The 57,671-nt window shown below is 58.6% G+C and carries 54 protein-coding genes and 1 pseudogene (1 of these 55 running past the window's edge); 21 read left to right on the top strand and 34 right to left on the bottom strand.

The window, feature by feature from the left end:
* From PG888_RS04620 to PG888_RS04580, 9 genes are all read right to left on the bottom strand, one after another.
* Positions 1-938: the 5' portion of a fumarylacetoacetate hydrolase family protein gene (locus PG888_RS04620; protein ID WP_182939430.1), read on the bottom strand. Its footprint begins 58 nt before the window's first position; the window shows 938 of its 996 coding nt (coding positions 1-938); its start codon is at positions 936-938; the stop codon falls past the left edge of the window.
* Between the two features lie 10 nt (positions 939-948).
* A complete protein-coding gene (locus tag PG888_RS04615) occupies positions 949-2,100 on the bottom strand; it encodes a homogentisate 1,2-dioxygenase (protein WP_182939429.1) in 1,152 nt (383 codons plus the stop codon).
* Positions 2,093-3,217, bottom strand: coding sequence for a 4-hydroxyphenylpyruvate dioxygenase (gene hppD, locus PG888_RS04610; protein ID WP_182939428.1), 1,125 nt, complete (start codon positions 3,215-3,217; stop codon positions 2,093-2,095). Before hppD ends, PG888_RS04615 begins: the two co-directional genes overlap by 8 nt.
* 224 nt (positions 3,218-3,441) lie before the next feature.
* A complete protein-coding gene (locus PG888_RS04605) occupies positions 3,442-4,137 on the bottom strand; it encodes an HAD family hydrolase (protein ID WP_182939427.1) in 696 nt (231 codons plus the stop codon).
* Positions 4,138-4,163: 26 nt separating this feature from the next.
* Entirely contained in the window at positions 4,164-4,823 is a 660-nt protein-coding gene (locus PG888_RS04600) for a TIGR01621 family pseudouridine synthase (protein WP_182939426.1), read from the bottom strand.
* A gap of 176 nt (positions 4,824-4,999) precedes the next feature.
* Positions 5,000-5,692, bottom strand: a complete 693-nt coding sequence (locus PG888_RS04595) for an ABC transporter permease (RefSeq protein ID WP_058053806.1) — start codon at positions 5,690-5,692, stop codon at positions 5,000-5,002.
* Between the two features lie 3 nt (positions 5,693-5,695).
* Entirely contained in the window at positions 5,696-6,436 is a 741-nt protein-coding gene (locus tag PG888_RS04590) for an ABC transporter permease (RefSeq protein WP_058053807.1), read from the bottom strand.
* A gap of 186 nt (positions 6,437-6,622) precedes the next feature.
* Positions 6,623-7,396: an ABC transporter substrate-binding protein gene (locus PG888_RS04585; RefSeq protein WP_182939425.1), complete on the bottom strand. Its 774-nt coding sequence runs from the start codon at positions 7,394-7,396 to the stop codon at positions 6,623-6,625.
* Positions 7,397-7,445: 49 nt separating this feature from the next.
* Positions 7,446-8,216 (bottom strand): ABC transporter ATP-binding protein, encoded by a 771-nt coding sequence (locus tag PG888_RS04580; RefSeq protein ID WP_033138423.1) that lies wholly within the window; start codon positions 8,214-8,216, stop codon positions 7,446-7,448.
* A 533-nt stretch (positions 8,217-8,749) separates the two neighbouring features.
* Here PG888_RS04580 and PG888_RS04575 point away from each other — a divergent pair.
* Complete coding sequence (locus PG888_RS04575) at positions 8,750-9,652, top strand: lysine exporter LysO family protein (RefSeq protein ID WP_182939424.1); 903 nt, start codon at positions 8,750-8,752, stop codon at positions 9,650-9,652.
* Positions 9,653-9,743: 91 nt separating this feature from the next.
* Here the strand turns inward: PG888_RS04575 and iadA are convergent, their stop codons facing one another.
* Both iadA and PG888_RS04565 read right to left on the bottom strand, forming a co-directional pair.
* A complete protein-coding gene (gene iadA, locus PG888_RS04570) occupies positions 9,744-10,874 on the bottom strand; it encodes a beta-aspartyl-peptidase (protein WP_182939423.1) in 1,131 nt (376 codons plus the stop codon).
* Between the two features lie 66 nt (positions 10,875-10,940).
* The gene (locus PG888_RS04565; RefSeq protein ID WP_019445361.1) at positions 10,941-11,723 is read right to left on the bottom strand and encodes an ABC transporter substrate-binding protein; all 783 of its coding nucleotides are present in this window, start codon (positions 11,721-11,723) and stop codon (positions 10,941-10,943) included.
* Between PG888_RS04565 and PG888_RS04560 the strand changes: the two genes are divergently transcribed.
* Together PG888_RS04560 and PG888_RS04555 are read left to right on the top strand one after the other, a co-directional pair.
* On the top strand, positions 11,722-12,027 hold the full coding sequence (locus PG888_RS04560; protein ID WP_182939422.1) for a hypothetical protein: 306 nt from the start codon (positions 11,722-11,724) through the stop codon (positions 12,025-12,027). The two genes, PG888_RS04565 and PG888_RS04560, sit on opposite strands and share 2 nt — an antisense overlap.
* 83 nt (positions 12,028-12,110) lie before the next feature.
* A complete protein-coding gene (locus PG888_RS04555) occupies positions 12,111-12,719 on the top strand; it encodes an acyl carrier protein phosphodiesterase (RefSeq protein ID WP_270692851.1) in 609 nt (202 codons plus the stop codon).
* A gap of 57 nt (positions 12,720-12,776) precedes the next feature.
* On the opposite strand, the gene PG888_RS04550 is transcribed toward PG888_RS04555, so the two are convergent.
* A complete protein-coding gene (locus PG888_RS04550; RefSeq protein ID WP_107684428.1) occupies positions 12,777-13,160 on the bottom strand; it encodes a DUF2069 domain-containing protein in 384 nt (127 codons plus the stop codon).
* On the bottom strand, positions 13,157-13,507 hold the full coding sequence (gene arsC, locus PG888_RS04545; protein ID WP_182939421.1) for an arsenate reductase (glutaredoxin): 351 nt from the start codon (positions 13,505-13,507) through the stop codon (positions 13,157-13,159). The genes PG888_RS04550 and arsC overlap by 4 nt, the downstream gene beginning before the upstream one ends.
* Before the next feature lie 60 nt (positions 13,508-13,567).
* Between arsC and PG888_RS04540 the strand changes: the two genes are divergently transcribed.
* Positions 13,568-14,050, top strand: coding sequence for a TlpA family protein disulfide reductase (locus tag PG888_RS04540; RefSeq protein WP_182939420.1), 483 nt, complete (start codon positions 13,568-13,570; stop codon positions 14,048-14,050).
* A 100-nt stretch (positions 14,051-14,150) separates the two neighbouring features.
* On the opposite strand, the gene PG888_RS04535 is transcribed toward PG888_RS04540, so the two are convergent.
* Positions 14,151-15,605: a beta-barrel assembly-enhancing protease gene (locus PG888_RS04535; protein ID WP_420000833.1), complete on the bottom strand. Its 1,455-nt coding sequence runs from the start codon at positions 15,603-15,605 to the stop codon at positions 14,151-14,153.
* Between the two features lie 121 nt (positions 15,606-15,726).
* Between PG888_RS04535 and PG888_RS04530 the strand changes: the two genes are divergently transcribed.
* Genes PG888_RS04530 through PG888_RS04520 form a run of 3 tightly spaced genes read left to right on the top strand, consistent with a single transcriptional unit; the run spans position 15,727 to position 17,911 of the window.
* The gene (locus PG888_RS04530; protein ID WP_042059295.1) at positions 15,727-15,960 is read left to right on the top strand and encodes a sulfurtransferase TusA family protein; all 234 of its coding nucleotides are present in this window, start codon (positions 15,727-15,729) and stop codon (positions 15,958-15,960) included.
* 25 nt (positions 15,961-15,985) lie between these two features.
* Positions 15,986-17,056, top strand: coding sequence for an AI-2E family transporter (locus PG888_RS04525; RefSeq protein WP_042059293.1), 1,071 nt, complete (start codon positions 15,986-15,988; stop codon positions 17,054-17,056).
* 48 nt (positions 17,057-17,104) lie between these two features.
* Positions 17,105-17,911 carry a MipA/OmpV family protein gene (locus PG888_RS04520; RefSeq protein WP_182939419.1) on the top strand — a complete coding sequence of 269 codons (807 nt, stop codon included), beginning with the start codon at positions 17,105-17,107 and terminating at the stop codon, positions 17,909-17,911.
* Between the two features lie 87 nt (positions 17,912-17,998).
* On the opposite strand, the gene PG888_RS04515 is transcribed toward PG888_RS04520, so the two are convergent.
* Positions 17,999-18,799, bottom strand: a complete 801-nt coding sequence (locus PG888_RS04515) for an alpha/beta fold hydrolase (protein ID WP_182939418.1) — start codon at positions 18,797-18,799, stop codon at positions 17,999-18,001.
* Positions 18,800-18,927: 128 nt separating this feature from the next.
* Between PG888_RS04515 and ppk2 the strand changes: the two genes are divergently transcribed.
* Positions 18,928-19,743: a polyphosphate kinase 2 gene (gene ppk2 / locus PG888_RS04510; RefSeq protein ID WP_042059288.1), complete on the top strand. Its 816-nt coding sequence runs from the start codon at positions 18,928-18,930 to the stop codon at positions 19,741-19,743.
* A gap of 112 nt (positions 19,744-19,855) precedes the next feature.
* Here ppk2 and PG888_RS04505 read toward each other — a convergent pair whose 3' ends face one another.
* The 5 genes from PG888_RS04505 to yejK all read right to left on the bottom strand — a co-directional run bounded on the left by PG888_RS04505 (position 19,856) and on the right by yejK (position 26,342).
* Complete coding sequence (locus PG888_RS04505) at positions 19,856-20,992, bottom strand: ABC transporter ATP-binding protein (protein ID WP_182939417.1); 1,137 nt, start codon at positions 20,990-20,992, stop codon at positions 19,856-19,858.
* Between the two features lie 68 nt (positions 20,993-21,060).
* Positions 21,061-21,951 carry a maltose ABC transporter permease MalG gene (malG, locus tag PG888_RS04500; RefSeq protein ID WP_005333868.1) on the bottom strand — a complete coding sequence of 297 codons (891 nt, stop codon included), beginning with the start codon at positions 21,949-21,951 and terminating at the stop codon, positions 21,061-21,063.
* Positions 21,952-21,963: 12 nt separating this feature from the next.
* Positions 21,964-23,616 carry a maltose ABC transporter permease MalF gene (gene malF, locus PG888_RS04495; RefSeq protein WP_182939416.1) on the bottom strand — a complete coding sequence of 551 codons (1,653 nt, stop codon included), beginning with the start codon at positions 23,614-23,616 and terminating at the stop codon, positions 21,964-21,966.
* A gap of 75 nt (positions 23,617-23,691) precedes the next feature.
* A complete protein-coding gene (gene malE / locus PG888_RS04490; RefSeq protein ID WP_005333871.1) occupies positions 23,692-24,873 on the bottom strand; it encodes a maltose/maltodextrin ABC transporter substrate-binding protein MalE in 1,182 nt (393 codons plus the stop codon).
* A gap of 407 nt (positions 24,874-25,280) precedes the next feature.
* On the bottom strand, positions 25,281-26,342 hold the full coding sequence (yejK, locus tag PG888_RS04485; protein ID WP_182939415.1) for a nucleoid-associated protein YejK: 1,062 nt from the start codon (positions 26,340-26,342) through the stop codon (positions 25,281-25,283).
* Between the two features lie 73 nt (positions 26,343-26,415).
* Between yejK and PG888_RS04480 the strand changes: the two genes are divergently transcribed.
* A complete protein-coding gene (locus tag PG888_RS04480; RefSeq protein WP_005333874.1) occupies positions 26,416-26,643 on the top strand; it encodes a YejL family protein in 228 nt (75 codons plus the stop codon).
* A 48-nt stretch (positions 26,644-26,691) separates the two neighbouring features.
* Entirely contained in the window at positions 26,692-28,542 is a 1,851-nt protein-coding gene (locus PG888_RS04475) for a DUF3413 domain-containing protein (protein ID WP_182939414.1), read from the top strand.
* Positions 28,543-28,627: 85 nt separating this feature from the next.
* On the opposite strand, the gene PG888_RS04470 is transcribed toward PG888_RS04475, so the two are convergent.
* Positions 28,628-29,413 (bottom strand): MetQ/NlpA family ABC transporter substrate-binding protein, encoded by a 786-nt coding sequence (locus PG888_RS04470; protein WP_197970808.1) that lies wholly within the window; start codon positions 29,411-29,413, stop codon positions 28,628-28,630.
* Between the two features lie 605 nt (positions 29,414-30,018).
* On the opposite strand from PG888_RS04470, the gene asp reads away from it, so the two are divergent.
* A complete protein-coding gene (gene asp / locus PG888_RS04465) occupies positions 30,019-31,893 on the top strand; it encodes a serine protease Asp (RefSeq protein WP_182939412.1) in 1,875 nt (624 codons plus the stop codon).
* A gap of 18 nt (positions 31,894-31,911) precedes the next feature.
* A complete protein-coding gene (locus tag PG888_RS04460; RefSeq protein WP_182939411.1) occupies positions 31,912-32,370 on the top strand; it encodes a serine protease chaperone in 459 nt (152 codons plus the stop codon).
* Between the two features lie 69 nt (positions 32,371-32,439).
* Here PG888_RS04460 and ppsA read toward each other — a convergent pair whose 3' ends face one another.
* On the bottom strand, positions 32,440-34,812 hold the full coding sequence (ppsA, locus tag PG888_RS04455) for a phosphoenolpyruvate synthase (protein ID WP_182939410.1): 2,373 nt from the start codon (positions 34,810-34,812) through the stop codon (positions 32,440-32,442).
* 348 nt (positions 34,813-35,160) lie between these two features.
* On the opposite strand from ppsA, the gene ppsR reads away from it, so the two are divergent.
* Positions 35,161-35,973, top strand: a complete 813-nt coding sequence (gene ppsR, locus PG888_RS04450; RefSeq protein WP_182939409.1) for a posphoenolpyruvate synthetase regulatory kinase/phosphorylase PpsR — start codon at positions 35,161-35,163, stop codon at positions 35,971-35,973.
* Positions 35,974-36,221: 248 nt separating this feature from the next.
* On the opposite strand, the gene PG888_RS04445 is transcribed toward ppsR, so the two are convergent.
* A complete protein-coding gene (locus PG888_RS04445; protein WP_270692852.1) occupies positions 36,222-36,518 on the bottom strand; it encodes a hypothetical protein in 297 nt (98 codons plus the stop codon).
* A 398-nt stretch (positions 36,519-36,916) separates the two neighbouring features.
* Between PG888_RS04445 and PG888_RS04440 the strand changes: the two genes are divergently transcribed.
* Complete coding sequence (locus tag PG888_RS04440; protein ID WP_005333893.1) at positions 36,917-38,299, top strand: amino acid permease; 1,383 nt, start codon at positions 36,917-36,919, stop codon at positions 38,297-38,299.
* A gap of 424 nt (positions 38,300-38,723) precedes the next feature.
* A complete protein-coding gene (locus PG888_RS04435; protein WP_182939408.1) occupies positions 38,724-39,140 on the top strand; it encodes a hypothetical protein in 417 nt (138 codons plus the stop codon).
* On the opposite strand, the gene ubiT is transcribed toward PG888_RS04435, so the two are convergent.
* Entirely contained in the window at positions 39,093-39,626 is a 534-nt protein-coding gene (gene ubiT, locus PG888_RS04430) for a ubiquinone anaerobic biosynthesis accessory factor UbiT (RefSeq protein WP_139406249.1), read from the bottom strand. The two genes, PG888_RS04435 and ubiT, sit on opposite strands and share 48 nt — an antisense overlap.
* Before the next feature lie 189 nt (positions 39,627-39,815).
* On the opposite strand from ubiT, the gene ubiU reads away from it, so the two are divergent.
* On the top strand, positions 39,816-40,811 hold the full coding sequence (ubiU, locus tag PG888_RS04425) for a ubiquinone anaerobic biosynthesis protein UbiU (protein WP_075112705.1): 996 nt from the start codon (positions 39,816-39,818) through the stop codon (positions 40,809-40,811).
* Between the two features lie 11 nt (positions 40,812-40,822).
* Positions 40,823-41,695, top strand: coding sequence for a U32 family peptidase (locus PG888_RS04420; RefSeq protein WP_182939407.1), 873 nt, complete (start codon positions 40,823-40,825; stop codon positions 41,693-41,695).
* 65 nt (positions 41,696-41,760) lie between these two features.
* On the opposite strand, the gene nlpI is transcribed toward PG888_RS04420, so the two are convergent.
* The 7 genes from nlpI to queA all read right to left on the bottom strand — a co-directional run bounded on the left by nlpI (position 41,761) and on the right by queA (position 48,730).
* A complete protein-coding gene (gene nlpI, locus PG888_RS04415; RefSeq protein WP_287867858.1) occupies positions 41,761-42,705 on the bottom strand; it encodes a lipoprotein NlpI in 945 nt (314 codons plus the stop codon).
* Positions 42,706-42,795: 90 nt separating this feature from the next.
* Positions 42,796-43,164 (bottom strand): rhodanese-like domain-containing protein, encoded by a 369-nt coding sequence (locus tag PG888_RS04410; protein ID WP_182939406.1) that lies wholly within the window; start codon positions 43,162-43,164, stop codon positions 42,796-42,798.
* Between the two features lie 84 nt (positions 43,165-43,248).
* Complete coding sequence (gene secF / locus PG888_RS04405; protein WP_042656348.1) at positions 43,249-44,196, bottom strand: protein translocase subunit SecF; 948 nt, start codon at positions 44,194-44,196, stop codon at positions 43,249-43,251.
* Between the two features lie 10 nt (positions 44,197-44,206).
* On the bottom strand, positions 44,207-46,060 hold the full coding sequence (gene secD / locus PG888_RS04400) for a protein translocase subunit SecD (protein ID WP_042063373.1): 1,854 nt from the start codon (positions 46,058-46,060) through the stop codon (positions 44,207-44,209).
* An 18-nt stretch (positions 46,061-46,078) separates the two neighbouring features.
* Complete coding sequence (gene yajC, locus PG888_RS04395) at positions 46,079-46,414, bottom strand: preprotein translocase subunit YajC (protein WP_042063375.1); 336 nt, start codon at positions 46,412-46,414, stop codon at positions 46,079-46,081.
* A 52-nt stretch (positions 46,415-46,466) separates the two neighbouring features.
* The gene (tgt, locus tag PG888_RS04390) at positions 46,467-47,603 is read right to left on the bottom strand and encodes a tRNA guanosine(34) transglycosylase Tgt (RefSeq protein ID WP_042063376.1); all 1,137 of its coding nucleotides are present in this window, start codon (positions 47,601-47,603) and stop codon (positions 46,467-46,469) included.
* A gap of 74 nt (positions 47,604-47,677) precedes the next feature.
* Positions 47,678-48,730 (bottom strand): tRNA preQ1(34) S-adenosylmethionine ribosyltransferase-isomerase QueA, encoded by a 1,053-nt coding sequence (gene queA, locus PG888_RS04385; protein ID WP_182939405.1) that lies wholly within the window; start codon positions 48,728-48,730, stop codon positions 47,678-47,680.
* Between the two features lie 212 nt (positions 48,731-48,942).
* Between queA and PG888_RS04380 the strand changes: the two genes are divergently transcribed.
* From PG888_RS04380 to PG888_RS04365, 4 genes and pseudogenes are all read left to right on the top strand, one after another.
* On the top strand, positions 48,943-49,389 hold the full coding sequence (locus tag PG888_RS04380) for a CBS domain-containing protein (RefSeq protein ID WP_042656350.1): 447 nt from the start codon (positions 48,943-48,945) through the stop codon (positions 49,387-49,389).
* Between the two features lie 680 nt (positions 49,390-50,069).
* Complete coding sequence (ahpC, locus tag PG888_RS04375) at positions 50,070-50,636, top strand: alkyl hydroperoxide reductase subunit C (RefSeq protein WP_011705621.1); 567 nt, start codon at positions 50,070-50,072, stop codon at positions 50,634-50,636.
* A gap of 154 nt (positions 50,637-50,790) precedes the next feature.
* Positions 50,791-52,371 carry an alkyl hydroperoxide reductase subunit F gene (gene ahpF / locus PG888_RS04370; RefSeq protein WP_182939404.1) on the top strand — a complete coding sequence of 527 codons (1,581 nt, stop codon included), beginning with the start codon at positions 50,791-50,793 and terminating at the stop codon, positions 52,369-52,371.
* A 186-nt stretch (positions 52,372-52,557) separates the two neighbouring features.
* Positions 52,558-53,895: pseudogene (locus PG888_RS04365) on the top strand (IS4 family transposase).
* Between the two features lie 55 nt (positions 53,896-53,950).
* On the opposite strand, the gene PG888_RS04360 reads toward PG888_RS04365, so the two are convergent.
* From PG888_RS04360 to PG888_RS04350, 3 genes are all read right to left on the bottom strand, one after another.
* The gene (locus tag PG888_RS04360) at positions 53,951-54,667 is read right to left on the bottom strand and encodes an SIMPL domain-containing protein (protein WP_182939400.1); all 717 of its coding nucleotides are present in this window, start codon (positions 54,665-54,667) and stop codon (positions 53,951-53,953) included.
* Between the two features lie 56 nt (positions 54,668-54,723).
* Complete coding sequence (locus PG888_RS04355; RefSeq protein ID WP_182939399.1) at positions 54,724-55,284, bottom strand: hypothetical protein; 561 nt, start codon at positions 55,282-55,284, stop codon at positions 54,724-54,726.
* 86 nt (positions 55,285-55,370) lie between these two features.
* On the bottom strand, positions 55,371-57,671 hold a 2,301-nt coding region (locus tag PG888_RS04350), incomplete at its 5' end, for a type I secretion C-terminal target domain-containing protein (protein ID WP_270692855.1).

Below are 57,671 nucleotides of genomic sequence, written 5' to 3'. Positions count from 1 at the left end.
TGGCCAGAGCGATCTTCCATCGCGATCGACACTCTATCACCAAACTGCAAATAGGAGGTTGTAGCTTGATCACAATCAAGAATTTCCAGCATGCGGCGCTCGGCGATGCAGGATGAACCGGCGCTGCGATCGTAGTTGGAGACCGTGCCCGAGCCGATGATGCAGCCCGCCCCGAGCGGTCTTGTCTTGGCGGCGTGGGCAATCAGCTCGAAGAAGCTGAAGGTCATATCCACCCCGGCATCCGGGGCACCAAACAGGGCGCCGTTCAGATGGGTGCGCAGGGGCAGCAGCACCTTGCCATCGCGCCAGTCATCCCCCAGCTCGTCCGGGGTGATCGCCACCGGCGAGAAGGCGCTGGACGGTTTGGACTGGAAGAAACCAAAGCCCTTGGCCAGCTCCCCCGGGATCAGGTTGCGCAGGCTCACGTCGTTGACCAGCATCAGCAGTATGACGTGGCTGGCGGCCCCCTGCGGGCTCACCCCCATCGGCACGTCGTCGGTGATGATGGCCACTTCCGACTCGAAATCGATCCCCCACTCCTCGGAGCCCATCACGATGGGGCCACGGGGGGCTAGAAAGCTGTCGGAGCCCCCCTGATACATCAGCGGGTCGTGCCAGAAGCTCTCGGGCATCTCGGCGCCGCGCGCCTTGCGCACCAGCTCCACATGGTTGACGTAGGCGCTGCCATCGGCCCACTGGTAGGCGCGCGGCAAGGGAGAGAGGCAAGACGCTTCGTCAAACGGGAACGCCTCGGCCACACGGCCCTCGTTAAGCTGCTGATAGACTTCCTCAAGCTTGGGGACAACCTCGGTCCACTCATCGAGGGCGGCCTGCAGGGTCGGGGCAATCTCGCTCACCCGCACCGCCCGGGTCAGATCCCGGCTCACCACCACCAAAGCGCCATCGCGCTTGCCATTGTTCAATGTTGCCAATTTCATAAGCGATTCCTTATTTGCCGGCAGCCGCGTTCGGGCGCTGCCAGCTGGAGACATACCGGGTGTTCTCGATCCCTTCGCACAGGCTGCCGACGTTCAGCGCATCGCGGGTATCAAGCATCACCGCCACCTCGTCGGTGAACTTCTTGGCATAGGCCTGTCCCGCCGCAAACGCCTTGGGATGGGGGCCGTGGGTAAAACCGGCGGGATGGAAGGTGACCATGCCCCGTTCGATGTTGTCCCGGCTGAAAAAATCCCCGGCGTGGTAAAAGAGCACCTCGTCGTAATCATCATTGCTGTGATAGAAGGGCACCTTGAGGGCGCCGGGATCGCTCTCGATGGGGCGTGGCACGAAGGTGCAGATCACGAAACGGCTTGCCACAAAGGTGGAGTGGGCCGACGGCGGCAAATGATAGCGGTGGCTCATCAGCGGGCGGATATCCCGCCAGTTGAGGCGCACCACGCACAAATCCCCATGCCAACCTTGCGCATCCAGCGGGTTGAAGGGCCAGGTGATGACCGACACCTGATCGTGGCGTTTCACCTGCAGCGACCAGGGGTTTTCATCCTGCTGGGCCAAAAAGCGCTCATTGATAGCGGGTACATCGAGCGCAGTCGGATCGAAGATGGCGTGATTGCCCACCAACCCCTTGTCCGGCAGCTGATAGCTGTCGTTGGTCGCCTCGATCATCAGGATGAACATGGGCGCTGTCGGCTCGATGCGCCACATGGTGCCACGGGGGATCACCACGTAGTCACCATCGCGCAGGGTCAGGTGGCCGTAGTCGCAGAAGAACTCGCCGCCCCCCTCGTGGATAAACAAGAGCTCATCGCCGTCGGCGTTGCGCACCAGAAACGGCATCGCCTCGGATAGCCGCCAGATCCGGTAGCGGCAGTGGGGGTTGCTGAGAATGTCGGGGGCCACCCAGGGGGAGAGGGAACTCACCTCATCTTGCAGGGCATTGAGGTCAAACAGCCGTGGCCGCAGCGGCCCTTCCCAACTGCTCCAGTCGGTGGGGGCATGCTTGTGGTGCATGTGGGTGGCTGGGCCGAAAAAGCCGCTGCGTCCCAGCTCGCGCTCATAGATGGCCTGCTCCGGCAGGTCGGCATGGGCCTGACGGGAGTGGGTTCCCTCCCGATGGGGGAAACTTATCCAGTTACGCATTACTTGGATCTCCTTTGCCATGCTCAGCGTCATCCAGCACACCACGGCGGATCTGGTCCAGCTCGATCGATTCAAACAGCGCCTTGAAGTTGCCCTCGCCAAACCCTTCGTTGCCCTTGCGCTGGATGATCTCGAAGAAGACCGGACCAATGACGGTGTCGGTGAAGATCTGCAGCAGGATGCCATCCTTGGTGGGGGAGCCGTCGATGAGGATGCGCAGCTCTTTGAGGGCCGCCAGATCCTCCTGATGCCCCTCGACCCGGCTGTTCACCTGCTCATAGTAGGTATCGGGCGTCGGCATAAAGCCGGTACCGCGGCTGCGCAGGGTACGGATGGTCTGGTAGATATCGCTGGAGGCCATGGCGATGTGCTGGATCCCCTCCCCCTTGTACTGGCGCAGGTACTCCTCAATCTGGGACTTGTCATCCGCCGACTCGTTGATGGGGATGCGGATCTTGCCGCAGGGGGCAGTCATGGCACGGGAGTGCAGCCCGGTCAGCTTGCCCTCTATATCGAAGTAGCGAATTTCACGGAAGTTGCCGATCCGCTCATAGAAATTGGACCAGATATCCATATTGCCGCGATGGACGTTGTGGGTCAGGTGATCGATCTCGATAAGACCGGCATCCACCTCGGCCATCCGGGCCTGCCAGTCGGGGTAGAAGACAAAATCCACGTCGTAGATGGAGCCCTTGTCGCCGTAGCGGTCGACAAAGGAGAGAGTGCTCTCGCCGATACCGTAGATGGCGGGAATATTGAGCTCCATCGGGCCAATCTTGCCGACAAAGGGCTTGGCCCCCTTGGTAATGGCGAACTGCTGGGCCTTGCCCGCATCGCTCACCCGAAACGCCATGCCGCAAACGCTCGGCCCGTGCAGACTGGCAAACTGCTCGGCCTGGGAGTGGGGCTCGGCATTGACCACGAAGTTGATATCCCCCTGTCGGTAGAGCCAGCACTGCTTGTGTTTGTGCCTGGCGACCTCGGCAAACCCCAGCGAAACAAACAGGCTCTTGAGGGCAGCAATCCCTTTGGCATCGGGGGCCGTGTACTCGACGAACTCGAAGCCATCTGTGCCTAACGGATTGATGGTGTGAGTGGCGGAAGAGGTGGCATTCATCGGGCGCTCCTTGCTCTTGATTCGGTTAAAACGGATTGCAGCACCCAGTGGCGCAGCAAGTGTTAACAACTTGTTTCATTAGAAGCAGGGCGTAGCAGGAAGAGAAGAGGCGAGATGCAGATAGTTTTTCGCAGCTGGTAGCAAAAGATGTAAATGGATTGTGACATTCAAGCCGCAGCCCTGCGGATCAAAGTGTGACGACCCGCATGGCTGTCAGCTTTGCATTACAGTTGCCAGTTTTTGACTATCAGATGGGGCAAGCGGGCCCGGGCTTTTTGCAGTCGCGTGGGCGTCGGATTGATCAACCACGCCTCTTCCCCCAACCCCAGCAGCGGCAGATCGTGCAGGCTGTCGCTAAGCGCCAGCTCGACATCGAGGGCGCAGATTTCAGGCAACAGCTTGTGCTGGCCGTGGCAATAGAAGCGCGGCATCAGACCGCCAAAACGGTAATGCATCTGCGAGCCAATGATCCGGTGGGGCAACTGGCCGGGCAGTTGCTGATGGAGCTGGGCACGCACCAGTGCGCAGGGACTGGCGGAGATCACCCAGCAGCGCGCCTCCTCCCTTTGCAGCAGATCGCGAGCCTGACGAAACAGTCCCGGCCTGATGTGGCAATAGGCGCGCACCAGCTTGCGCCAGCCCAAGGGAGAGAGCCCCAGGGTGATGGCCCACCAGATCAGGGAGATACCGCGCCGCCGCTGGCTGGGTAGCAGCTGACTTGGCAACAAATAGACCAAACCACCCAACGCAATCACCGGCAACAGCAGCAGCGGCCAGATCCGGCGGCGCAGGATATAGCGCAACAGACCGGCGTGGCTGTCGCCGGGGGCCAGGGTGTCGTCAAAGTCGGCCAGGATCCAGCGCGGAGTGCTCCCGTCAGAGGCATTGGATGCATCACGCGCTTTTGCTGAATGGATCATGGCGTCAGGCTCTCGGCGCATAAACATCAGGGCACAAGGGTGGCGATCGCGGCTGTCAGCTCAGGAGTGACAAACTCAGCCCCCTGTGTGGGCGGGCAGACAAAATCGAACGGCTCCCCCGCCAGCGAAAAACTCAGTCGCCAGGCGTGCAGATAGCCGCGATCGGCTGGCGTACCGCCATAGCGTTCATCCCCCTGAATAGGCGCGCCGATGCTTTTGAGGGCAACCCGGATCTGGTGGGTCTTGCCGGTCTGGGGCTTGATGCGATAGAGCCGCAGACCCTCGCGCACCGACACCGAATCGAACCAGCTGATGGCAGGATTATCCAGAGTGCGCACCAGCATCCAGCTGCCACCGCGCCCCTTTTGCATATCCCCTTTCACCCAGCCCTGCTTCTTCTTCGGTTTGCGATCGGAGAGCGCCAGATACTGCTTGCTCACCTCGCGGGCCGCAAAAGCCATGCTCAGCTCGCGGTTCGCCTCCGTGGTGCGGGCCAGCAGCACCAGCCCGGAGGTCATCTTGTCGAGCCGGTGCACCGGATAGAGAGTCAGCCCTGTATCGGCCTTCACGCGATTGACCAGCCCCGGATTGACCGTCTCCCCGTCGCCCTTCTCGTCATGCATGCCGATGCCGGGCTGCTTGTCGATAACCAGAAAAGCGGGATGCTCAAACAAAATCCGGTACATAAAACCTCGGGAACTGGGGGATAAGGCACGCAGCCAACGGCTGACCGCGCTCGGGAGTGCTGCATTCTCCCTGCTCGGCTGCCATTTGGCAAACCGGGCGGGCAGACGATGAAGATGAAAAATGGCCCCACCTGCAACAGGTGGGGCCATTTTCGGCAATCTTGGCAGCTCAACCCTTACACATTGCGCGGGCGCAGGTGGGCATGCCAGCGTGCTTCCCACTTCTTGAACAGCCAGACGATGACAAAGGTGAGCAGCATATAAAGCAGCCCGGCGGTCAAAAACGCCTCGAACGGACTGTAGTAGCGGGAGTTGATGATCCGCGCCGCGCCGGTCAAATCGACGATGGTGATGATGCCCGCCACCGCCGAGCCCTGCAGCATGAAGATCACCTCGTTACTGTAGGCAGGCAATGCCCGACGAAACGAGTTGGGCAAAATGATCCGGGTCAGGGTTTGCCAGCGGGTCATGCCAAAGGCGTTGGCCGCCTCAATCTGGCCACGCGGCATGTTGTGCACCGCCCCGCGCACGATCTCGGCGGTATAGGCGGCGGTATTGAGGGTGAAGGCCAGCAGGGCGCAGAACCAGGCCTCGGAGAAGAGCGACCAAGCGGCGCTGTTTTTCAGCCACTCCCACTGGGCGGCGCCGTAGTAGATGATAAAGAGCTGCACCAGCAGCGGGGTGCCACGAAAGAAGTAGATATAGGCCCAGATCGGCCCCTTGATCAGCCAGTTGCGGCTGTTGCGCAGGATGCCCATGGGCACCGCCAGCATCAGACCGAGGAGCAGAGAGAGGGCCACCAGCCAGACGGTGGTATAGAGCCCCTCCCAATAGGTCGGCCACTCTTTGAGAATGATTGAGAAATCCATGGCTTACCTCGTCTTTATCGCATAGTGGCGCTCGGCCCACTTGAGCGCCGAGGTGGAGACTGCGGTGAAGATCAGGAAGATCAGCGCCACCGCCATGTAGAAGGTGAAGGGTTGCTGGGTTGAACCCGCCGCCAGCGAGGCTTTGCGCACCATGTCATCAAGGCCGATGATGGAGACCAGCGCGGTGGTTTTCAGCAGCACCAACCAGTTGTTGCCAAAACCCGGCAGGGCGTGGCGCATCATCTGGGGGAAGAGGATCCGCACAAACACCTGGGTTGCCCGCATGCCAAAGGCGCGAGCGGCCTCCAGCTCGCCTTTGTCCACTGCCAGAATGGCGCCGCGAAAGGTCTCGGTCATGTAGGCGCCGAAGATAAAGCCGATGGTCGCGACACCGGCTACAAAGGGGCTGATATCGATATAGTCCGGGAGCAGGGAGACCCACTCCTGATTGGGATTACCTTCAAGTAAAAAGCTGTTATAAGCCTCGTTGACCCAACTGCAGATACCGTTGATCAGCACCTGGCCGCCAAAGAAGAGCAGCATCATCAGCACCAGATCGGGGATACCGCGAATGATGGTGGTGTAGCCGGTGGCGATGGCCCGGGCCCACTTGTAGGGAGAGAGTTTGGCCAGCGCCCCTAGCATCCCCAGCAGCAACGCCAGCAGCAGGGAGGCCAGCGCCACTTCCAGGGTGACCCAGGCGCCCTCCAGCAGCGAGGCTTCGTATCCTTTCAAATCAAACATGGGCAGCTCCATTGCAATTAATAGGGCCCATTGCTCCACACAGAGAACATGGGCCCCGGGACTACTGGCGAGGTGAGCCAATCGGCCTGTTACTTGTCGTTGAGCAAAACGTCACAAGTCCCCTCACCCTGCCCTCTCCCAAAGGGAGAGGGCACTGCCTTTACTCGCCGTAAACGTCTCTTTGTTTTACTCGCCGTATACGTCGAACTCGAAGTACTTGTCGTTGATCGCCTTGTACTTGCCGTTGGCACGCAGCGCCAGAATGGCGGCATTGAATTTCTCTTTCAGATCCTTGTCAGCCTTGCGCACCGCGATACCGGCACCCTCGCCAAACCACTTGGGATCGGTCAGTTTCGGACCAACGAACTCGTAGGCATCGCCCCCTTCCTTCTTCAGCAGACCGTCGGTGATGGCGGCAGAGTCGGCCATCACATAGTCGACACGACCGGATTTCAGATCGAGATAAGCTTCATCAGCGGTGCCGTAACGTTTGATGGTGGCGTTCGGGAAGTTGTCGGTGATGTAGGTATCCATGGAGGTCGCACGTTGCACCGCCACGGTTTTACCATCCATGAAAGCCTTGTCGAGCTTGACGTCAGTGCCCTTCTTGGCAGCGAAGCGGGCCGGAATGTGCTGGTACTTCTGGGTGAAGTCCACCTTATTCTTGCGCTCTTCGGTGATGTCCATGGTGGCGATGATGGCGTCAAACTTGCGCGACAGCAGCGCCGGAATGATGCCGTCCCAGTCCTGCTTGACCAGGGTGCACTTCACCTTCATCTCTTCGCATAGGGCGTTGGCGATGTCGATATCAAAACCTTTCACCTCGCCACTGGGCTCGGTCCATGAGAAGGGGGGATAGGCACCCTCAACCCCGATCCGTACCTCTTTCCACTCCTTGGCCATCAGGCTACCGGACGCGAGGGCAGTGACTACGGCAGTCGCCAGCATCAGCTTGTTCATGTATCTCTCCTTGATAAAACAGTTGATTGGGTAACTCGACATTCCGCCATCAGTAGATGGAGGAGATGAATTGCTTGAACCGCTCGGATTTGGGATGGGCGAAAATCTCCTTGGGGTTGCCCTCCTCTTCCACCCGCCCCTGATGCAGAAACATCACCTTGTTCGATACATCCCGGGCAAACGACATCTCGTGGGTCACCACCAGCATGGTGCGCCCCTCTTCGGCCAGCTCGCGCATCAGGCCGAGCACCTCCCCCACCAGCTCGGGATCCAGCGCCGAGGTGGGTTCGTCAAACAGCATCACCTCGGGCTCCACCGCCAGCGCACGGGCGATAGCGGCTCGCTGCTGCTGACCACCGGAAAGATGGCCGGGATAGTAGTCGCGCCGCTCCCACAGCCCGACCCGGTTGAGCAGATGCTCGGCTCTGGCGATCGCCTCGGCGCGGGGCACCTTGAGCACCTGGATCGGCACTTCGATGATGTTCTGCATGATGGTCATGTGTGACCAGAGGTTGAAACTTTGAAACACCATGGCCAGTCGGCTGCGGATCCGCTCCACCTGACGCATATCTTGTGGTTGCCGCTCACCGGCCCGGTTGGTTTTCATGGCAATCAGCTCGCCATGGAGCGAGACAGTGCCGGATGAGGGAGTTTCGAGCAAATTGATACAGCGAAGAAAGGTCGACTTCCCCGAGCCGGAGGAGCCGATAAGGGAGATGACATCCCCCTTGTGGGCGGTCATGTCGATGCCCTTGAGCACTTCGTGGGTGCCAAAATATTTGTGCAGATCACGTACTTCCAGTGCGGCAACGTCGCTCATCCATTACAACCTTGTCTGTCCCTAGACGCCGCAGGGGGCGTGACTCAACCATCGTCCATTTAACAAAAAGTTAACCGATGGCAACCTTCAGCGAAAATATCACCCGGATAGTGAAAAAACAATACAGAACGAGGGTCTTCAGGGGATTCGCTCTATTTTTATTCGCTCTTTGCGTATTTTTCAGCACTTTGTTTGCATAAACAGCCGTTTCAATGGCTATTCAGATACCGCCTTTTTATACCCCAATCATATCAGTGGCAAGAGAAAAGCGTAATGCGTGCCAAACCGGCTCCGAAATCGCTTTATGCACCCCCTTGCAGAGCGAAAGATCAGCCCCCCGATCGGATCAACTTGATTTCATTGGTTCACTCGGGCTCGCACAGAACCTTAACAAACAGCCGAGTTGTGGCGAAAAAGTAACAACACCCTCAAAAAAGGGCTGTTTTCGGCCATGAAAGCGAGAGATATGTGACACAGAGCCAATAAGTAATGATAAGGTGGTATTTTTATCAGTTTTTGTGATCGAGGCCTCGATGTTGCTCAATGTGTTGCTGATCCTGTTGCCACTGGCAATCGGCTATCTGGTTCCCCTCTCCACTGCCCGACTGATCAAGCTGGTCAACCAGAGTTTGGGCAAGATGGTCTACCTCATCCTGTTTCTGATGGGGCTGGGGCTTGCCTATGTGGAGAACCTGGGCAGCAATCTGGCGGTGATCTTCAAGGTCGCCGGGGTGATGCTGGCGGCGATCACGGTCTGTAACCTGCTGGCCCTCTGGTGGCTCGACAAGCGCACGCCGCCGACCCACGAGGCAAACGATGCCAGGATGCCGAGCAAGCTGCACCTGTTGTGGGAGTCACTGCAGCTCTGCTTTGTGGTGCTCGGCGGCGTGCTGCTCGGGCTGCTGGTGGATCTGCGCGCCCTGCCCATCGACAAGTGGAGCGAGTGGGCCCTGATGCTGCTGCTGTTTCTCATCGGGGTGCAGATGCGCAACTCCGGCATGCGACTGCGGCAGATCCTGCTCAATCCCTGGGGGATGAAGATCGCCTTCACCGTCATCATCAGCAGCTGGCTTGGCAGCCTGCTGGCCGCCCAGCTATTGGGCATGCCCCTGAGCCACGGGTTGGCCCTCAGCTCCAGTTTCGGCTGGTATTCGCTCTCCGGCATTCTGGTGGCCGACAAACTGGGGCCCGTGCTGGGCTCAGCCGCCTTTATCAACGATCTTGGGCGCGAGCTTATCGCCATCCTGATCATTCCGGTGCTGATGCGTCGCCACCCCTCGGCCGCCATCGGTTATGGCGGCGCCACGGCGCTGGACTTCACCCTGCCGGTCATCCAGAAATCGGGGGGCATTCAGGTAGTGCCGGTGGCCATCGTCTCCGGCTTTATCCTGAGCCTGCTCGGCCCCATCCTGATCCTCGGGTTTCTGGCGATCTAACTGCATTTGCCCGCAGCCAGCACGAAAAAGCCCGACACGACTGTCGGGCTTGTGTTATCTGGGTATACCGCACGCTTGCTTTATCTATGACTTATTCGCGCCACTGGCCGCCACTCATCACTCGCTCGATAGCAAACGTCCGGTCGTGCACCAGCAGCAGATCCGCATCCTGCCCGACCCCGATACGCCCCTTGCTGCCGAGCCCCAGCGCCTGCGCCGGATTGCTCGTTACCACGGTCAGTGCCGTCTCCAGCGAGACACCGAGCCGGGTCGCGCGCACACACTGCTGCCACAGGCTGGCAATCTGGCCGCAGCGCATCTCGATTAGCCGCCCTTCGCCATCAAAGCGCGGCAGGCTGGCGTTGGCATCCGAGCTGAAGGTGATGCGCGCGGCAGGCACACCGGCGGCCAACAGCTCGAGGAGCGCATCGGCGGCAAGCCGCTCGCCATCCTCCAGCAGATCGGGAAAGCTCGAGGTGGTGAGATCTACCCAGCCTCCCGCCCTGCCCCACTCGATGGCCTCGGCGAAGAGCCAGGGGTTGCGGTTGCAGTGGGTAGGATAGAGCTGGCGCAGCGGAATGTCGGTCTCATCGCGCAGGGCCCGCAGGGGCGCCAATGCCCCCTTGCCATCCCCGACATGGAAGAAGCTGACCCCGCTCTTGCCCGCAAGCAGCCCGGCCACCCGCGCCTCGCTGGCAAGCCTGGCCAGCTCGTCGTGGGTCGGCGCACTGGATCTGTGGTCACAGATGGCCACCTCCCCTACCCCCAATACCTCGGGGATCAGGATGATGTCCGACTCCACCGTGCCGGTCAGGGTCTTGACCGGCAGATGGTAGGAGCCGGTATACATAAAGGCGCTCACCCCGGCGGCGCGAAACTCGCGCACCTTGCCGAGCACCTGCGCAGGAGTGCGGGTCAGGCTGTCGGTGCCAAGCGCCGCCACCAGGGTGGTGACACCGGCCATAAGCGCCTCGCTCGCCGCCAGCTCCGGGGTGCGAAAGGCAAAGCCCCCCTCACCGCCACCGCCAGTAATATGGGCCAGCGGATCCACCAGCCCGGGTACCAGATAGCGACCACGACCATCGACCCGATGCAGCGGCCAGTTTGTGGGCACCGTCAACCCCTTGCCCATCCAGGCGATACGGCCATCGGCCACCAGCAGATCCTGCTGGCCAAGGTGGGTAGGGCTGAAGATCTCGGCCCCCTCGATCAGGGTCAACATGGCGATCCTCCTTGCACGATTGTCGCTTGCCCAATGAAAAGAGAGGGAGCAAGCTCCCTCCCCCCGTCAACCACCATATATATCGTACTTGAAGTACTTCTGGTTGATCTGCTGATAGGTGCCGTTGGCACGCAGGGCCTTGATCGCCTCGTCCAGCTTGCCCTTGAGCTCCTTATCGCTCTTGCGCACGGCGATCCCCATCCCATCACCAAACCACTGGCGATCGGTCAGGGCGGGCCCCACATAGTCGAACTTGTCGCCCCCCTCTTTGCCAAGGAGCCCCTGCTCAATGGCAGAGGCATCGGCCAGCAGGGCCAGCACCCGACCCGCCTTCAGATCGAGATAGGCCTCATCGGCATTGCCGTAGCGGACGATGGTGACATTCGAGCCAAAATTGTCGGTCAGGTACTTGTCGTGGGTGGTGGCCCGCTGCACCCCGATGCGCTTGCCCGCCATGCCTTCCGGGGTCAGCGTCAGCTCGGTCCCCTTGGCCGCCACAAAGCGATTGGGTATATGGGCATATTTCTCGGTGAAATCGACCTTCTGGCGCCGCTCGTCGGTGATCGACATGGCGGCGATGATGGCATCGTATTTGCGCGACAGCAGGGCCGGGATCATGCCGTCCCAATCCTGCGCCACCAGCTCGCACTTGACCGCCATCTGCTGACACAGGGCGTTGGCGAGATCGATATCAAACCCCTTGATCTCGCCCGACGCATCGGTCCAGGAGAAGGGCGGGTAGGCCCCCTCCACCCCGAAGCGCACGGTTTTCCACTCCTTGGCCATGGCGGGGGTGGCCAGCAGGCTGGCAACAAACAGGGCTGAGAGGGTCAGTCTGATCTTCATCATGAGTACTCCATTACATAAAAAGCGCACAAGCGCGGACAAGGCACCGCAGGCGAATGCATGCGATGACCAAAAGCGGCAAAATCTGGATGAGCGAGATCACGCCCGAGCGGGCGTCAGTGAACTGCTCCAGGGGTTCGATCTATTCGTCGAACCACTCGGAGAGATAGAAAGGCTTGAAGTAGAAGGCCAGAAAAAAGCCTCTGGCTTTGCGCATCATGGTGGTTTGTCGCGTCCTGTGACAAAGATGGCAATCACCTTAGCACGCCCCAAATTTGCCCGGCAAGAGGCAGCCGCCGGGCATTAGCAAAATCCCGATCATGGTCAAGGCGGGCAGGATCCGTTAGGCTCGAAGCATCTTGCCATCCCATAACAGACCCACAGCGACCGATGAATTTTCTGGCCCATCTCCATCTGGCTGCCCACACCCGAAGCTCCCTCACCGGCAATCTGCTCGGCGATTTCGTCAAAGGCACACTGCCCACGGGGCTTGCCGCCCACTTCGATGAGGGGATCTGGCTACACCGCAAAATTGACGCTTTCACCGACAGCCACCCCGAGCACAAGGCGGCCGTCGCCTGTTTCGAGGCCCCCTGGCGTCGCTTTGGCGGCATTGTGGTGGACATGCTCTACGACCACTGGCTGAGCCAGCACTGGGGGCGGTTCAGTACCGAGCCCCTGCCCCGCTTCTTGCAACGCAGTTATGACCAGCTATTGGCGGATCACCCGCATCTGCCGGGCGGACTGCCACTCCCCCTCAAACGGATGGCCGAGCAGAACTGGATCGCCTCCTACCGCCACAGGGAGGGGCTGGGGCAAGCCCTTAACGGCATCGGCCGCCGACTGCGCCGCCCGGTACAACTGGGAGAGGCGCTGCTGACCCTCGATGAGGCGCAGTGGCAAAAATGTGAAGCGGGGTTTTTGCGTTTCTATCCCCAGCTGATGGATTTTAGCCAGCAGCAGCTGGCCCAATATCGGGCAGCGCAAGGGGCACAGTGATCCCCCTGGATAGGCCTGTTTCCCCACAAAAAAACGCCCCTTGCGGGGCGTTTGTCATCAGTTGGCTTCATCTTTCTTCTTGCGAATGCTTAAGCCAAGCTCCCGACCACGCAGACGGGCGTAGTAGATGGTACCGACAAAGGCGAGGGTGGTGAACAGCAACTCCACCACCGCCAGCCACCGCTCCCCCTCATCCGTGGTGATCAGGGTGAGGGCGTGCAGGAAATAGGGCATCAACACGAAGTTGCCCCAGGCGTGGGTGTAAGGGTTACCCTGCACTATCCCCTTGAGCGGGAAGAGCAGCGGCACCGTCCAGATCACCGGCAGCAGCCAGGGGTTGAGGTCCGGATGGGGTGACAGCCACAGATGCCAGAGAATGACCCAGCCCAGCAGGCCGAAGAAGCCGACCAGGGTCAGCCAACGTGCGAAGCGGGTGCTCACTTGAGGATCTCCAGTACCTGCTCCGGCGGGCGACCAATGCGAGCCTGAGCATTTTTGATGACGATAGGACGCTCGATCAGCTTGGGATGCTGATGCATGGCACGAATGAGTGCATCACCGCTGACATCGGCCAATCCCAGCTCTTTGTAGAGCTCCTCCTTGGTGCGCATCAGCTGGCGCGGATCGCTAAAACCGAGCAGAGAGAGCAGGTTGCGGATCTCATCTTCGCTCGGGGCCTGCTCCAGATAGAGCACCACATCAGGGGCGATCCCGTGCTGTTCCAGCAGGGCCAGGGTTTCGCGACTCTTGGAGCAGCGCGGATTGTGGTAGATTTGGGTCTCGCTCATGGTAACTCCCTGATTAATCGCAAGATGGGACTAGAAACGGCGCTATTGTAGGGGAAAGTGATGGTCAGGGTAAGCGGCAGTGGAAAGGAATTGAAACGAATTTGTTGGCTGATTGTGGCTGGCCTGCTGGGCGCCTGCACACCCGCCCCCGAATTTACCGATGCCAAAGGGCAGCCGGTCAGCTTGCGCCACTTTGTCGGCAAGCCGCTCCTGGTCAACTACTTCGCCCCCTGGTGCGCCCCCTGTCTGCGGGAGATGCCGCGCCTCAACGCGCTGGCGGCAGAAGGCCAGATCACCGTGGTGGCCATCAACTACGACCCGACCACGCCAGCAGAGCTGGACAAACTGGCAGCGCAGTACCACATCAAGGTGCCGCTGCTGATTGCCAATGCGGAGGCCAGCTTCCCCTTCCCGCGCCCGGGCGCCCTGCCCACCAGCTATCTGCTCGACAGTGAAGGCAAACTCAAGCAGACGCTGATCGGTGAACTGGACCCGTCGAACATCGAGATGCTCAAGGCGACCGCCAGCAGTATGAGTCACTAGCCCGTCGCTCTATCAACCTCACACACATCAACGCCACCGCCATAAACAACAAGGGCGCACCGTGGTGCGCCCTTGTTGTATTGGAAAATGCCTGCTGTCGTTAGCCCTTGAGGCTGTCGAGATCCTTCTTGGCCCGCTCCAGCTCGGTGATGCGCGCCTCCAGACGAGCCAGGGTCATCCGATCGCTGGTGGTACCGCGTGCCACGATCAGCTCGTCGATGGCCGCCTGATAATCCCCGCGCAGGGCGAGCATCTCGGCCCGCGCCATATGCAGCTCGGTCATTCTGCCCGCCTTGCGATAGGCATCGGCCAGCAGGTTCCAGGCCAGATTGTTCTCTTCATGCTCGCGGGCATAGGGGTCGAGAATGGCGATGGACTTCTTGTAGTTGCCGCTCTCGAGGTAGGCGTTGCCGAGGTTGACCACCACCACTTCGTTGTCCGGCATCCGGCTGCGGAACTTCTCGAGCCGGGCGATGGCCTGCGCACTGCGTCCCTTGGCCAGATCGATGTCGGTCTGGGCATCGACGATAAAGAGATCTTCCGGATGACGGGACGCCAGCTCCTGCATCAGGGTGTCAGCCTCGTCGGTGCGCTTGAGCTGGATCAGCGCCAGCGCCTTGCCATAGATGGCGGCATCCTTGAGCGGGTAATCCCCCTTCTGGATCCGGGTATCGAAGTAGCTCAGCAACCCCTGCGGGGTATCGGTGCCAAAACGCACCTGAATACGCACCTTGGCCAGCCAGAAGTCGAGGCTGGGCGGCAAGTCGCGGCGGCCATAGTTGCCCGCGCGGGCGCGGGCCTCGCTGATGCGGGTCTCCGGCAGCGGGTGAGTGAGCAGCATTTCCGGCGGCTTGCTGGCGTAACGGTATTCGGCAGCCAGTTTCTGGAAGAAGTTGGCCATCCCCATGGGGTCGAAACCGGCATCGTAGAGCGTCTTCATGCCGATGCGATCCGCTTCATATTCGTTGTCGCGGGTGTAGTTGATGGCGGACTGCATGGAGAGGCCCAGCGTAGTCTGCAGCGCAGCGATACCGGCGGTCGGGTTGATCACCGCCAGCGCGATGGAGCCCACCAGACCGGCCAGGGTCACCGCCGAGCTGCTCGCCTGCGCCTCCATATAACGGGCGATATGGCGCTGGGTCACGTGAGTGATTTCGTGAGCCAGTACCGAGGCCAACTCGCTCTCGCTGTCGGCGTAGAGGAACAGGCCGGTGTGCACCTTGACCCGCCCGCCGAGGAAGGCGGCCGCGTTGATGGTGGGATCATTGATCAGGAAGAAGGTAAACGGGAAACGCACCCCATCGGCGTTGGTCAGCAGTCGCTGACCCAGATCGTCGATGTACTGGCTCAGCACCGGATCATCGATGATCGGCAGGCCCGCGCGGGCAAAGCGCATAAAGGCGTTGCCGTAACGCACCTCCTGCTCGATAGGCAGGGCCGCCACCCCGGCCGTGCCGATGTCGGGAAGCTGATTATTGGCCTCGGCATGAAACGTGGCGCCCATCAGGGAAGCCAGCAGGGGAAGCGATGCCATCAGGGGGGAAAAGCGTGCCACGTTATCTCTATCTCCATCAGAAAGGGCCTCGGCAGAATACCCTTGCCCATCAAGGGCTACAAGCGTTGTTTCACGCTCTTATCACGGCCATAATAGCGGCCACCTGCCTGATGGAGTCCCCATGGAAGTTCTCGACCTGACCCCCTGGCGTTGCCCCGAGCCGCTGATCCGGCTCAAGCTCTGGTTGCGGGAGGCCAAAAGCGGTCAAACCGTCACCATCCGGCTGGCCGATGCGGGTTCCCGGCAGGATATTCCGGCCTATCTGCACCGTCAGGGCCACCATGTCGAGATGCAGCAACAACCGGACAATACCCTCTCTTTGCAGTTGGTTGTCGGGGCGAAACAGCCATCTTGAGCCCCAGTGATGTAAGGATGCAGTCATGTTAGAAGTATTGAAGCGCTGGTATCAGACCCGTTTTTCCGATCCCGATGCCGTTACCCTTTTCCTGTTGCTGGTGTTCTGCTTCACCATCATCTGGCTGTTTGGCGATCTGCTGGCCCCGCTGTTGGTGGCGCTGGTAATGGCCTATTTGCTGGAGTGGCCGGTCGCCCGGCTGCAAAAAGCGGGGCTGTCGCGCACCCTGGCCACCAGCGTCATTCTGATCCTCTTTATTGCAGTGGCGGTGGCCTCCTTGCTGGGTCTTATCCCGACGCTGGTGAGTCAGGGGATCAATCTGGCCAAAGAGGCGCCCGCCATGCTGACTCACGCTCAGGATTATGTGCGCACCCTGCCGGACAAATACCCCGAGCTGATTGATGTCAGTCTGGTGGAGACGGTCATCGACAATATTCGCCAGCGCATCCTCAGTGGCGGCGAGCATCTGGTGAGCGCCTCCCTCAGCTCGCTGGTGAACGTAGTTGCCATCATGATCTACCTCATTCTGGTGCCGTTGATGGTCTTCTTTATGCTCAAGGACAAACGGGTACTGATGGGCAGCCTGCGCCGTTTCCTGCCGCGCAACCGCACCCTGGTCAACCGGGTGTGGGTCGAGATGAACAACCAGATCATCAACTACATCCGCGGCAAGGTGATCGAGATCCTCATTGTCGGTATCGCCACCTATGTCCCCTTCGCCCTGATGGGGCTGCGTTACTCGGTGCTGCTGGCGGTGGCGGTCGGCTTCTCGGTGCTGATCCCCTATATCGGCGCCGCCGTGGTGACGGTTCCGGTGGCCATGGTGGCGCTGTTCCAGTGGGGGCTCACCCCGGAGTTTGCCTGGCTGATGGTGGCCTATCTGGTCATTCAGGCCCTCGATGGCAACCTGCTGGTGCCGGTGCTCTTCTCGGAAGCGGTCAACCTTCATCCGGTGGCTATCATCATCGCCGTGCTGGTGTTTGGCGGCTTGTGGGGATTCTGGGGGGTCTTCTTCGCCATTCCCCTCGCCACCCTGGTCAAGGCGGTGATCAACGCCTGGCCCAAACGGGAAGATAATGCCCATGCCGTCAAATAACCGGCCACTGCGGCCACGCCTTCAGCCACTGACCCCCAGAGAGCGCTTATGACCCTTTCACGTCGCACCACCCTTGGCGGGCTAATGGCCCTGCTGCTTGCCACCGTGACCCCGGCACAGGCCGAGATCGATCTCGGCTCGGTCGATATGCTGGCCAGTGACAGCCCCACCAGCCCGGTGCCACAAGGGCTGGTGGTGGGCGCTACCCTGATCGGGGGGCAGGCCCGCTACGAAGCGCAGGACAACGCCGTCTACGCCATCCCCGGCTTTATCTACTTCGGCGACGACTTGATGTTTTTGGGAGATCGGGCCCGCTACTACTTCCACAAGGATGAGAATGTCGCCCTCTACGGCTACGGCCGGGTGCGTTTTGGCAATCTGGATCCCGAGGACTCGCCCGCCTTCAGCGGCATAGAGCAGCGTGAGTGGCAGCTGGAAGGGGGGATTGGCGGCAACATCGTCACCCCTTACGCCCTGCTGACCATCCGCGCCAACAGTGATGTCACCGGCCGCAGCAAGGGACAGGAGCTGCTGCTGTGGGCCGATTTCCCTATCCTGCGCGACAACCTGCTGATCATGCCCGGCATGGGGCTGATGCTGCGCAGCGACAAGATGGCCAACTACTACTTCGGCGGCATCTCCGAGAGCGAGGCGACCGCCCAGCGGCCCGCCTGGGATACCGGTACCACCCTCTCCCCGATGGCGGCGCTCATCACCAGCTACCGCTTCAGCCCCAACTGGATTGGCATGTTTGCCATGAACTACGAATGGTATGATCGGGACATCAAAAACAGTCCCATCGTCCAGCACGATGGCGAGCTCTATGCAGGTTTTGCGCTGGGTTATATCTGGTAACGCAGGTCAGCTAGCGATAGGCTCCGGCCCAATCACCAAACGCAACAAGGGAGCCAATGGCTCCCTTGTTTATCATTTGCGTTCGGCTTACAGCGTGGCCAGAAACTCGGCCAGCGCCTGATTGACGAAGGCGGGGTTCTCCATGGAAGAGATGTGGCCGGCCGCCGGGATCTCCTTGAACGGGCAACCCAGCACCTCGGCCATCAGATAGCCCTCCAGCACCGGACGGGCCTTGTCCTCGCAGCCGGTCATCACCAGCGCAGGCACAGTCACCTCTTCCAGCCACTCGATGCGATCCTCGCGGGTCACAAAGCTGCGACCCACCGCCACCATGGCGGGGATCTTGTCGCTTGGCCAGCGGGCTAGTCGCTCCTTGAACTGGGCCAGCAAGGCGGCATCGGACTGGTTGGCAAAGAAGATAGGCGCCACCTGTTCGATGATGGGCGCCGGAATGGTGCCGAGCTGCTCGATCGCAGCGAGCATGCCAAGGTAGCGTTCGCAGGTGATCTGCGGCTCGAGGCCGACAAAGCTGTCCATCAACACCAGACCCTTGATACGGTTTGGCGCCATGTGCGCCAGCTCCACGCCCCACATGCCGCCGATGGAGAGACCCACCAGCACGCACTCCTCAATGCCGAGGGCATCGAGCAATGCCAGATGATCGCGCGCCAGAGTGGCCAGGGTGCAGCCACCGTCGGGGAGCAGGTCGGAATCACCGTGGCCCCACAGCTCGGGGACGATGCAGCGATAGCTGCCCTTGAGCGCGGCGATTTGCGGCGCCCACATGGCGCTGTCCCACAGATAGCTGTGGCCAAACAGCAGCACCGGGCCCTGCCCTTCGTCCAGATAGGCCATCCGGCGGCCCGCTATCTCCATAAAATGCTTCATGTTATCTCCTGTTGCCAGCGATGGGCGGGCAGTGTATCACGTCCCCCTTGGCAGGGGACGCCTCCCTGGTGCAAGCTGGAAGTGACTCAAAGAAGTCACCCATGAAAGGATGCCAAAAGGAGAAGTGCATGGCGAAGGAGAAGATCAAGAAGCGGCCGCGTCTGGACAAACAGTGCTACGAGCACCACCTTGCCCACTTGCAGGAGGAGTTGGTCAAGCTGCAGGAGTGGGTCAAGCAGGAGGGGCTGAAGGTGGTGGTGCTGTTCGAGGGACGGGACGCCGCCGGTAAAGGGGGCGTCATCAAGGCGATCACCGAACCGCTCAACCCGCGGGTCTGCCGGGTCACGGCGCTGCCTGCCCCCTCCGATAGGGAGCGCTCCCAGTGGTACTTTCAGCGGTATGTCGCCCACCTGCCCGCCGCCGGTGAGATGGTGCTGTTTGACCGCTCCTGGTACAACCGGGCCGGGGTCGAGCGGGTGATGGGATTTTGCAGTGACGCGGAATATCGCGAGTTTCTGCGCGCCTGCCCCGAGTTTGAGCGGATGCTGATCCGCTCCGGCATCACGGTGATCAAATACTGGTTCTCGGTCAGCGACGAGGAGCAGGAGAAACGCTTCAAGGAGCGGATCAACACCCCGATCAAGCGCTGGAAGTTCAGCCCGATGGACTTGCAGTCTCGCTCGCGCTGGGTCGAATACTCCCGCGCCAAGGATGACATGTTCACCTACACCGACACCGAGGATTGCCCCTGGTTCGTGGTGGAAGCAGATGACAAACGCCGTGCCCGCCTCAACTGCATCGCTCATCTGCTGGGCAAGGTGCCTTACGAGGCGATCCACTACGAGCCCATCAAGCTCCCCCCGATCAAGACCGAAGGGTATGAGCGCCCACCGCTGACCAGCCAGACCTTTGTACCCGATATTACCGCCGACCTCGAAGCCTGAGCCCTGTCACCTAGTCTGAATTCTCCCATGGCAGAATTACAGGCAATAAAAAGCCGGTCTGACGACCGGCAAAAAGGCATTGAATAATAAGGAAAACCAGCACAACAAAAAATCAGGTACGGATATATTTGGCGGTACGGGGGAACGCCTGCTCCTTGGCATCGAACAGGTAGCAGGCCTCGGCCGGAATACCCACGCTGTAGGTCTGACCGGTCGCCACATCCACATCCGAGGTGGCCTTGACGGTAAAGTCGTGACCATCCACATCCATATAGACGAAGGACTCGGCACCCAGGTGCTCGGCCACCTGCACGATCCCGCTCACCTTGCTGTGTGCATGGGGGTGATCCAGCGGCATCAGGTGCTCGGGACGAATACCCAGCTCCACCTTGTCACCCACCGCGCCACTGCGAGCATCGACCCGGGCACGCACGGTATCGCCGGAGCTCAGCTTGACCACGCACTCCTGCTCGCCAATCTCCAGCAACTCGCCCGCCAGGAAGTTCATCTTGGGAGAGCCGATGAAGCCCGCCACGAACTTGTTGTCCGGGTTGTGGTAGAGATCCAGCGGTGAACCAAACTGCTCCAGGTTGGTGGCCGCCTCGCCCTTGAGCGGGCTCAGCACCACGATCTTGTCGGCCAGAGTCATCGCTTCCACCTGATCGTGGGTCACGTAGATGATGGTGGAGTTGAGCTCTTTGTGCAGCTTGGCGATCTCGATCCGCATCTTGACCCGCAGCGCGGCATCCAGGTTGGAGAGCGGTTCGTCAAACAGGAACACCTGCGGCTGCTGCACGATAGAGCGACCGATGGCAACCCGCTGACGCTGACCACCGGAGAGCGCCTTGGGCTTTCTGTCCAGCAGCGGCTCGAGACCCAGGATCTCGGCGGCGCGCATCACCCGCTTGTGGATGTTCCCTTTATCCATCTTCTTGAGCTTCAAGCCAAAGGCCATGTTCTCGTAGATGTTCATGTGGGGATAGAGGGCGTAGGACTGGAACACCATGCCAACGTTGCGCTCGACTGGCGGCACGTCGTTCATGTAACGACCGCCGATGGTCAGCTCACCGCTGGTGATGTCTTCCAGACCCGCGATCATCCGCAGCAGGGTGGATTTACCGCAGCCGGACGGGCCGACGAAGACGATGAACTCCCCTTCCTTGATGGAGAGGTTGATGTTGCGCAGGGTGTCCTTGTGAACAGCCGGATCGTAATTTTTGCGAACGTTGTTGAGTACTACTTCAGCCATGACGAGCTCCGCTCTTGAATCTTTGCAAATCGTGATAGCGGGGGGAGTCAGCTCCCCCGGCCATAAACTTAACCTTTTACGCCACCGGCGGTGAGGCCGCCGACTAACCAGCGCTGTGCAAGCAAGAACACCACTGTGATGGGGAAACCGGAGAGCACTGCGGCCGCCGCGAAATCACCCCACAGATAGTTCTGCGGATAGAGGTACTGCTGGGCCCCGACCGCTAGGGTCAGATTGTTCACATCCTGCAACAGGATGGAGGCCATGGGCACCTCGGTAATGGAACCGATAAAGGCCAGAATGAACACTACCGCCAGGATGGGCACCGACAGGGGCAACAGGATCAGACGGAATGCCTGCCACGGGGTCGCACCGTCGATGGCCGCCGCCTCCTCCAGCGAGGAGTCGATGGTCTCGAAGTAGCCCTTGATGGTCCAGACGTGCAGGGCAATACCGCCCATGTACGCCAGGATCAGGCCACCGTGGGTGTTGAGACCCAGCCAGGGAATGTAGTCACCAATCTTGTTAAAGAGCGCGTAGATGGCTACCAGCGCCAGTACCGCCGGGAACATCTGGAAAATCAGCATGCCCTGCAGGATGGTGGACTTGCCACGAAAACGCAGGCGGGCAAAGGCATAGGCACAGGTGGTGGAGAGCGTCACGATCATCAGGGCTGTGATGCCGGCGATCTTGATGGAGTTCCACAACCAGGTCAGCACCGGGAACGGCGGCGGCGTGATGCTGCCGTCAGCATTGGTGATGGACATGCCCAGTGCCAGCTTCCAGTGATCCAGGGTCGGATTGGAGGGGATGATCTCCCCTACCGCGAAGTTACCGTTACGGAACGAGATGGCGATAACCATGATCAACGGGAAGATGATCAGCGCCAGGAAGCCCCACATGACCAGGTGGGTTGCCCACACCCGGTATTTGACTGATTTGGGTTGTACGATTGCCATGTTGAAGCCTCCTTACAGCTGCTTGTCGGCTTTGGACAATTTCAGGTTGAGCAGCGCCAGCGCACCTACGATGAGGAAGATAGCTGTGGCGATGGCACTGGCCAGACCGTAGTCCTGACCACCCGATCCCTGGAACGCAATCCGGTAGGTATAACTCACCAGCAAGTCGGTGGTACCGGCCGGGGTGCTGGCGCCGATGATGTCGGGCGCACCGTTGGTCAACAACTGGATAAGCACGAAGTTGTTGAAGTTGAAGGCGAACGAGGCAATCAACAGCGGTGTCAGCGGCTTCATCAACAGCGGCACGGTGATCTTGAAGAAGTTCTGCACCGGACCGGCACCGTCCATGGCGGACGCTTCATAGAGATCTTCCGGAATCGCTTTGAGCAGGCCCATGCAGAGGATCATCATGTAGGGATAGCCGAGCCAGGTGTTGACGATCAGGATCATCACCTTGGCCAGGAAGGGGTTGGTATACCAGTCCGGCTTGATACCAAACGCCGCTTCCAGGAACATGTTGATCTCACCGAAGTTCTGGTTGAACAACCCCTTGAACACCAGGATGGAGATAAACGCCGGGATCGCATAGGGCAGGATCAGCATGACCCGATAGAAACCGCGCCCCTTGAGCGACTCCCACTGCACCAGACAGGCCAGCACCATACCGATAGCCAGGGTGAAGGCAACGGAACAGCTGGAGAAGATCACGGTCCAGATGAAGATCTGCAGGAATGGTGACTGGATGCCCGGATCGGTGACGATGCGCGCGAAGTTCTTCCAGCCCACGCTGACCACGAAGCCGGGTGCCACGCCCTTGCCGACAAACTGACCCTGTTCGTCGATGTACTGATAGAAGCCGGTGTCACCGTTGGGCAGCATCAGCTGGCCATTCTGGGTATCACGCAGCAGGTTGCTGTCTTTGATCACCACGCCGGACTTGAGCACGGCGCCATCCATCAGACGGGTGTACTGCTGCTTCTGGGCGGCAAACTTGCGCAGGCTGCTCAGGGTCAGGTGGGTACCGCCATCCGGCAGCACCAGATCCAGGTCACTCAGGTGAGTACGATGCTCAACAATGGCGCGGATCGGCGCGGCCTTGCGGGCGGCTTCGCCAGTGAAGGGCTGCAGCTCGACCACTTGCTGGGTGCTCTGCACCCGGCCCTCGCGGGACGCCAGCTCACGGGCCTTGTTGTTCATCAGGGAAACAGGTTGGCTGATAAAGGATTGATCATCCTGTGTCAGCAGCAGCTGGAACTGGCCATTGTCGCCACCCAGCAGGGTAAAATCGAATTCACCGCCCGCCACCTTGTAGGTTTTCTTCAGGTGGTAGTCCCGCGCCTGCTCCACGGAGAGCAAGTTGGACCCCGAATAGTTGGTGAAGGCGATGCCAATCGTGTAGGCAAGAGGGAAGATGATAAACACAACCATGCCCGCAACACCCGGAAAGATGTAGCGATGGGCATAGGTCTTCTTGTTCATGAAGACATACAGACCGACGGAAACCACCACCAGATCCAGCAGCGCGAATACCCACTCGCCACTGGCGTACATCATCACGGCTGCGTAGCCGTTGAGGATGGCGACCAGGGCCGCTATGGTCCACTTAAGCCAGGTGTGCTTATCCTTCGGACCGGCATAGGACTCAACAGAAGGTACTACTTCCATGCCAATTAACCTTTATAACGCCAAGAGAGATTTGAGAGAGTGGGAGGCCATTGCGGCCTCCCGGGTAGTGCGTGCTTACTGAACGATACGCTTGGCAGCGGTATCCAGTGCTTCGTCAACACCCTGACGACCGGAGGTCACGTTCTTGAGGGCAGTTTCGAAGGAAGACCAGAAACGGCTCATCTCGGGAACGGATGGCATCGGCTCGCCAGCCTGGGCGTTCAGCATGGTTGCCTTGATGTGCGGATCGGATTCCAGCGTCTTCTGGAAGGATTTCAGCGCAACGGCACCCAGCGGCTTGTCGGCGTTAACCGGCGCCAGACCGGCATCGGTCAGCAGGTAGTTTTCCAGGAACTCGATGGCCAGATCCTTGTTCGGGCTGGCGGCGTTGATGGTGGCACCCAGTACGCCAACGAAGGCTTTGGCCGGCTTGCCGTTCAGGGTCGGCAGCGGCGCTACGCCATACTTGATGCCGCTCTTGTCCAGGTTGCTCCAGGCCCAGGGACCGTTGATCATCATGGCTACTTCGCCCTTGTTGAACTTGGCGTCCATCACACCGTAGTCGATGCCTTTTTCCAGGTGACCGGACTTGATCATCTCGGAGATGTAGCCCACGCCCATCTTGGCACCAGCGTTGTTCACGCCGGTATCTTTAACGTCATAACCGGTAGCGGTTTTCTTGAAGGCGTAACCACCGTTGGCAGCCACCAGCGGATAGCTGAAGTACGGGGTGTCATAAGCCCACATGATGGCGCGCTTGCCGTTTTTCTTCAGAGTCTCGTCAATCTTGGCGATCTCTTCGAAGGTTTTCGGCGGCTCGGGCAGCAGGTCTTTGTTATAGATCAGGCTGACCGCTTCCATGGCAACCGGGTAGCCATAGGTTTTGCCATCAACAGTCATGGCATCCCATGCCAGCTGTTCAAATTTGCCTTTGGTGGCAGCGTTCGGCGTTACCGGAACCAGCAAACCGGCTTTGACCCACTCACCGTAACGGTCGTGAGCCCAGAAGAAGATGTCCGGGCCGTTGCCAGTGGCGGCGGCTTGCTGGAATTTCACTTCAACCTGATCCGGGTGAGCCACAGTAACCTTGATGCCGGTTTCTGCTTCAAACTTCTTACCCACTTCAGCCAGACCGTTGTATCCCTTGTCACCGTTGATCCAGATGGTCAGCTGGCCTTCATCGATGGCAGCAGTAGCAGAGCAAGCGACGCCAAGAGTGGCCAGACCGATCAGGGATGACAGCAATTTCTTTTTCATGAGCCTTTCCTTGTATTAGTTCCGCGCTGTAAGAGCATTGTGTGCGAGATGAATATTATCCCAAGCGGCAAACGGCTCACATGACGCAACTCGCATTTTTGAAATGCAATTACGTATTTCCTTCCAGAAAGTTTTGAAAACATTTTCTTATTTCAGGGGGTTAAGGCCATTTATCGGCTTAATTACGGCCAATGACAGAATATTAATTACCAAAATGAAATAAAATTTCACGAATGAAAGGGTTTTCACCTCAATGAAAACCCTTTCAGGTGATTTATTTTGTTTGATTTGTTAACAAAGTACCGCAGCGGTTTCGAGGCATGCCGCGGCGCAATAAAAAAAGAGACCCCGCCGGGGCGGAGTCTCTTTTTGCCAGAAATGACGACTTGATCACACTGCTGATCCCACTACGACTGACGCAGCAGCTGATCCTTGAGATTGGGCGGCACGCCCTTGATGGTCAGGGTGTCGGTCTGGGGATCGTAAAAAATGCGACTGTTCAACAGCTTTTGCTCAAAGCTCAAAGTCAGGCCACCGCCGGAGCCAACAAACTTGGTCAGGCCGCGCAGGGTAGAGCGATCCGCCGGGAAGCGATCTTCCAGCTCATACTCCTGACCGATAAAGCTGTAAAAATCGAGATCACCGTCGCCGCCATCTTTTGCGGAAAGTTCTGCAGACAGCTCCTTGATTTCGATCTCTTCACCGGCACTCGCCTGTTCGGTGCAATATTTGAAGACCTGCTTTTTGTAATCGTTGCGCTCGGTCGATTCGAGCTGGCGACTGTCGCAATAATCTTCGACCGCCTGCAGCAAGCCTTTATTTTGCACCTTGGCATCCATGCCCTCGCGGGCACCCAGCAGATCCATAAAGAAGTCGCCCAGTTTGCGACCGATGCGTCCCTTGCTGAAGGTGATATAGCGGCGCGAATCGGCCTGAGTTTTCCATTCGGTCAAATCAATGCGGGCCACCAGATTGAGTTTGCCGATATCCAGATACTGGATATGACGCAATTCCAGCGCTTCGCTGACGGTGACGCTCTCCTTGCCCTCCAGCAGGGCAATCAGCAGATAATCGACCCCGACGTAGTTGTATTTGGCAAACAGCAGCACCCCTTGCTCATCGAGGGCGTGCTCCACCAGCTGTTTGACCAGCATCTGGGTCACATTGACCGAGAAGGGAACGAATTCGGTCTGCTCACTGAGCAGTTGTTCGAGGGCGATACGAAACGCGGGTGAGGGCTGCTTGGGGGCCTCTTCCCCCTCCGCCAGCTCGGCGACGGCCGTTTCGGGGTCGGCAAAGAAGCCAAAACCCTTGCCACCCTTGCCGTTGTAGATCCGATGCAGTTCCGCCATCAGTCCCTGTACCGCCTCATCGGGAGGCAGGGTCTGGCTGCGGGTATCGGCGTGGGGTTGACCATCGCCGCCCTGGCGCAAGGAGTGAAGAATGATCTTGTCGATATCGAGACTCATGTCACAAAGCCATAGTGTTAGCCGAAAGGGTGAAGTATTATAAGGCGCTTTGAACCGAGATGAACTGAAGATTATGCCTATCGTATCAAAGTACAATAACGAGCAATTTGACGCCCTGATGAACGACCTGATCACCGCGCTGGAAAAGCATAAAGCGCCGGTAGATCTCAGCCTTATGGTGCTTGGCAATCTGACCACCAATATCATCAACGGTATGGCACCGGCCCAGCGCCAGGCCATCACTGAAAAGTTTGTCCAGGCCCTGACCGCATCGGTCGATAATCGCCACGACGCACACTGAGTCCTGCGACTCTGTTGATTTGACGTTTCTCAACGCAGATGGATCACTATGGTCGAAACCGGTAACCCCTATCGTGATAATGTCTCTCGCCTGATCACCTGGGGGCATTGGTTCTCCTTCTTCAACATTATCCTGGCCATGCTTATCGCCACCCGCTATCTGGGTGCCATCGGCTGGCCATCGACCACGCTTGGCGTGATCTATCTCGTTGTAAGCTGGATTGGCCACTTCTCGTTCCTGAGCTTCGTCACCTACCTGTTGACGGTCTTTCCGCTCAGCTTCGTGCTGCCCAAAGAGAAACCGCTGCGATTCATCTCGGCCATCATCGCCACCCTGGCGCTGGTGCTGTTGCTGATCGACACCCAGGTATTCCGGCTGTTCAAGTTTCACCTCAACAGTCAGGTATGGCAGTTGCTGCTGGATCAGGCACAGACCGAAGAGGGCTCAATCTGGAGCATTATCTTCGTTGCCGTGCCCACCATCTTCCTGCTGCAACTGCTGCTGTCGGCCTATGTCTGGCGCAAGATCAACAAGCGCAAGCGCCGCCAATACGGCAATCAGGTTGGGCTGGCCCTGCTGGTCTGCTTTATTCTGACCCACGTGGTCAACAGCTGGGCGGATGCGACCCTCTATCAGCCCATCACCATGCAGAGAGCCAACTTCCCCCTCTCCTACCCCATGACGGCCCGCTCCTTCCTGGCCAAACATGGCTGGCTGGATCTGGATCAGTACGAGAAGCAGGCGGCCTCCCAGGGTGATGACAGCGACAGCCGGATGCACTATCCGCTGCGCCCGCTCAACGTCAATGCGCCACTGACCCACAGCAATCTGCTGATTGTGGTGGTCGACTCCCTGCGCTTTGACATGCTCAACAACATCAACATGCCCAATCTGCAACGCTATGCGGATCAGCACCTGACGTTCCGCAACCACATGAGTGGTGGCAACGACGATCTGATGGGGATGTTCAGCCTCTTCTACGGCTTGCCCGGCCACTACTACAAGGACATCAGCAGCGACAAGCGTCCGCCGGTGCTGTTCGACGAGATGCTGCGTCAGGATTACCAGTTCGGGCTGTTCGGCGCGATGGAAGATGCCCAGAAGTATCGCAAGAGCATCCTCTCCGGCCTGCGCAAGCAGGTGTTTGTCTCCGAACAGATCGATGATGGCAAGCTGCTGACCGACTGGCAGCAGTGGCTCGGCAAGCGCACGCCGGAGCGTCCCTGGTTCTCGTTGGTCTATCTCTCGAGCCCAGGTGACTACCAGTTGCCCGCGACCATGAAGGGGCCATTCCAGCCGGAGCTGGCCAACTTCAATCCGGCGACCGCCTATCGGGCGGAGAACCTGCAAAAGCTGGAGAACCGCTACAAGAACTCGGTCTTCTATACCGACCAGCTGCTTGAGCAGATGCTGACCAGCTTGCAGTCGCAGGGGATGGACAGCAATACCGTTGTCGTCATCACCGCCAACCACGGTCAGGAGTTCAACGACACCCGCAGCAACAGCTGGGGTGCGGGCAGCAACTACTCCCCCTATCAGGTACAAGTGCCCATGGTGATTGCCTGGCCGGGTCGCGACAGCCTGGTACTGGAACAGCCGAGCAGCCATCTCGATCTGGCCCCGACCCTGATGCAGGGGATGCTGGGGGTACGCAATCCGGCACGCGATTACAGCATTGGTCGCAATCTGTTCGATACCACGCCCCGTAACTGGCTGCTGGCGGGGGATCAGAACGATTTTGCCATCTATCAGGGCAATACCATCACCCACTTCAACAAGCAGGGTGACTTCGAACTGCTGGAGCGCAACAGCTATCGCCCCATCAAGCACGGTACCCCAGATATGGGCGCCATGATCCAGGTGATGAACGAGCTGAACCGCTTCTATCGCAACCAATGAAGCCCCCGCTGATGGCTTGATACCATAAGAAACGCCCCGAATTCGGGGCGTTTTTCGTGGTATCGCGGGGCCACTTTCGCGACTGTTAGCCACCCCACCCTTGCGGGTACTTGTAGCCGACGAAACGCTTGGCCGCATAGGCCTTGAACGCCGCCGAGTTGTAAGCCGCCGCAACATCCCTGGCAAACGGCTGATCCGCATCCGCACTTTTCACCACCACCCAGTTGATGAAATCGTAGCTGCGCTCCAGAAACAGTCCTTCACTGAACGGGATACCGCTGGAGGCGGCAAAATTACCGTTGATCACCGAGAAGTCGACATCCTCCCGCGAGCGGGGCAGCTGCGCGGCTTCCAGCAGTACCAACTTGAGATTGTGCGGGTTGTTCACTACATCAAACTCGCTCGCCTTGAGCGGATTTATCCCCTCCTTGAGGGTGAGCCAACCGAGATCCTGCAGCATCAACAGCGCCCGCGCCTGATTGGTGGGATCGTTGGGGATGGCCACCGTGCTCCCCTCTTGCACCTTGTCGAGTGCAGCCAGCTTGCCGGAGTAGAGCCCCATCGGACCGGTTGGCACCTGGGTAATGGGCACCAGCGACAACCCCCGATCCTTGGCAAAGCTCTCAAGATAAGGTTTGTGCTGGAAACAGTTCACATCCAGTGAACCGTCAGCCAAGGCAATATTGGGGGTCACATAGTCGGTGAACTCCACCAGCTTGACCTTGTACCCCTTGGCCTCCAGTTGCGGTTTGATGGAGTCGGTCACCATGTCGGCAAAATCCCCCACCGTGGTACCAATCACGATCTCCTGTTTGGTCGGCAAAGACGCATCGGCGGCAACCGCGGAAAAAGCGAGGCACCCTACCACCATCGCGGAAATAAAGGTGCTGGCGCCAGCAGCGGCGCGCAAGGAAGCAGTGCAAGAAGAAGGTAAGAAGGAACGAAACGGCATAGGGACTCCCTGTCAGGTACGCATCAAGATATGGGCCTGCGGCGGGGCTGCCCTCAGAGGCAACAACCTTCACACCGCAGCAATCTAGCCATCTAAACGGCTATTTTGATTACCATAACAGAGCCATCCACCGCCGCCAAGCAATAAACCACTGGCCACCCCACCTCATCACCCTTGCTATCTCACCCGCACGCATAGCTGCACTCACGTTGGCACACACCACCATGCCATTTATTTCCAAGAGCGCACGACGCCCCCTTCGGGATTGCCCCGAATCGGGATGGCTGCGGCGAAGAAGAGTCACGAGAGAGTGAATTACAGATAAAAAGATCAGTAATGAGCGGTGAGAACCATTCTCAATAGAACACATAATCAGCGTCATTGGAATACCTACCACAAACTAGATCGGATTTCTTTGAACCTCGTTGCGCTTTTTAAAAATGGCTCTTTTTGAACCCCTATCACCCGTGTATAGATTTCCGTCGCACCCAGGATGGTGCGATCCAAGATGGAGTTTAAAAATAATGAAGCAAACATCGTTAGCACTGGCGATCACAGCACTGCTGTCGAGCCTGCCCAGTGCGCTCGTTCAGGCAAATGAAGGTTGTGCGCCGCTCACCGGCAAGGAGAGCGGCGTGGATATCGGACGCAGCAGCACCGAGCGCTGCCTGCCAGGTACCAATCCCCTGCAGGATCAGCAGTGGTATCTGCTCAACAGCGGGCAGGATGGGTTCAGCGCCCGTGGCGGCGTAGCGGGCAATGATCTCAACCTCTGGTGGGCTCATCGCACCGGCGTGCTGGGTCAGGGTGTCAATGTGGCCGTCGTGGATGATGGTCTGGCCATCGCCCACCCGGATCTGGCGGACAACGTGCGTCCGGGTTCGAAAAACGTGGTGACCGGCAGCGATGATCCGACCCCGACCGATCCGGATACGGCCCATGGCACCTCGGTCTCCGGCATTATTGCGGCGGTAGACAACGCCATTGGTACCAAGGGGATCGCCCCGCGAGCCCAGTTGCAGGGGTTCAACCTGCTGGATGACAACAGCCAGCAACTACAGAAGGATTGGCTCTACGCCCTTGGCGACAGCGATGCCAGCCGCGACAACCGGGTGTTCAACCAGAGCTACGGCATGAGTGTGGTGGATCCCCGCTCTGCCAACTCTCTGGATCAATCCCAGCTCGACCGCCTGTTTGAACAGCAGACCCTCAAGGCGCAGGGCGCGGCCTATATCAAGGCCGCCGGCAACGGCTTCAACAAGATAGCGGCGGGCGGCTATGTGCTTAACCGCACCGGCAATGGTCCCAAATTGCCGTTTGAAAACAGCAACCTCGATCCCTCCAACAGCAACTTCTGGAACCTGGTGGTGAGCGCGCTCAACGCCGATGGCGTCAGATCCTCCTACTCCAGCGTCGGCAGCAACGTCTTCCTGAGCGCGACCGGCGGCGAGTACGGTACCGACTCGCCGGCGATGGTCACCACGGATCTGCCCGGCTGCGACATGGGCTACAACCGCACCGACGATCCCAGCACCAACCGGCTGCACGGCAATCCGAAACTGGATGCCAGCTGCGACTACAACGGCGTGATGAACGGCACTTCCTCCGCCACCCCCAGCACCTCCGGTGCCATGGCGCTGCTGATGTCCGCCTACCCGGACTTGCCGGTACGGGACCTGCGGGATCTGCTGGCGCGCAGCGCGACCCGGGTCGATGCCACACATAAACCTGTGATGGTCAGCTACACCAGCAGCAGCGGCAAGGTGCGCGATGTGAAAGGGCTGGAAGGGTGGGAGCGCAATGCCGCCGGCATGTGGTTCAGCCCCACTTACGGCTTTGGCCTGATCGACGTCAACAAGGCCCTTGAGCTGGCAGCCAATCACCAGCCGCTGCCCCCGCTGGTGCAGCTGCCGTGGCAGAAGACCAGCGTCACCGGCAGTACCGCCGCCATTGCGGATGCAGGCAACAGCCCGACCAGCTCAACAACCCGCATCGCGACACCATTGACGGTGGAAGCGGTTCAGGTGATGGTGAGTCTGGATCACCAGCGCCTGCCCGACCTGCTGATCGAACTGGTCTCCCCCGCCGGCACCCGCAGCATCCTGCTGAACCCGTTCAACAGCCTGGTCGGTCAATCCCTTGATCAGCAAAAACTGGGATATGTGCGCACCAAAGGGCTGCGTGACATGCGCCTGCTCTCCCACAAGTTCTACGGTGAAGCGGCCGAGGGCGACTGGCGACTGGAGGTAACCGACGTTGCCAACGGTACCCGCCAGGTCTCTCTGCTCAATCGCGAAACCGGAGAGCGCACTACCCTGACCGAGCGCAACAATCGCCAACCGGGCAAGCTGATCTCATGGTCCCTGCGGGTCCTGGGTCACGATGCCAACCGCAGCTAACACGCTAGGAGTATTACCATGAACAAACCTGTTACCTTGCTTCTGGCAACCCTGCTGGCACCCCTCTCGGGACAGCTCTGCGCCGAGGAGTCGGTCACCATGGATGGCAAGCAGTACAGCACCATAGAGGTGAACGGCCAGACCTACCTCATTCCCGACAACGGCAGCAAGAAGCGGGTCGCCCGCAGTCTTGATGGCAAGGCCCCGCAGCAGACCCTGCGCCGCGGCGACGTGTTGATGCAAGGGGCCGCCAGCCCCGAGCTCACCGTCAGCGGCACCCTGCTGGTGGAAGCTGATGATGCCACCGCCAAGGCGCTGGCAACGCGCCACGGCTTGAACTTCAAGCAGAGCAGCGGTGGTATCGCCCTGCTGGAGGCCAAATCGGGCACCGATCTCAACGCCATCGCTACCAAGCTCAAGAGCGAAGGGGTGAATGTACAGATCGAGCTGTCGGGGGCCGAACAGCAGCCGAAATAGGTCGCGACAGACAAATAACAAAGGGGGCCATTATGGCCCCCTTTCTGTGCTGCTCATTTTGATAGTGACTTACTTGGCGCCATGCTGCTCCGCCAGATAGAGCCAGGTATCGACCACGGTATCGGGGTTGAGCGACACCGAATCGATCCCCTGCTCCACCAGCCAGGCGGCGAAGTCAGGGTGATCGGATGGCCCCTGACCGCAGATCCCTACGTACTTGCCCGCCTTGCGCGCAGCCTGAATCGCCATCGCCAGCAGTGCCTTGACCGCCTCGTTGCGCTCGTCGAACAGATGGGCAATCAGCCCCGAGTCCCGATCCAGCCCAAGGGTGAGCTGGGTCATGTCATTGGAGCCGATGGAGAAGCCGTCCACGTGCTCGAGGAACTTGTCTGCCAAGAGGGCATTGCTCGGGATCTCGCACATCATGATCACCTTGAGCCCCCGCTCGCCTCGGCGCAGACCGTTTTCGGCCAAGATCTCGATCACCTGCTCCGCCTCGCCCACGGTACGCACGAAGGGGATCATCACCTCGACGTTGGTCAACCCCATCACATCGCGCACCCGCTTGATCGCCTCGCACTCGAGGGCAAAGCAGGGGCGGAAGCTATCGGCGATGTAGCGGGATGCGCCACGAAAACCGATCATCGGGTTCTCCTCGTGGGGCTCGTAGCCACGACCGCCCACCAGATTGGCGTACTCGTTGGACTTGAAGTCCGACATCCGCACGATCACCCGCTCCGGCCAGAACGCAGCGCCCAGAGTGGCGATCCCCTCGGTCAGCTTGGCCACGTAGAACTCACGCGGGCTGTCGTAACCGGCGCTCATCTTGCCGATGGTGGCCTGCAGCTCTGGGGTTTGCTGGTCAAACTCCAGCAGCGCCTTGGGGTGCACGCCGATCATCCGGTTGATGATGAATTCAAGGCGCGCCAGCCCTACCCCGGCGTTGGGCAACTGGGCAAAGTCGAACGCCCTGTCCGGGTTGCCGACGTTCATCATGATCTTGATGGGCAGGCGTGGCATATTGCCCACCTCGGTCACTGCCACATCGAAGTCCAGCTCGCCGTCATAGATAAAACCGGTATCCCCTTCCGCGCAGGAGACGGTGATCCGCTGGCCCGGCTGAATATGGTCGGTGGCGTTGCCACAGCCCACCACCGCCGGAATGCCCAGCTCGCGAGCGATAATGGCAGCGTGACAGGTGCGGCCACCCCGGTTGGTGACGATGGCGGAGGCCCGCTTCATGATGGGCTCCCAGTCCGGGTCGGTCATGTCGGTGACCAGCACATCGCCGGGCTGCACTTCGTCCATCTGGTTGATGGAGGAGATAACTCGCGCCGGGCCCGCGCCAATCTTGTGGCCGATGGCCCGCCCCTCGATCAACACCTTACCCGCTTGCTTGAGGGCGAAGCGCTCGAGGGTGTTGGCCTCCTGCCGGCTGCGCACGGTTTCCGGGCGCGCCTGCACTATGTAGAGCTGACCATCCTGACCATCCTTGGCCCACTCGATATCCATCGGGCGGCCATAGTGCTGCTCGATGATGAGGGCCTGTTTCGCCAGCGCCATCACCTCCTCATCGCTGATGCAGAAGCGGCTGCGCTCGGCCTCATCGGTATCGACAATCTTCACCTGACGGCCGTGACCGGCATCGTCCGAATAGGTCATCTTGATTAACTTGGAGCCAAGCGTCTTGCGCACCACCGCCGGGCGGCCCCCTTTGAGGGTCGGCTTGTGCACATAGAACTCGTCCGGGTTGACGGCCCCCTGCACCACCATCTCCCCCAGCCCCTGACTGCCAGTGATAAAGACCACGTCGTTGAAACCGGACTCGGTATCCAGGGTAAACATCACGCCGGAGGCGGCGAGATCCGAGCGCACCATCCGCTGCACCCCGGCCGACAGGGCAACGCCCTTGTGGTCATAGCCCTGATGCACCCGATAGGAGATGGCGCGATCGTTGAACAGTGACGCAAACACATGCTTGACCGCCGTCATGACGGCATCGATGCCACGTACGTTAAGGAAGGTCTCCTGCTGACCGGCAAAGGAGGCGTCCGGCATATCCTCGGCGGTGGCGGAGGAGCGCACCGCAAACGAGGCCTCGACACCGGCACTCAACCTCTCATAAGCCACCCGGATCGCCAGCTCCAGCTCGGGCTGGAACGGGGCGTCGATCACCCAGTCGCGGATCTGCTGACCGGCCCGGTTGAGGGCGGCGATATCGTCCACGTCCAGATTGTCGAGCAGATGGTGGATCTTGCCGTTAAGGCCGCTTGACTCCAGAAACTCGTTAAACGCAAAGGCGGTAGTGGCAAAGCCCCCCGGCACGGATACACCGGCGCCAGAGAGGTTGCTGATCATCTCGCCAAGGGATGCGTTTTTGCCGCCAACGCGTTCTACGTCCTGCATTCCGAGTTGTTCGTACCAGAGCACGTACTGTTGCACTTGGATGTCTCCAGGTTGGTGGGCACCGATGCCATAGCACCTCGTGCGCCCGATTTAATCGATGAGGTTATGGGTAAGTCAGGTGCGTTATTGTCTGTTTCTTTTGTTGCCAACGACCATGAAAACGTTTTCTATTGGTTTTCAAAAAAATCCCCGAGCAAGAGTTGGGGATGGTCGAATGACCGGAACATTCTACAATGGCGACACAAAAAGATAACGATTCAGGTTTGCAAGCCACTTCACAACTTGGGCACAGCAGACCGGTTGACAAAACTGGTATGGTTTCGAGAGATACTTCTCACCCTTTACCCCATGCGACCCCACCCGCAGGTATCACAGGAGCCCCACGTGCACACCGTATTTTATGTTTCAGACGGCACCGCCATCACCGCCGAAGTGTTCGGCCACGCGGTACTGAGCCAGTTTCCGCTGGCCTTCGAGCAGATCACCATCCCCTTTGTGGAGACACTGGAGAAAGCCCGTCAGGTGCGGATGCGGATCGACGAACAGTTCCGCCAGACCGGGGTGCGCCCCATCCTGTTTCACACCATCGTCGACCCGCAGGTAAGGGAAGAGGTGCTCAAGTCGGAAGCGTGCGGCCATGACTTTCTCAACACCTTCGTCAGCCCGCTGGAGCAGGAGCTGGGGGTGAAAGCCGAGCCCCGCCTCCACCGCACTCACGGCATGGAGAACCGCAAGCTCTATGACGATCGCATCGAGGCGGTCAACTTCGCGCTGGCCAACGACGATGGCATCACCACCAAGGAGTACGATGAGGCGGATATCATCCTGATCGGGGTCTCCCGCTGCGGCAAGACCCCCACCAGCCTCTATCTGGCGCTGCAATTTGGCATTCGCGCTGCCAACTACCCCTTTATCGAGCAGGACATGGGCATGCTGAAGCTGCCCGCCCCCCTCAAGGCCAACCGTCACAAGCTGTTTGGCCTCACCATCGCGCCGCAGCGGCTGCACGAGATCCGCAACCAGCGCCGCGCCAACAGCCGCTACTCCTCCATCGAGCAGTGCGAGCAGGAGTTGGCCTGCGTAGAGCGACTGTTTCGCCAGGAGGCGATCCGCTTCCTCGATACCAGCTCCCACTCGGTGGAGGAGATCAGCGCCAAGGTCCTCGAGGCAACCGGTCTGCGCCGCCAGCTCTGTTAAGCCAGCTTGACAGCTGTCGATATCAGAAAAAGATAAAAATCACAGCGCATCGGTAAAAGTCAGCTGTTGTGAGCTGTGGTTTGCATAGATGACAGCGAAAAGCGTGGATAAAAAAGGGATAAGCACCACAAATGCTTATCCCTTCTCTTGCCAACCTTGTCATTGCGCGCTTGTCACCAGCGCCCGTTAGCCGCCGTTCTGTGCCACTCTGCTCTACTGTGCTCTGCTCTGCGAACAGCCAGACTTGATTAACGATTGAGCTCAGGGTTGTTCATCAGTCGGGCATAGAAGGCCAGCAACCCGTGGCGCAGGCGAACCCGCTCTGCCAACCAACCACCAGCAACAGCACCCGTTACCCCGCCAACCAGCAACAGCGGCTGCCAGTAGTGCAGCAACCCCTGATCACCGAGCGAGAGCCAGCCCAGCAACATGGTCGCGGCCACCAGCAACAACAGCGGACTGGCGGCAATCCCTAACCAGAGCGCCACCAACACTCCCCGGCCAACCCCTTGTTGCAGCACGCTTTTGCGTTCCCTGTGCTCCAACTCCCTGCACTCTTCCCTGCATTCTTCCCTGCACTCTCGCTTGTTTGGCATCATTTGCATCCACCTATGACCCAGCACCACAAAAGCTCACGGATAGCACCAAATGTCAACAAAACAGAATTCGATTGCGCAAACATCAACCAAAAACTACCAACAAGCCTCTTCAGATCATGAAAAAGCTGCCAGCGGTACAAAATACGGCCATTAGAGATGGAAAAAAGGTGCATTCATGGCGAATTATCACTATTCTGCTTCGGTTGCCAGCCAACACTAAAAATTGAAAATGGCATGGTGTAACGAAATAAATACAGCTTTCGTCAGGTTTTGGCTACGCACTGCGGCCTGCTCAGGATGAGCCCAACACCGACCAGAGACAACAGAGACGTAAGGACAGACCCATGGATTTGAAACAAGACGGTGAGGAGCTGAAGCGCGGCCTTAAAAACCGCCACATTCAGTTGATTGCTTTGGGCGGCGCCATCGGCACCGGCCTCTTTCTGGGCATTGCCCAAACCATCAAGATGGCGGGCCCCTCGGTCCTGCTGGGCTACGCCATCGGCGGCTTTATCGCCTTCCTGATCATGCGCCAGCTCGGTGAAATGGTGGTGGAAGAGCCGGTAGCCGGCTCCTTCAGCCACTTTGCCTACAAATACTGGGGCGAGTTTGCCGGTTTTGCGTCCGGCTGGAACTACTGGGTGCTCTACGTGCTGGTGAGCATGGCCGAGCTGACCGCCGTGGGCATCTATGTCCAGTACTGGTGGCCCGAGATCCCGACCTGGATGTCGGCAGCCTTCTTCTTCGTGCTGATCAACGCCATCAACCTCTCCAACGTCAAAGCGTTTGGCGAGATGGAGTTCTGGTTCGCCATCATCAAGGTGGTCGCCATTATCGGCATGATTGGCTTTGGCGGCTATCTGCTCATCTCTGGTGCCGGCGGCCCCGAGGCGAGCGTCACCAACCTGTGGGCACAAGGGGGCTTCTTCCCCAACGGCATCAGCGGTCTGGTGATGGCGATGGCGGTGATCATGTTCTCCTTTGGCGGTCTGGAGCTGGTGGGCATTACTGCCGCCGAAGCTGACAACCCCGAGAAGAGCATTCCCAAGGCCACCAATCAGGTGATCTACCGCATCCTCATCTTCTACATCGGCGCCCTGGCGATTCTGATGTCCCTCTACCCCTGGGGTAAAGTGGTGGAAGGCGGCAGCCCGTTCGTGATGATCTTCCACGCACTGGACAGCAATCTGGTCGCCACCGTACTCAACATCGTGGTGCTGACGGCAGCACTGTCGGTCTACAACAGCTGCGTCTACTGCAACAGCCGGATGCTGTTCGGTCTGGCCAAACAAGGCAACGGCCCGAAAGCCCTGCTCAAGACCAACAAGAGCGGCGTACCGCTGGTCGCCCTCTCGGTCTCGGCCATCGCCACCCTGCTCTGCGTGCTGATCAACTACCTGATGCCGGGTAAGGCCTTCGGCCTGCTGATGGCACTGGTGGTCTCCGCACTGGTGATCAACTGGGCAATGATCAGCCTGGCGCACCTCAAGTTCCGCAAGGCCAAGGTCGCAGAAGGTGTCCAGCCCAAGTTCAAGGCGTTCTGGTACCCCTTCGGTAACTACCTCTGCCTCGCCTTTATGGCTGGCATCCTGGTAATCATGTACATGACCCCCGATTTCCGCATCTCGGTCGAACTGATCCCCGCCTGGCTGGTGGTACTGGGCATCGGCTTTGTCATCAAGCGCAAAGGACAAGCCCAAAGCAAGGTTGCAGCCAATCTGGGTTAATTCCCGCAGCTAGCGACATCAATGCAAACGCCGATCGGATGATCGGCGTTTTTTATTGTTCATATCAGTCATCCTGCCTGCGATAAGTGCGATAAGTGCGATAAGTGCGATAAGTGCGATAAGTGCGATAAGTGCGATAAGGATGTGGGCCGAGATCCAGGTAGACCACTACAGACCTATGCCACTGAGTAACCACGCTCAGTGATCTGACGCACAGCTTCCTCTTTATATTCAGATGTAAATCGTGGTGTGCCCATATGCTCCTCCTATGCTCAAACTCTAGGGCTGGATCGTCTGCTCGGGCGGGGTCAGTCCAATTTCAGAACAAAACCGTCTGTTTGTATAACAAACCAGCATGAGGGAAGTGAGAGAGAGAAACTAAACTTGATGGATATCCGGTTAACGGCACAGGAGACACAACGCCATGCTTCCTCCCTTTATCTATGAGAGATTGCCCAGCCTCTACCTGCTGATGGCTATTGCCATCATTATGTTGGGTGAACAGCCCCTGCTCTGGTTTGCTGGCACCTTGTTGTTTATCGCCGGGGCGGTGACCTGGATGATGCGCTCCAGCTACCGGCGTACCGACCTGATTATCTTTCCGAGCAAACGCTGGCTGCAGCCGGAGTGGCTGTATGAAGCGCAGCCCTTCATCTGGCTGGCTGCGGGGCTGGCCATGTCACAGCTGCCCGCCCCTGCGGCACTCATCGCCTTGGTACCCTGTCTGTGGGCCTGTCGTTGCCTCTGGGCACGGCACCATTATCGCCGCCATGCCCACGGGGTGATTGTCCACTTAAGACGGGATCCCGCTCGGCGCCGCCTGCACCGGAGCCTGCGCTGACTCGGTGCGGGCGCGTTCGATAAACGTCGCCAGATCCATCAGGGGATACTTCATCAGGCTCGGCAAGCCATCGAGATCCAGACTGTCCATCAGGTTTTTCACCTCAAGACCCAGTTCGGTATCCCCTTCTATCTTCAGCTTGCGCTGGAAAAAGAGCGAATCCGGATCCTCTTTGCGACCGGCAATCAGAATAAGGTCGTTGGCAGTGCCGCTGAAGCAGACATCGGCCTTGTCACACTCGCGCGCCACCACCAACTGGCCGTTCTGCTCACTGATAAACCAGCAGAGCTCCAGATCAGAGACGTCGACTTTCAGCCACTTGTCTGCCAGAAACGCGAAATCGCCATCTGCGATGGCCTCTTTGAAGACCCTGGCCAGCAAACTCTCCATCAACTGCTTTTGCAGATTGAAGGGAACCAGCTTGAGGGGATGGCGCAAGAAGCGCGGAGCCTGTTCGACCAGGCGGCGTTGCAGTTGTTGAAACACGATAGACTCCCTTTTTTGCGCATTCAAACACAGGGCGAGGGGCAAGATCCTGTTGGAAATCAAACTTGTGCAGGGTTACCTCAAGAAGGGTAAAGCCACACAAAGCTGCCTCAGGTCAAAAAGCGGGAGTGCATGGCTGCATACAATCAGGGCTCGTTTGCCCTTCATATGCACTCTCGGAGCGTACCAATGGAATTACTCTGTCCGGCAGGCAGTTTGCCGGCACTGAAAACCGCCGTGGATAACGGGGCCGATGCCGTTTATATCGGTTTCAAGGATGACACCAATGCCCGCCACTTTGCCGGTCTCAACTTTACCGACAGCAAACTGGAGAAGGCGGTGGATTATGTGCATCAACATGGTCGCAAACTACATATTGCCATCAACACCTTTGCCCATCCCGGGGCCGATGCACGATGGAAACAGGCGGTTGATCGCGGGGTGGCCCTCGGTGCCGATGCCCTGATCATCGCCGATCTGGCGGTGCTGGACTATGCCAGCCGCCACTATCCCGAGATGGAACTCCATGTCTCGGTGCAAGCCAGCGCCACCAATGCCGCAGCCATTCGCTTCTATCAGCAGCAATTTAATGTCAAACGGGTGGTGCTGCCCCGGGTGCTCTCCATGCATCAGGTCAAACAACTGGCCCGCGAGACCGATGTTGGCCTCGAGGTGTTCGCTTTTGGCAGCCTCTGCATCATGGCCGAGGGTCGCTGCTATCTCTCCTCCTACATGACTGGCGAGAGCCCCAACACGGTCGGCGCCTGTTCACCGGCCAAGTTCGTCCGCTGGGAAGAGACCCCAAGCGGCCTCGAGTCACGGCTCAACGAGGTGCTGATCGACCGCTACGGCCCGGGTGAAAATGCTGGCTATCCGACCCTGTGCAAGGGGCGTTTCGACGTCGATGGCCAGACCTACCACGCGCTGGAAGAGCCAACCAGTCTCAATACCCTTGGCCTGTTGCCCGAGCTGTTCCAGACCGGGATCCAGTCGGTCAAAATTGAAGGGCGCCAGCGCAGCCCCGCCTATGTGGAGCAGGTGACCCGGGTCTGGCGTGCGGCCATCGATGCCTATCAGGCCAATCCCGAAGCCTATCAGGTCAAGCCTGAGTGGGATGCCCAGCTCGCCCGCGTCTCCGAAGGTAGCCAGACTACCCTCGGCGCCTATCATCGTCAGTGGCAATAAGGAGTCCACCCATGCAATTTTCTCTCGGGCCTCTGCTCTTCTACTGGCCCAAAGCCGATACCGAGGCCTTTTACCATGCCGCGGCCGACAGCCAGGCCGACATCATCTATCTGGGGGAGACCGTCTGCAGCAAGCGACGCGAACTCAAAGTCGATGACTGGATTGCGCTGGCCCGTCAGGTCGCCAGCTCCGGCAAGCAGGTAGTGCTCTCGACCCTTGCCCTCATCTCCGCCCCTTCCGAACTCAAGGAGGTGAAGCGGCTGGTCGACAATGGCGATCTTATGGTCGAAGCCAACGATCTCGGTACGGTACAACTCGCCTGGGAGGCAGGGATCCCGTTTGTCTGTGGCCCCGCCATCAACGCCTATAACGCCGATGTGCTGCGCATGCTGCTCAAACAGGGGATGAAACGCTGGGTCATGCCGGTGGAGCTCTCCCGTGACTGGCTGATCCAGCTCAATCAGGATCTGGGGTCCCTGCGCGACCAGTTCGAGGTGGAGGTGTTTGCCTACGGCCATCTGCCGCTCGCCTACTCGGCGCGCTGCTTCACCGCCCGCTCCCTCGACAAGCCCAAGGACAACTGCGAGCTCGCCTGCATCAACTACCCCACCGGACGACTGGCCAACAGCCGCGAGGGGCAGCGGGTGTTCAATCTCAACGGGATCCAGACCCAGTCCGGCTACTGCTACAACCTGGGCAACGAGCTGGCAGACATGGCAGGTCTGGTGGATGTGGTCAGGCTCTCGCCACAAGGGATGGAGACGCTGGAGATGCTGGCCCGCTTCAAGGCTAACCAGCAGGGCAATCATCCCCTCGCTCTGCAGCAGGATCGCGACTGCAACGGCTACTGGCGCCAGATCCCCGGCATGAGCCTGGTGGAATAAGCCCGCCATTCGCCCAACAAAAAGGCCTCATCGCGAGGCCTTTTTTACAACGATAACACAGTGGATCAGGAGGGTTGATCACTCTTGCTGCGGGCGCTCTGGGCGCCTGGCGGCAAGGGTTTGCGCGCCATCAGCTCCAGTTCCAGCAGCGCATAGCGGTGCTCGATAAAGTCGTAGACGTTGTTGGAGAGCGCCAGCTTGAAGTAACTGATGGCTTCCTTGCGGTTGCCTTTACCCAGCTCGAACTTGCCCAGATAGAAGTAGGTTTCGCACAGGCGCTCGGCGAGCTCCCGGTTATCCTTCACCCCCTTCACCACGTTGCCCATCAGCTGGGAAGCGTTGATCTCGCCGATATAAAGGCGCACCAGATCCCAGTTCCAGGCATCGTCATCGTACTTGTTGAGACGCTCGCGCATCCGGCTCATGGCTGCCGACGGGTCGAGTTTCTGCTCGGCCAGATAGAGCCAGATCACCCGATAGGGGTCTTCCGGCTGCGCCTCGTAGAAACGCTTCATGTCGGCCGCGGCCAGCTCGGGACGGTTGCCGTAATAGAGGGCGATGCCACGGTTGAGATAGGCATAGTCATAGTCCGGCGCCAGTTCGAGGGCGGAATCGAACGCATCATAGGCTTCGTCGTAATTCTGCTGCTGTACCAGATAGACGCCGATGAAGTTGTAGGCTTCGGCGAAATCCGGCTTCTCCCGCAGGGCACGGTTGAAATCGAGCCGCGCGAGGGAACGCAGGCCAACGCGATCAAACACCACGGCACGCTCATAGAACAACTCTGCCCGCTGTTCGGTGGTCAGTTCCATTTCACTGAGCATCTGCCCGAGTCGCGCCAACGCCAGCTCGCTTTGGTAGGAGACCTGCAGGGGGGTCGCCAAAACCAGTGAAGCAGGCTGCGGCTTGGGAACCTTGGGGGTGTTAACCTGACTGCTACTGCTGCAACCCCACATGGGAAGCAACAACAGGATACCAAGGAGGTATCCAATCCCTTTCCTGACGTTCAATGAACACTCCGACGCTTACGCTTGACCCCGCATATGGTAAAGGTCAACTGCCACTTTGTCATGTAGCTGTGCCCCTCTACCTCAAATAAATCAGGATTCGACAGGGTATCCGGCCTCCAGCCAACCGCGAAAACCGCCGTCTACGCTGATCACCTTGCGATAACCCATCTGTTGCAGGTTGTCCGCTGCCAGAATGGAGCGAAAACCACCGCCACAATAGAGGTAGAGCTCGGTCTCGGGATCCGGGAACAGGGTCTCGATATCCCGCTCGATCACCCCACGGCCAAGATAACGGGCGCCGGGCAGGTGGCCCTTGGCCCACTCGCTCTCTTCCCGCACGTCGATCAGCTGAAACGTGCGCCCTTCATCCTGCCAGTGCTTGATCTGGTGAACATCGGTTTCGGTGACACGGGAGCGGATCCCGTCAACCAGCGCCAAAAAACGGGGATTATGATGCATGACAAACTCCTGTTGCTTGAATCATGTGCGTCAGCAAACGACACGCAGAGATAAGAAAAGAGCGCCATCAGGCGCTCTTCACTGTTACGGCAGGATTTCCTGTTGGTCCGCACCCTCTTTCTCTACCTGGGTCGGCAGCATGTGCTCGCGCTTGACGCCGAGGAACATGGCAAACGAACTCGCCACATAGATGGAGGAGTAGGTACCGAACGCCACACCGATCACCATGGCCACGGCAAAGCCGTGGATCAGCGCACCGCCCTTGAGCAGCAGCGCCAGCACCACGATAAAGGTGAGGCCGGAGGTGATGATGGTACGACTCAGGGTCTCTGTCATGGAGAGATCGAGAATGTAGTCGGTATCCCCTTTACGCACCTTGCGGAAGTTCTCCCGCAGGCGGTCGAACACCACTATGGTATCGTTCAGGGAGTAACCCACCAGGGTCATCAACGCCGCCAGCACGGTCAGGTCGAACTCGTACTGGAAGTAGGCGAACACGCCCAGGGTGATCACCACGTCGTGCACCAGAGAGAGAATACCCCCCAGCGCCAGACGCCACTCGAAGCGCACCGCCACATAGGCCAGGATACAGAGGATGGAGGCCAGCATGGCCAGCGCACCGTCTGTCGCCAGTTCATCACCCACGGAAGGGCCGACAAACTCGACGCGTTTGAGCACAGCGCCCTCGTCAAGCAGCTTGGCCGCCGCCAGCACTTCGTTACCCTGTTGTTCTACCTTGACCCCCTCTTTCGGGGTCAGGCGGAACAGCACGTCACGGCTGGAGCCAAAGTGTTGCAGGGTTGCCCCTTCAATCTTCTGCTCTTCCAGTGCGTCGTGGATCTTGTCCAGGCTCACCGACTGCTGGAACCCCACCTCGATGGTGGTACCACCGGTAAAGTCCAGACCCCAGTTCAGACCCCGATCAAACAGGAAGAACAGGGCAATCACCATCAGCACGGAAGAGAAAACCACACCCGGCTTGGCATAGCGCATAAACGGGATCGGTTTTTCAAAATGTAGAATCTGAAACATCTCTCTATCCTCAGATGGGCAGCTTGTCGATGCGCCGTCCACCCCAAGCCAGGTTGATAATGGCACGGGAAACTGTGATGGCAGTAAACATGGAGGCGGTCAGACCAATGCCCAGCGTCAGGGCAAAGCCCTTGATGGCGCCAGTACCGATACCGAACAGGATCACGCACGTGATCAGCGAGGTAACGTTGGAGTCGGCGATGGTGGAGAATGCCCTATCAAAGCCCAGATGGATGGCTTGCTGAACACCGCGACCGTTGCGGATCTCTTCACGAATACGCTCGTAGATCAGCACGTTGGCATCCACCGCCATACCCAGCGTCAGCACGATACCGGCGATACCCGGCAGCGTCATGGTGGCGCCCGGGATCATCGACATGATGCCGACAATCAACACCAGGTTCATACAGAGCGCCAGGTTGGCGACCCAGCCGAACGCGCGGTAGTAGATCCCCATGAACAGCACGATCACCAACATGGCCCAGCCGATGGCTTCCATACCGCTGTCGATGTTCTGTTGACCCAGGCTCGGGCCAATGGTGCGCTCTTCCACGATCTGGATCGGGGCGATCAGGGCACCGGCACGCAGCAGCAGCGCCAGGTTGTGGGCTTCGTTGGCGTTGTCGATACCGGTGATACGGAACTGGCTGCCAAGGCGCGACTGGATGGTGGCGACGTTGATCACCTCCTCCTGCTTGCGGAACTTGCGCTTGCCATCCGGACCCGGCTGACCGACCGGCTTGTACTCGATGAACACGGTCGCCATCCCTTTACCGACGTTGTCCTTGGTAAAGTTGGCCATCTTGTTGCCACCCTGGCCATCAAGCTTGATGTTGACCTGGGGACGGCTGTACTCGTCGAAACCGGACTGGGCACCCACTATGTGGTCACCGGTCAGGATCACCCGCTTTTGCAGCACTACAGGACGACCGTTGCGATCGTTGTAGAGCTTGGAGCTGGGCGGGACACGACCATCGGCAGCGGCTTGAATATCAGCCGCCTCATCCACCATGTGGAATTCCAGGGTCGCGGTGGCACCCAGGATCTCCTTGGCGCGGGCGGTATCCTGAATACCGGGCAGTTCAACGACAATGCGCTCGGCGCCTTGCTGTTGTACCAGCGGCTCGGCCACACCCAGTTCGTTGACCCGGTTACGGATGATGGTGATGTTCTGCTCGAGGGCGTACTTCTTCACTTCCTTGATCTTGGCTTCGCTCAGACCGGCCAGCAGGATGAACTCATCCCCCTTCTGCTCGGTGGTGAAGGTCAAATCAGGGTTCTGACGACGCAGATGAGAAACAGCGCGTTCCTGATCCGCTTCATCACGGAAGATCACCTGCACCTGATCGCCGGTCCGGCGCACGCCGGAGTAACGGATCTTCTGGTTGCGCAGCTCGGTGCGGAAATCCTGCACCATCTGCTCTTGCTGCTTGGTCAGTGCCTCGGCCATGTCCACTTCCATCAGGAAGTGCACACCACCGCGCAGATCAAGACCCAGCTTCAGAGGCGCCGCACCGATGGCTTCGAGCCAGGCGGGAGTAGAAGGTGCCAGGTTGAGTGCGGTAATGAAGTTGTCGCCCAGCTTGCTGGCAACAATATCGCGCGCCTTGAGCTGGTCTTCGGTGTTCTTGAAACGGATCAGGATAAAACCGTGCTCGAATGCAGCATGTTTGACCGGGATCTTGGCCGTTTCAAGGGTCTCTTTCACCAGGTCAAGGGTATCTAGCTTGACTTCGGCACCACGGCTGGCAGAGACCTGCAAGGCCGGATCTTCGCCGTAAAGATTGGGGGCTGCATATAGAAAACCGATGGCGATCACGAAGACCACCATCAGGTATTTCCACAGCGGATAGCGATTCAACACGCTGTGCTCCTTGGGAGATTAAAGGGACTGGATAGAACCCTTGGGCAGAACGGCGGAGACGAAGTCTTTCTTGATGGTGACTTGAGTCTGGTCGTTCAGGGCGATCACCAGGTAATCGCTATCGGCAGCCACTTTGGCAATCTTGCCAACCAGGCCACCGGAAGTGAGCACTTCGTCACCCTTGGACAAGGAGGTCATCAGATTGCGGTGATCCTTGGCGCGTTTGGCCTGGGGACGATAGATCATGAAGTAGAAGATCAGGCCAAACACGGCCAGCATGATGATCATTTCCATACCACCACCCTGTGCACCCGGAACTGCGCCTTCTGCATACGCCTTGGAGATAATGCTCATTTAACAACCTCTTGTTTTGATGTAGATTTGATAAAAAACTTATATGTCGTTGTTATTTCACGTCTTTTTCAGCTAGCGGAGGCACAGGCTTCCCTTGCCGACGGTAAAACTCTGTTACAAAGTCGTCTAATTTACCCTGCTCGATCGCGTCCCGCAAACCTTGCATTACACGCTGGTAGTAACGCAGGTTATGAATCGTATTCAGACGGGCACCGAGGATCTCGTTGCACTTGTCCAGATGATACAGATAGCTGCGGGTGTAGTTCTTGCAGGTGTAGCAATCGCAATCCGCATCCAGGGTGCTGGTGTCGTTGCGATACTTGGCGTTGCGGATCTTCACTACGCCATCGGTGGTGAACAGGTGACCATTGCGGGCGTTGCGGGTCGGCATCACGCAGTCGAACATGTCGATACCGCGGCGCACCCCTTCCACCAGATCTTCCGGCTTGCCAACACCCATCAGGTAACGCGGCTTGTCGGCCGGAATTTTCGGGCAGACGTGCTCGAGGATGCGGTGCATATCCTCTTTGGGCTCACCCACCGCCAGACCGCCGACCGCATAACCGTCGAAGCCGATCTCCAGCAGGCCGTTGAGGGAGACATCCCGCAGATCTTCGTAGACCGAGCCCTGAATGATGCCGAACAGGGCGTTCTTGTTGCCGAGCGCATCAAACTTGTCGCGGGAGCGCTTGCCCCAGCGCAGGGACATCTCCATCGACTTGCGCGCTTCTTCGTAAGTCGCCGGATAAGGCGTGCACTCGTCGAAGATCATCACGATGTCGGAGCCCAGATCATACTGGATCTCCATGGACTTCTCGGGGTCGAGGAAGATCTTCTCACCATTGATGGGGTGACGGAAGTGGACGCCCGCTTCGGTGATCTTGCGAATGTCGCCCAGGCTGAATACCTGGAAACCACCGGAGTCGGTCAGGATCGGGCCCTGCCAGTTCATGAAGTCGTGCAGATCGCCGTGAGCGCGCATCACTTCCTGACCCGGGCGCAGCCAGAGGTGGAAGGTGTTACCCAGCAGGATCTGGGCACCGGACTCACGCACCTCTTCAGGGGTCATCCCCTTGACGGTGCCGTACGTCCCGACCGGCATAAAGGCCGGCGTCTGTACCACACCACGTTCGAACACCAGTTGACCGCGACGGGCACGGCCGTCGGTGGTTTTCAGTTCAAATTTCATTGCTACCTCGGCTGCGTCAGATAAACAGTCTGACAATAGGAGGGCCGCTCACGGCCCGGTAAATACGCTGAAGCTTATGCCTCAGCCTGGCGACGGGTGACGAACATGGCGTCCCCGTAGCTGAAGAAACGGTAATTTTCGGCCACGGCAGCCTGATAGGCCGCCATCACGTTGTCATAACCGGCAAAGGCGCTGACCAGCATGATCAGGGTCGACTCCGGCAGGTGGAAGTTGGTGACCATGGCATCGACAATCTGGAACTGGTAGCCAGGGAAGATGAAGATGTCGGTGTCACTGAAGAAGGGCGCCAGCGGTTTGCCCTGCGCCAGGGTGACTTTGGCCGCACTCTCCAGCGAACGCACCGAGGTGGTCCCCACCGCGATCACCCGGCCACCACGGGCACGGGTCGCCGCGATGGCATCCACCACCTCTTGCGGCACTTCCGCATACTCGGAGTGCATATGGTGATCTTCAATCTTCTCCACCCGCACCGGCTGGAAGGTCCCCGCCCCTACATGCAGGGTGACGAAGGCCGTTTCAACCCCTTTGGCCCGAATTTTCTCAAGCAGCGGCTCATCAAAGTGCAGACCGGCGGTCGGCGCGGCAACGGCGCCGGGCTTCTGATTGTAAACGGTCTGGTAGCGCTCCTTGTCGGCATCCTCGTCGGGACGGTCGATATAGGGGGGCAGCGGCATGTGACCGATGGCCTCCAAAATCTCCAGCACCGGACGCGGGTCGAGGAAGTGGATCTCGAACAGGGCATCATGGCGGGCGCGCATCTCGGCCTCCACGCCACCGTCCATGATCATCCGGGTACCGGGTTTGGGCGCCTTGGAGGCACGGACATGGGCCAGCACGCTGTGCGGGTCCAGAATACGCTCCACCAGTACCTCCAGCTTGCCGCCGCTAGCCTTCTGGCCAAACATGCGCGCCGGAATGACACGGGTGTTGTTGAATACCAGCAGGTCACCGGGGTTGAGCTGGTCCAGCACATCGACAAATTGACCGTGGCGCAGGGCGCCAGTTTGACCATCGAGCTGCAACAGGCGGCTGGCGGTACGCTCTGCCATCGGATAGCGGGCAATCAGCTCGTCTGGCAGATCAAAATGAAAATCGGATACTTGCATCTTTCACCTCGGGGGGAATCGGCGGCTAGTCTAGTTATCCCCATCTTCCAAGGCAACCCAAAAGACCAAAAACCCAAGAGAGACAAGGGATAGCGAGCAATATTGAGACACGCCTCCGGTTAATGATTCTTTAATGATCTGTATTGACCCTGATCATGTTTTGCCAGTGGTGGCTGGGCTAGGGTGAAAGCAGATACACAAGGAGGCCCACCATGATGACCCTATCCGAAATCATGACCGAACATCCCTTCACTCTGGGTCCGGAAAACAGTGTCAAACAGGCGATGGACCTGATGCAGCAGGAGCGGATCCGCCACATTCCCATCGTCGACGAGCAGCACCACTTGTTGGGGCTGGTGACCCTTACCGATATCCTGGCCACCCGCGAATCCAAGCTGTTGCTGATCAATCCGGAGCGGGAAGCCGAGTTTACCGACAGCGTGCAACTCGACGAGATCATGACCCGCCAGGTAGCGAGTGTGGATCCCCATGCCGGTATCAAGGAGGCGGCACTCTACCTGCAGCGGCACAAATATGGCTGCCTGCCGGTACTCAAAGGACGCAAGCTGATCGGCATTGTCACCGAGTCAGACTTTATTGCCGTGGCCATCAACTTGCTGGAATTGATGGAAGAGCAGGAGCCACCCACCGACTTTTGATTGCAAGAATTGTAATTAAATTACAATAAAAGCGTTTTCAGCCGTCAAAATAGGCTGAAATCATGAAACACTTTCATTTTGATTGAAAAATTACACCAAATGCTTGCCTTGTGATCTGCGTCACACTATTATCCCCCTCATGCAATAGTTGCCGAGGGGGAGACGAGGGATTGTGCACCCATTATCTTCCTCTCATATGTCTGCAAGTTTGCACACCCCGTAGTTAGTCTTTGCTGTAAAGCATTTGTTTATATAGCCATTCCTTGTTTGATGACCCGGCCCTGTCGTTACGATAGCGCCGGGATTTTTTTATCCGCGTTTTCTGCATCCCCCTTGTCAGCACATCCCCATCGCTGCGACCAGCTCACTCAACCTCCTGCGCCACCTGTTTGCTCCACCGTTTATCTCATCGCGGCTGCACACGGCTTGCCATGCCTTGAAAAGGCGATATACCGCACAGATATTGAACCACGACAAGGAGTTATCTCTGTACGCCAGAGATATTCATGTTAGGTACAGCCATAGTGAGCTATCTAATAAGTAGATTTAAGCGATTCAAAATTGCGGCTTTTATCGATTAACCAAAGCCCCTATGATGAATCCATCGAAAGTTAAGCGCCTCGTCTGGCAAGACTCTTCAACACCAGACCGGCATATGTACATCACCAAGGAGCAATTACATGTCTACCTACATCAACACTGAAATCAAGCCGTTCAATGCTACCGCCTACCACAATGGCAAATTCGTTCAGGTGTCTGACGCTGACCTGAAAGGCAAGTGGTCTGTGGTGTTCTTCTACCCGGCTGACTTCACCTTCGTCTGCCCGACCGAGCTGGGCGACCTGGCTGACAACTATGCTGAATTCCAGAAGCTGGGCGTCGAGATCTACTCTGTCTCTACCGACACCCACTTCACCCACAAAGCGTGGCACGACACTTCTGACACCATCCAGAAGATCCAGTACCCGATGATTGGTGACCCGACTGGTACCATCACCCGCAACTTCGGTGTGATGATCGAAGAAGCTGGTCTGGCTGACCGCGGGACCTTCGTGATTGACCCGCAGGGCATCATCCAGATCGTCGAGATCAACGCTGGCGGCATCGGTCGTGACGCTCTGGAACTGCTGCGCAAGGTCAAAGCCGCTCAGTACGTTGCCGCTCACCCGGGTGAAGTGTGCCCAGCTAAATGGAAAGAAGGCGACGCCACTCTGGCCCCGTCCCTGGATCTGGTAGGCAAGATCTAAGCCTCCCGCTTCCAAGACCGGCCCGCTTCAGGGCCGGTCTGCTTTCCGGCCCGGTTAAATGCGCCGGTCAGCGCTCCGGCCAGCGTTAAATGTGCCGGTCACCTTTCCGGCTCAAATTTCACGCCGACCCGCAATCACAAGAAGGAATTCGAAGATGTTGGATACCAACCTCAAACAACAGCTGAACACCTATCTGCAGTACATCGTCAATCCCATCGAGATCAGCGTGTCCGGCAACGACAGCGACAAATCTGCAGAGCTGCTGGCACTGGCCAGCGAGATCGCCGAGATGTCCCCCAAGATCACCCAGACCTCTGGCACTGCCGCTCGCAAGCCTTCCATGAGTGTCGCACCGCAGGGCCAAGCCCCGCGCGTTCACTTTGCCGGCATCCCCATGGGTCATGAATTTACCTCTCTGGTGCTCGCCCTGCTGCAAAGCGGCGGCCACCCGTCCAAGGCCGATGCGGCCGTACAGGAGCAGATCCGCAATCTCAAGGGCGAGTTCCACTTCGAGACCTATATCTCCCTCTCCTGCCACAACTGCCCGGACGTGGTGCAGGCGCTGAACCTGATGGCGACCCTGAACCCCGGCATCACTCACACCATGATCGACGGCGCCCTGTTCCAGGAAGAGGTCGCTGAACGTCAAATCATGGCAGTACCGAATGTTTACCTGAACGGTCAACCATTCAGCCAGGGCCGCATCTCGCTGGAAGAGATCGTCGCCAAGCTCGACACCGGAGCCGCCGAGCGCAAAGCCGCCGAGCTGAATGAGAAAGATCCCTACGACGTGCTGGTGGTGGGCGGTGGCCCGGCTGGCGCCGCAGCGGCCATCTATGCCGCTCGTAAAGGCATTCGCACCGCCATCGTCGCCGAGCGTTTCGGTGGTCAGGTGATGGATACCGTCGGCATCGAGAACTTTATCTCCGTGCCCTACACCGAAGGCCCCAAGCTGGCCGCCAGCCTGGAACAGCACGTCAAACAATATGGTGTGGAAGTGATCACCGAGCAGCGTGCCGCCGCCATCAGCAAAGATGGCTATGTGAACGTGGATCTCGCCTCCGGCGCTACCTTGAAGAGCCGTGCCGTGATCCTGGCAACCGGTGCCCGCTGGCGCGACCTGAACGTACCGGGCGAGCTCGAGTACCGCACCAAGGGCGTGGCCTACTGCCCGCACTGCGATGGCCCCTTCTTCAAGGGCAAACGGGTTGCGGTAATCGGTGGTGGTAACTCCGGCATCGAGGCAGCCATCGATCTGGCTGGCATCGTTGAGCATGTGACCGTGGTGGAGTTTGCCGATACCCTGCGTGCCGATGAGGTGCTGCAGAAGAAGGCTCGCTCCATGGGCAATATCGACATCATCATGAGCGCCCGCACCACCGAGGTGATCGGTGATGGCAGCAAGGTGGTCGGCATGGATTACGAAGATCGCACCACTGGTGAGATCAAACACCTGGCGGTGGCTGGCATCTTCGTCCAGATCGGTCTGGTACCGAATACCGAGTTCCTCAAAGGGAGCGAGATTGCCCTGACCCGCTTTGGCGAAATCGAGATCGATACCAAGGGCGCGACCTCCCTGTCCGGCGTCTACGCCGCAGGGGATGCCACCACGGTACCGTTCAAGCAGATCATCATCTCCATGGGGGCCGGCGCCACCGCCGCACTGGGTGCGTTTGATTACCTCATCCGCAACCCGGCGCCGGAAGCGATCAAGGCTGACGCCATTACCGCCTGATAAACCCCGCGCAACAAACAGCCGACGCCCGGTGAAGTAAACACGAGCGTCGGCTTTTTTACATCTGCATCGATGCGACATAAAAACCCCGCAGCAAATGGCGCAATGCTGATCAGTTAAGGATCCATTGACCGATCCTTCTGCTGTAGGACAATCCGGAACCAATCACTGGTTCCGGATTTTTTTATGTCTATTGCAAACGACCTGAACGACGTTATTGAGGCATCTGGCGACATGCTGGCTCGGCTGGCCATTTTTGCCGACCATATTCCCGACGAATGGATTACTGCCGCTGCCGCCTTGTCTGAAAAGGCCACTATCCGCCGACGCCGCTTACCTTCTGATATGGTCTTGTGGCTCGTCGTGGGAATGGCCTTTTTCCGCAATGAGCCCATCTCCGAGGTCGCTCGGCGCCTCAACATCTGTGCAGAAGGGTTGGCCAATGATGCCTTGCTCGCTGACAGTGCCCTGTCTCAAGCCCGTCAGCGACTCGGCAAACAGCCCCTCGAGTGGCTGTTCAAGCAGTGCGCCGATGTGTGGGGGCGGGAACGTTATCCTCAAGACCATTGGCACGGTTTACAGGTCTTCGCCATCGATGGGGCCCTGTTCCGAACCCAGGATATGCCTGAGCTCAGAGCGCATTTCGGCTCGGGTAACACCTCAACCAACCGGCAGACACCCTACCCGATGCTGCGGTTGGTCACGCTCATGAATGTCCGCTCGCATGTCATTGCCAACGCGGCCATCAGCCCGTACCGCAAAGGGGAGATCCCCCTGGCCAGCGAGTTCATTCACTCATTGCCGGACAAATCGGTGACTCTGCTGGATAAAGGCTTCTTCGGTGCCGACCTGTTGCTACGTATTCAGGCCGAAGACACCGACCGTCACTGGCTCATCCCGGAACGCAAGGGGCTGGTATACACGGAACTGGAGCACTATGGCGACGGTGACCGTCTGTTGCAAATGACGGTCTCGCCTCAGGCACGCAAGAAAAACCCCGAGTTGCCGACGCACTGGCAAGTTCGCGCAGTGACCTATGAGGTGGCAGGTAAGGAGAAAACGGTCTTTACCTCCCTGCCCGTAACCCGATTCAGCGCAGCTCAGGTGGCGACCCTGTACCACGAGCGCTGGGAAATCGAGCTGGGATACCGGGATATCAAAAGCGCGATGCAACACAACGCCATCACGCTGAGAAGCAAGAAAGTGGACTTGGTTTATCAGGAGCTGTGGGGTTTGCTGCTTGGATACAATCTGGTCAGGCGGGAGGCGAGCTAGGCCGCCGTAGCTCATCAGCGCGCGCCTAATGAGGTGAGCTTCAAGTTTACCTGTCAGTTCATCGCGAACCAGATGGCAGTGATGGCGGGCGCGTTATCACCAGCACATACGCCACGGAGGTTGGCGGAGTTGCGGGGCTGCATAGGTGTCATATTCATAGAAAAACGCCCCAGGCCATCGAGACCCAGGGCGGTGAAGATATCAAAGACCCGTTTTCCGGTAGATCGCAATGCGGCTCCGCTTAAGTGAACAGCATTGCGCAGCAAATGGCGGGGTTGTTCATGACCGGGCTTAAACGACGGGATCACTCCAGCAAGAAAACAGCCTCGATATTATCGCTTACCGTGATCTGTTGTTGTTGATAACTGTTATCCGCCATATCCGGCGCGGGGGCAGCCATCCCCATGGCCTGCACCGCCTTCAGGTTGCGGCTGTAGGCGGTGATAGGCGAAGCGTTGCGGTACTCCACACTGTACACCTTGCCAAGCTTCATCCCGAACGCCTTGGCCAGAGATTCAGCCTTGGTTTTGGCGTCCTCAACGGCATTCAGACGGGCCTGCTCCTTGATGACGTGAGGCGATTTCAACCCGTACTCAATCTGGGATACAGACTCCAGCCCGGCTTTGAGAGCGATATCCATCAAGGGGCTCAATTTATCCAGTTGATAGAGTTTGACCGCCAATTGCCGCTGGGCACGGTATCCCAGCAATACCGGCTTCTTGTTCTCGCCATACTGATATTCTGGAGAGACCATCAGGTTGCCAGCCTCAACATCGCTGCGCTTGATCCCCAACCCCTCCAGTTGGCTGAAAAAGGCTGCGACCTTGGTATCGACCTGTTGCTTGGCCTTGAGGCCCTGCTTATCCAGTGCACTCACCGCCACATTGAGGGTGAGCATATCGGGTTCGGTCTTTTGCTCGGCATAACCGCTCACCACCAGATGGGGCGCTTGCGGCACTTCAATCGCCAGCAGCGGAGCACTGACAACCAGAGCGGAAAGAGTAAGAAGGGGACGCCACATAGAAAAAAGCCTCAATCAACAAGATTGAGGCCATTATGCCCGCAGCAAAGTGAGATTCATATATCGTGCAGTGGCGGGATCTGATCCAGTATCTGATTGGTCAGATCGAGGCTGATGGTGACCATGCTGCCGGGATCCTGGCTCTGGCTTGCCATATCCAGCGCCGGAGGTGCACCACAGACCAATACCTCATCATCGAAATGAAACGAGTCCCACGACAGAACGTGTCCTTGCACTGCCTGTCCGATATTGGTGCCACCACTATCCTCCTCCATCGCAGACCAGGCGATAGTATCAGACGGCCCCAGCAAATCGTGCAACAACGGGGAGTGAAAACTCGCCAGCGGATACTCCTGCTGGCCCTGACCATGGCCCACCAGAATCATGTTATGGGCAGACTCGGTATCCATGACAGGCACATAGGTGATAGACGCCGCAGCAAAGTCAACATAGAGCGAGCCCGCTACATCACCGGCCTCATTCTCAATCTCCATCCCATCCAGCCGGTCACCCGCGATCGAGGCCTGATAGCCAAACTGGCCGGCGCAGGTAATGTTCCCCTGCCCATCCCAGCTATAACGGATGCCATCAATGTCGACCCAGTTGAATGACTGCATGATTACCCCTCTCCTTTACTGCCGCTATCTTATCCATCCCCTTGAGGAAAAAACAGGGGCCAGGCAAGCCCGGCCCCGAGACAAGGTTACGGATCAACCTTCAGATTGCCATCATCCAACAACTTCTGAATGATCTGCAGGTCACTGTTACCCAAGGTTGTCAGGTCAATACTATCAAATTTTATGACGTGGCTGGTTCCTCCACTCGTACCATCCAAATCAATAGTCAATGTTGATTTCCCTGCACCATCGCTACTGAAGTTGAGATAAGCATCCAGCGAGCCTGCGATGGGTTGCTCACCAGTGAGCAACTCGCTGAGATCCAGCACATCTCCACCGGCACCGGTTGTGAAGTCTTTGATAACGTCCACACCACCGGCATCACTCGCCCCCCACTTGAAGGTATCCTTGCCGCTCCCGCCTGTCAGCATATCGTTCCCGCTGCCACCGACTAGGAGATCGATACCTTCACCGCCGATCAGGACGTCATCACCACCCAGGCCAACTAGGGTGTCATTGCCGCCCGCGCCGAACAGCACATTGGCACTCCCGTTACCCGTAAGGGTATCGCCAAAGTTGGAACCAATCAGGTTCTCGATTCCGCTGATGGTATCCTGGCCCGCACCGCTCGTGTTTTGCTGAAGCTCGGTGTTCAGGCTGACGGTCACGAGGGCACCGATGTCGATGTAGGTCGCAGTATCGACACCAGTACCGCCAATCAAAGTGTCGTTACCCAGCCCGCCAGCCAATATGTCGTTACCAGAGCCTCCGTCCAGGGTATCGTTGCCGCCCAAGCCGATCAGTACATCATCGCCATCACCACCGTTGAGCTTATCTGCAGAGCCATCCTGCCCCAGCAGAATCTCATTGCGGAAGGTACCGTTCAGCGTATTGGAGCCGGCGCTGCGGGTGACATCCACGACTGCCGAGTCCAGCGCTGTGCTGCCGTTGATGGAAGTGTTGTAGGAGAACGAGCCCCCATTACTTGAGCTGTCACTGTTCTCGGTAAAGACCACAGCGCTACCCACAAGGTCGACCTCACCACTCGTACCATCCGTCACATTGAAGACTGATAGCAGTCCACTGTTCGGCCCTGTGTCATTGGCCAACAGTGCCCAGGTTGGGATGTTGATGACATCTTCGCCCAACTGAGTGTTCACATTGGTCAACACCAGATCATCGCGGATGACCATCGCGCCCTGGCCGGGGGTAATGTTGATATTGAGGTTGGCCGATGCTGCATCGCCATCATTGTCGATGAGCGTGAAGGCGATGGTCGCCACCACAATCGAGCTGATGGCACTCGGCGGTGTATAGGTATAAGACCCGGTGAGCATGTTCACAGCGATGCTCGAGCCGCCACCCATGGTCACCGTCAACACGTTTCCACTCAGGCTGCCATTGTTAGCACCGGGACCAGAAGCGACAAAGGTGTTGGTGAGCTTGTCGTAGGTGTAGGTCTTGCCGGCAATCGCGAGACTGCCAACGAAACCGCCATCAGCGCCGAAACCACCCCCGGATGTTAGATTGCCTGGAATCGGCGATGCCTGAGCGGTAGCCACCAGGGTTGCCGTGAGGTCATTCAGATCATCAACCTCGATGGCATTGGTATTGCCGCCGCTGGGAGTTCCATTATAAGCAATCGGATCGAGCGCCGTGGCATCCACCCCGGTCCCCATGCCCAATGCATATGCACGGATGTTATTAGCGGTGAGAAAGTTGACCCACGCCTGCTCCTCCGATACGCCACCGTTGGAGTACGGCGTTGGCCAGCCCGCAGCAGAACCCGCCACATTGGAGATACCTGCGTCACCAGTTGGCCTGTTGGGGAAACCGTCAGACAGGAAGTACGCGACATTCTGTACGTTGCCGGTGGCCAGCTTGCCAGCATCGTCATAGACGTTGATCGCGTCTATCAGCGCCTCGTCATAGTTGGTATTGCCGTCGGCACTGGTGGCGAGAATGGCCGCCTTCGCGGCAGCGACCGTTACCCAGGTGCTCTCGACATCTGCCCCCGAGGAAAAGGTGACAAAGCTGACCCGCACATCGCCCAGGGCATCGTACTGTTCCAACAATTCCAGTAGCGAGTTCTTCGCAACTTGCAGGCGATCCATGCTGCCGACACCCGAGTCATAACCCATGCTACCGGAGACATCCAACACGATCAGCAGGTTGCTGTTCAGGTTAACCGCCGCCTGGCCAGACTGGGTCTGATTGGCTGCGGTCGGCACGTCATCAACAACATTGACCGTGACGGCTGCTGTAGCCGAATCACCATCGACATCGGAAGCAACAACGGTGATGCCGGTAATGGTGATGGTGTTTTCACCGTTGGCTATGGCGTGCGGCAAGGCACCCTTCAACTCGGCGCTAACCCCAACCGTGCC

It is taken from the genome of Aeromonas sp. QDB23 (assembly GCF_027707745.1).
In the GTDB taxonomy this organism is placed as follows: domain Bacteria; phylum Pseudomonadota; class Gammaproteobacteria; order Enterobacterales; family Aeromonadaceae; genus Aeromonas; species Aeromonas allosaccharophila.
The sequence above is the reverse complement of the archived record's forward strand: the minus strand, read 5'-3'. Positions and strand labels throughout refer to the sequence as shown.

Excerpts from the sequence above, each read along its gene's own strand:
- PG888_RS04615 (WP_182939429.1), bottom strand. The coding sequence starts at position 2,100 with ATGCGTAACTGGATAAGTTTCCCCCATCGGGAGGGAACCCACTCCCGT.
- hppD (WP_182939428.1), bottom strand. The coding sequence starts at position 3,217 with ATGAATGCCACCTCTTCCGCCACTCACACCATCAATCCGTTAGGCACA.
- PG888_RS04605 (WP_182939427.1), bottom strand. The coding sequence starts at position 4,137 with ATGATCCATTCAGCAAAAGCGCGTGATGCATCCAATGCCTCTGACGGG.
- PG888_RS04600 (WP_182939426.1), bottom strand. The coding sequence starts at position 4,823 with ATGTACCGGATTTTGTTTGAGCATCCCGCTTTTCTGGTTATCGACAAG.
- PG888_RS04595 (WP_058053806.1), bottom strand. The coding sequence starts at position 5,692 with ATGGATTTCTCAATCATTCTCAAAGAGTGGCCGACCTATTGGGAGGGG.
- PG888_RS04590 (WP_058053807.1), bottom strand. The coding sequence starts at position 6,436 with ATGTTTGATTTGAAAGGATACGAAGCCTCGCTGCTGGAGGGCGCCTGG.
- PG888_RS04585 (WP_182939425.1), bottom strand. The coding sequence starts at position 7,396 with ATGAACAAGCTGATGCTGGCGACTGCCGTAGTCACTGCCCTCGCGTCC.
- PG888_RS04580 (WP_033138423.1), bottom strand. The coding sequence starts at position 8,216 with ATGAGCGACGTTGCCGCACTGGAAGTACGTGATCTGCACAAATATTTT.
- PG888_RS04575 (WP_182939424.1), top strand. The coding sequence starts at position 8,750 with ATGTTGCTCAATGTGTTGCTGATCCTGTTGCCACTGGCAATCGGCTAT.
- iadA (WP_182939423.1), bottom strand. The coding sequence starts at position 10,874 with ATGTTGACCCTGATCGAGGGGGCCGAGATCTTCAGCCCTACCCACCTT.
- PG888_RS04560 (WP_182939422.1), top strand. The coding sequence starts at position 11,722 with ATGAGTACTCCATTACATAAAAAGCGCACAAGCGCGGACAAGGCACCG.
- PG888_RS04565 (WP_019445361.1), bottom strand. The coding sequence starts at position 11,723 with ATGATGAAGATCAGACTGACCCTCTCAGCCCTGTTTGTTGCCAGCCTG.
- PG888_RS04555 (WP_270692851.1), top strand. The coding sequence starts at position 12,111 with ATGAATTTTCTGGCCCATCTCCATCTGGCTGCCCACACCCGAAGCTCC.
- arsC (WP_182939421.1), bottom strand. The coding sequence starts at position 13,507 with ATGAGCGAGACCCAAATCTACCACAATCCGCGCTGCTCCAAGAGTCGC.
- PG888_RS04540 (WP_182939420.1), top strand. The coding sequence starts at position 13,568 with ATGGTCAGGGTAAGCGGCAGTGGAAAGGAATTGAAACGAATTTGTTGG.
- PG888_RS04530 (WP_042059295.1), top strand. The coding sequence starts at position 15,727 with ATGGAAGTTCTCGACCTGACCCCCTGGCGTTGCCCCGAGCCGCTGATC.
- PG888_RS04525 (WP_042059293.1), top strand. The coding sequence starts at position 15,986 with ATGTTAGAAGTATTGAAGCGCTGGTATCAGACCCGTTTTTCCGATCCC.
- PG888_RS04520 (WP_182939419.1), top strand. The coding sequence starts at position 17,105 with ATGACCCTTTCACGTCGCACCACCCTTGGCGGGCTAATGGCCCTGCTG.
- PG888_RS04515 (WP_182939418.1), bottom strand. The coding sequence starts at position 18,799 with ATGAAGCATTTTATGGAGATAGCGGGCCGCCGGATGGCCTATCTGGAC.
- ppk2 (WP_042059288.1), top strand. The coding sequence starts at position 18,928 with ATGGCGAAGGAGAAGATCAAGAAGCGGCCGCGTCTGGACAAACAGTGC.
- PG888_RS04505 (WP_182939417.1), bottom strand. The coding sequence starts at position 20,992 with ATGGCTGAAGTAGTACTCAACAACGTTCGCAAAAATTACGATCCGGCT.
- malG (WP_005333868.1), bottom strand. The coding sequence starts at position 21,951 with ATGGCAATCGTACAACCCAAATCAGTCAAATACCGGGTGTGGGCAACC.
- malF (WP_182939416.1), bottom strand. The coding sequence starts at position 23,616 with ATGGAAGTAGTACCTTCTGTTGAGTCCTATGCCGGTCCGAAGGATAAG.
- malE (WP_005333871.1), bottom strand. The coding sequence starts at position 24,873 with ATGAAAAAGAAATTGCTGTCATCCCTGATCGGTCTGGCCACTCTTGGC.
- yejK (WP_182939415.1), bottom strand. The coding sequence starts at position 26,342 with ATGAGTCTCGATATCGACAAGATCATTCTTCACTCCTTGCGCCAGGGC.
- PG888_RS04480 (WP_005333874.1), top strand. The coding sequence starts at position 26,416 with ATGCCTATCGTATCAAAGTACAATAACGAGCAATTTGACGCCCTGATG.
- PG888_RS04475 (WP_182939414.1), top strand. The coding sequence starts at position 26,692 with ATGGTCGAAACCGGTAACCCCTATCGTGATAATGTCTCTCGCCTGATC.
- PG888_RS04470 (WP_197970808.1), bottom strand. The coding sequence starts at position 29,413 with ATGGTGGTAGGGTGCCTCGCTTTTTCCGCGGTTGCCGCCGATGCGTCT.
- asp (WP_182939412.1), top strand. The coding sequence starts at position 30,019 with ATGAAGCAAACATCGTTAGCACTGGCGATCACAGCACTGCTGTCGAGC.
- PG888_RS04460 (WP_182939411.1), top strand. The coding sequence starts at position 31,912 with ATGAACAAACCTGTTACCTTGCTTCTGGCAACCCTGCTGGCACCCCTC.
- PG888_RS04440 (WP_005333893.1), top strand. The coding sequence starts at position 36,917 with ATGGATTTGAAACAAGACGGTGAGGAGCTGAAGCGCGGCCTTAAAAAC.
- PG888_RS04435 (WP_182939408.1), top strand. The coding sequence starts at position 38,724 with ATGCTTCCTCCCTTTATCTATGAGAGATTGCCCAGCCTCTACCTGCTG.
- ubiU (WP_075112705.1), top strand. The coding sequence starts at position 39,816 with ATGGAATTACTCTGTCCGGCAGGCAGTTTGCCGGCACTGAAAACCGCC.
- PG888_RS04420 (WP_182939407.1), top strand. The coding sequence starts at position 40,823 with ATGCAATTTTCTCTCGGGCCTCTGCTCTTCTACTGGCCCAAAGCCGAT.
- PG888_RS04410 (WP_182939406.1), bottom strand. The coding sequence starts at position 43,164 with ATGCATCATAATCCCCGTTTTTTGGCGCTGGTTGACGGGATCCGCTCC.
- secF (WP_042656348.1), bottom strand. The coding sequence starts at position 44,196 with ATGTTTCAGATTCTACATTTTGAAAAACCGATCCCGTTTATGCGCTAT.
- yajC (WP_042063375.1), bottom strand. The coding sequence starts at position 46,414 with ATGAGCATTATCTCCAAGGCGTATGCAGAAGGCGCAGTTCCGGGTGCA.
- tgt (WP_042063376.1), bottom strand. The coding sequence starts at position 47,603 with ATGAAATTTGAACTGAAAACCACCGACGGCCGTGCCCGTCGCGGTCAA.
- queA (WP_182939405.1), bottom strand. The coding sequence starts at position 48,730 with ATGCAAGTATCCGATTTTCATTTTGATCTGCCAGACGAGCTGATTGCC.
- PG888_RS04380 (WP_042656350.1), top strand. The coding sequence starts at position 48,943 with ATGATGACCCTATCCGAAATCATGACCGAACATCCCTTCACTCTGGGT.
- ahpC (WP_011705621.1), top strand. The coding sequence starts at position 50,070 with ATGTCTACCTACATCAACACTGAAATCAAGCCGTTCAATGCTACCGCC.
- ahpF (WP_182939404.1), top strand. The coding sequence starts at position 50,791 with ATGTTGGATACCAACCTCAAACAACAGCTGAACACCTATCTGCAGTAC.
- PG888_RS04360 (WP_182939400.1), bottom strand. The coding sequence starts at position 54,667 with ATGTGGCGTCCCCTTCTTACTCTTTCCGCTCTGGTTGTCAGTGCTCCG.
- PG888_RS04355 (WP_182939399.1), bottom strand. The coding sequence starts at position 55,284 with ATGCAGTCATTCAACTGGGTCGACATTGATGGCATCCGTTATAGCTGG.